Origin of the sequence: Pseudidiomarina aestuarii (assembly GCF_048263735.1) — a bacterium.
Lineage (GTDB): Bacteria > Pseudomonadota > Gammaproteobacteria > Enterobacterales > Alteromonadaceae > Pseudidiomarina > Pseudidiomarina aestuarii_B.
In genome coordinates, this window is sequence record NZ_JBLXDX010000006.1 from 1 (window position 1) to 57,671 (window position 57,671).

The following is a 57,671-nucleotide window of genomic DNA, read 5'->3' on the forward strand; positions in this document are numbered from 1 at the left end:
ATATCCCCAGTCACATTCGTGAACGAGGTATCCCAACCGGTAAAGGTGTAACCGGTGCGTGTTGGATCCGTCGGTGCCGTCGCGTCATTGCCATAATCAACCGTCTCGACTTTGAGCTCAGTTGCGTCATGGTCGACAAAGGTCACCGTGTACTCATTAATCGAGTACTGCGCGGTGACATCCGTATCGGTGGTGATATTTGAGTAATCTGCTGGTGACCAACCGGTGAAGGTATAGCCGGTGCGCGTTGGATCGGTCGGGGCGGTTGCACCCGAGCCATAAACAACCGACTCAGTCTTCAGAACTTCAGCATCGTGATCGAGGAAGCGAACCGTTAAGGTCACATCATCATAAAGCGCGTTAACGGTTAGGTCTGACGTCACGTTATCAAACGTGGTGCTCCAACCCGTAAAGGTCTCGCCAGTTGGTTCGTCAAAAATAGGAGCGGTTGCTGCTGAACCGTGGTTCACAGTTTGCGTGAGCTCACCACCACCGGTTCTTGTGCCACCATTCAGGTTAAAGGTGACTGTGTAGGTATTAATAGTGTATTCGGCAGTAACCGTAATATCCCCAGTCACATTCGTGAACGAGGTATCCCAACCGGTAAAGGTGTAACCGGTGCGTGTTGGATCCGTCGGTGCAGTCGCGGCTGTATTGTAATCAACGGTATCTGTGCCTAGCGCAGAACCATCAAAGTCTTCAAAGGTGACGGTGTACTGGTTAATTGAATACTGCGCGGTGATATCTGTATTTTCGGTAATTGAGGAATAGTCAGAGGGGTTCCAGCCTGTAAAGGTATAGCCGGTGCGCGACGGAGATCCAGGTGCGGTTGCAGCACCACCCCAATTCACCGTTTCTGATTTAAGTACCGCACCGTCCCAGTCGAGGAACCGAACGGTATACTGAATCACTGCATACTGAGCTGTAACAGTTATATCAGCCGTCACATTGGTAAACCCAACATCCCATCCTGAAAAAGTTGAGCCTGCTGGAGCGTTCACCGTGGGTGCTGTCGCATCTGAACCATGGTCAACCGTTTGGACTAACGCACCGCCGCCTGTTCGCTCACCCGCACCAACATCGAATGTAACGGTATAAGTATTGAGCGTGTATGTCGCAGTTACTGTGAGGTCACTGGTCACCGCCGAAAAGTCGGTGTCCCAACCCGCAAAGGTATAGCCAGTGCGAGTCGGCGGTGTTGGTGCCGTCGCAGCGTCACCATGATTCACTTCATCGTCAGCAATAAACTGATTCTCATGATCATTGAAAGTAACGGTGTAGGTAATAACCTCCTCGTCGTACCCTTTGGTATCGGTATAGCTTCCACCCGCAGCAACAGTGATCGGCTGATCATTCGTACCGAAGACTAAGTTCCACGAATTATTTAAGTCACCTGTTCCAGGAACCGCTCGAACGAACCATTCTCCTGTTGGAACGGTGATCTGATACCCGCCATTGTCATCGGTGTAGGTAATTCGACAATCCGTCGCATACAAATTTGAGCAATCAGCGCCATCTTGATAAATTTCCATTTTTACGCTGGATAACAAGGTATCAGTTTCAGCGTCAAAAGATGATGCCGTGCCGTTACGTTTATAGACAAAACCACTAATCGAGCCCTGATCAATACCCACCACACTTACGTCTTCAGTGGTTTTCGTCAATCCGTCGAAGTCTGTTAATCCAACACTTGAAGGTACGGTGGTTTGAATTAAGTTCTGGTAGGTTCCAGCACCGACATCACTCGATACCTCAACAGTAAATGCAATAACCAGACTACCCGAAGCTGGAACCGTTAAGCCAGTCCAAGATGGTACATTGAAACTCGTATCACTACCGTCGAAAGAAGGTTCGCTGGCAACACCACCTACGGTTGCAGATCCAGCTTTGTATGAAAATCCTGATGCTAATGTATCAACCACTGAGACCGCGCTGACAGAGCTACCTAAGCTGTTCGATAGAGTGATTTCATAATCAATTTCATCCCCAGCAAAAATCGGACTACCTGTTGAAGTCTTTTCTACCGTGATACCGCCAAATGCAATCGTTGCTTGATCTGTCGCATCAGTCACAGCAGCTTCACTTAGTGTCACGTCCACCGCCTGCGCACCAGAAGCTCCAGATGAGAAGAGAATCAGTTGAGCGGTTCCGGCCTCATCAGCATCCAAGGTACCCAGTACCCATGTAATTGAGCCGGTATTATTGACTCCGGGGTCAGAGGTTGCGGCAGGTGACGCCGAATAGAAAGTTAACCCTATCGGTAAATCAACCGTCAATTCAGAACTCGTGGCGGCTGCATTTCCTGAATTACGATAATTTATGTCCGCAGTAACAGCGCCATAAACCTCTTCATCTGCTGTAACCGTCACTGTGCTATTTAAGGTGATGGAATTACTATTGAGTGCAACAATTCGGCGAATCTCACCGGAATCCATGAACTTTACATATTGGCCAATTAAGAAGTGAACCGTGCGATCAACGTTCACCACCGTTCCCGTTGTTGCAGAATTCACAATTGCCGCTGGTACTGCGGAAGAACCATCTAACGAAATATCGACACCCAAAATTGGTGCCGCGCTTGCGGTCACACTATTGGTTACAGTTTGTTGACCCGCATTCGCAGCACTAATTTTTGCGTTGCTGGTAATCGTCGTCGTCCCTGCAGGAATTTCACCAATAGTGGTTGAATAACTCAAATTTATGGTGGCAGCAGGCTCTAAAGAGCTTGCTGTCACTATGAGTCGATTGTTTGCATAGTCAACCGTGGCTGTTCCGCCTGATATGGTCAAATCGCTCGCCAATGACAAGTAATTTGCTAATGGAATCGAAGCTCGCACATCCGTGGCGGTCGCATTTCCGTCATTCTCAATAACCAGCGAATAGTTAACAGTGTCATCTGGCTCTAACCCAGTGTTTGGTGTGGCTGTAAAGCCAGCCGTAAGTGAAGGATTGCCGCTCACGCTAAGTTGCACAGTATTCGCAGCCGCGCTGACACCACCGTCGGCGGTAGCGTCAGCAGTGTGGCTCAACAATGAAATGCCTGCAGGCAAATTGGTGCCGTTCAGTTCGGCGCTAAATGTCAGATCTTGGTCGGTACCAGCTGCCATTGAGGCGATTGTCCAAGAGAGCTCGTTTCCACTTACTGAACATCCGGTACAGCTCACATAATCAAAATAATCTGCGACAGGTAATTCAGAGGTCACCACCACATTTTCCAGTGTGGTATTTCCTGTATTCACCGCTTTGATCGTGTAATTGACTGTCTCTACCGGAACAATAAACGTGGAGCTTGCTGCAATGCTCAGTGATAACTCTGGATTCGGTGTTTCACCGCCACCACCGCCCGCAGCAATAACTGACGTCTGAGCAGTCGTACCAATGGATGGCGTATCATCACTTACAATTGAGGCAGTGAAATCAAGCGTATCGTTCTCCACCGAGCCTGATGGTGCCGCACCTCTTAAATATAGGGTTCCGTTTGCACCTGATCCTACCGATGTAATAGTCGCAAATTGATGTGAGGTTGCGCCTGAACAGGCCGACCAATTGGTTCCATCGGTTGACGCTTCACAAGCCGTCATGCCGGCCGGCAAACTAGCTGAAACGATGGCATTTGCCGCTGGATCATTACCAGTATTTGCATAGTCTATCGAATAGGTCAGTGTCTCCGTCGAACCCGCCTCGATTTCATCGGGCTCGACAGCTGCAGAGATAATGAGTGAGGCTGGATTTTGAGTACAAATGACCGCATTCGAGTTGGTAGGGACGCCGGTAACTAGACCACCAAACTGCAGCGTAATATCGCGTGTTTGATTGGCATTACTCGAGCGCGCTAAATACACAAACTCAATACGTGCGTCTTTCGGTATAGTGAATGCGCCGCTAGCAAAGGTAAGGGGAATTGTAACGTCTGACGAGTCACTCCCTTGACGAGTCACCGTTCCGCTCGCTAATTCTGCACCGCGTGAGGTGGTGTACAAATAGGCTTTCACGGTCACAACAACGCCACCACCGCTAGGCCGCTGAATGGACATATTAGAATCGATGGTGCCATTAATCTCGAGTGACGTTAGCGCTGCCGGCTCCTGAATAAAGGATGCAACTTCGGTATCCGTACCACCAACACTAGCCAATACTTCCGTAACAGTGCCATTCGGCGCAGCAGCAAGTGCTTCCGCAATATAAACATTGCCCGGATTCGCGTTAAACTTAGTACCGGTATAGTGATAGGTATTACAGGTATTGCCAGTAACCCCAACAAAACTTGAATTGGAACCAATTGGAGCCGCAGCACCCGTCCAATCTATTGAGGCGCTATTGACAAACGGGTTCGCTCCAACATATGGATTTGGAGCACTCACAGTAAGCGTCACAAATCCAGTTGCTCCAGCATTTACCGTACCAATGGACCAAGTCACATCACCACTGCTGAATACCCCACTGGAAGTAGAACTCACGTAAGTCACACCAATTGGCAACGTATCTGTAATGACGACATTTTCAGCAGTAGCTGTACCAACGTTTTCATACGCCAGGGTATATGTAACTGTGTTCCCCGGAGTCACGGTTACCGCGTTGGCGGTCTTAGTGATCCGCATTTCCGGTTCACCCACAATCTGATAGCCCGATACCGAAACCTTCCGTGAAGCTGATTTTGTGACTTCCGAAGTATCTGGAGCAGTTGCCGCTAATTCCGCTGTAACATTTAGTGAGGAGCTAGTCCAAGACTCAGGAACTGTAATCACGACAGTGACCGATCCTGAGTCATAACTCCCTAGATCAGGCAAACCGAAAGTCACCGTATTAGCGTTCTCTGAGCAAGCATCACCGCCTGAACAACTTACATAAGTGACTCCAGTTGGCAGTACGAAATCAAGCGTCGGATCTTGCAAGACCAACGAGGAGTCATTGCTGTATTGGATGGTGTAAGTCAGCTGTGACGAACCATTTGCAACTATCGAATAAGAACTCGGTAATATGTCTAGTGATAGGCGCACACCATCTACATTGAGGGCGACCGGCTCACTCTCTAACAAACCAAAACTAGAAACGGTCGAAACGCTGGAATTGTATTGCCCTGCAGTCGATGTCGCTGTAGCACTAAAATCTAAAGTGGCCGTTGCTCCAGCCGCCAGAGTAGAGGTGTTCGCCCAAATGAGCTGGTCTCCGACAATTGTCGGTTCGGTTGAGGGCAGACCGCCAGTTCCTGCTGCAGAGGCTGCGGTGTAGGTAAAGCCTGGTGGTAATTCGACCACGATATCATCCAAATCGACCGAAATATTGGTCGGTGGATTGGTAATCGTGACGGTGAAATCTGTACTTTCACCTGCGGCTAGCTCACTTTTCGAAACACTATAATCAATTGCCGGAGAGACACCGCAAGCGTTTATAGCGGTACTGATCAAAAATATTTGTTGCTCACTGACCGCAGGGTTGGCATACCAATTTTCGGTTGCACTAGGCGTTATACTTGGCGAATGATCGGGAAATGCAGCTTGCTGGCCAGTCGTCCAAGTGCCATCAATATAGATTTTGTTCGCTGCATCACCCGTTAGATACGAAAAAGTCCGGTTATCTACACCGGATGGGGTCATACCTGTATCAACTTTAGTATTATCGTCGACCGCTTGAGCACCGATCAAATACCTACCTTTCGGAAGCGATGTCGAATCCCAACTTGCCTCCCATAAATTCTGACTGCCTTGAGCCAGCGCCGCCGACTGCGGAACCTTTACCCACTCACCATCAGCTTCGTCGGCTTCACCGTTCGAATTCTGATCGTACCAATAATAGAAATCTACGCCTTTTACCGACGGAACCACTTCGCCGCTCTGCAGTGCTAATGCATCTTGAACAATGGCTTCAAGTTCGAAACTTCCGGGACAGGTGAGCGGAGCATCTGCATTGAGACTTTTTATAATCGGTTGAGAGTAGGACTCTTCTTGATTAAATGAGATGTAGTCACCGAAAGGTGCTGGTTTGGCGCTATTTGCGGTCCAGTTGTTGCTAATTGCACAGTCTTTTTGAAATGGATTATTCAGACTGTTTGCAGTACAGAACAGCATTGCAATAGGGGTTTCGCGAGTAATCTTTGGACCACCCTCAGCTGATGCATCTAACATCGCCACCGGAATTTGGTAATCCACAAAATACTCATTACATGAACTGGTACTGACCAACTTGGCGCGAGTTGAACCATAGTCCCACTCCGTTTCACCTGAGCCATTTGGCCAAGATTCACTGGGAGTATTGGTACCGTTGAAGTTCAGAATTTTACCGGTTGGCCCAACAAAAGCTGTCGGGTTGTGAGCTAACTGAACAACATTCGGGTCACTAACATAGTCCAAACTATGATTGTTATTTTTGCTCCAGATACCAACCAACTTGTCGATTGCGGTACTTGGAGAGCCGGAAGAACCATCTAAATGCGCGGCCAGCGAGGTGTAACCGGTGCCATCCACGTCAAATAAAACGCTCCAAAGCGCTGATGACCAAGGGTCACTCGATCCGTAACTTCCAGTATTGGGTCCAGTTGCATAAGTATTCGGGGCTGCTTCCACGCGCCAGCGAAACATGACCACGTCTTGTTCCGGAGTCGGACCTTGATGAAGGTAGTAATAAATACTCGGTAGATCACCATCAGAGCATGACGATGAGACGTTTACATAAGACTGCGGAGAGGTGCCGCCATTGGATGGATCCTTATTTCTCAAATCATTCATGCTGTTTTGGAAACGGGTGTAAGGTTTCCAATCACCACAATTATCACCACAGCTTTGAGGATTGGCCGGTTCATCCGGCCATGCCACTGGACTGAAATGCACAGCAGCGCCCGAGCCATTATCCCAGTTTGGTGGGAATGGATCAGCGCTAACGTGAACTGTGGAACCAACAAGCGCAAGAGCGACTGTTGTTTTTATAATTGTTTTCAGCACATTTAAGGGTCTTTGTTGCCATACATTGTAAACACAACGTAAAGATATCGGTGAGAAATTAACCCGTCAACGTTATACCTAAAGTTATGCCGTATATGACAATATATATTATTTGTAAATGAAATTGTTGATTCATATGACAATTGTCATTAAGAGCAATCTAAAATAAAATATTTATTCTTGTTTTATGAATTTATATTCATTAGAATTTAATCATCTTCATTCAATAAGGTGAAATTGTGGTCAGCAGCAGTTCACAATCCATTCCATGCGCAGTGTTCGGAGCCAGTGGCTATACCGGCATTGAGTTGGCGTGGCTGCTGCATCAGCACCCGCACTTTCATCTAGTTCACGCGTTTACCTCCAGCGCACGCACCGCAGAAGCGGCCGCAGCCTTGTACCCACAGTTACAGGGTCGGTTAGATGTAGTTCTGCAACCTTGGCACTCGGATCTGTTGATTCCCCTTGGTCAACAGGTTCGAGTGGTTTTTTTGGCGCTCCCGCATGAGGCCAGCGCAGAGATTGCCCCGCAGTTGATTGAACAAGGTATTACCGTGTTTGATTTATCGGGAGCTTTTCGGCTGCGCGATGAAACTCTGCATCAAGCAACTTACGGATTTACGCGTGAACTTGCGGAGTCCCACTCCGTTCCTTATGGCATAGCCGAATTCACTCAGTTGAAAGGTACTGAAACTTTGGTTGCCGTGGCTGGTTGTTATCCAACCGCAGCTGGATTGGGTTTGAAGCCGATCACGAAGCTTTTACGAACAGACTGCACACCTTTTATCAGTGCAGTGAGCGGCGTTTCGGGTGCTGGACGGAAGGCCAATCTGACTACGCAATTTGCTGAGGTTAGTTTGCAAGCCTACGGCGTCACCACACATCGTCACCAACCCGAAATAAGCCAATTTTTGGAACGTGATGTCGTGTTTGTCCCACACTTGGGTAATTTCAAACGCGGTATTGTCGCGACTATCTATGCACAACTTGCCGACGATGTTTCGGTCCAAGACGTCGAGTCAGCGTTTCTAGAAGCGTACGAGTCACAGCCACTTGTCCGATTGGTGAAGCAGCCCCCAGCGCAGGCACACATCGAGCGCACACCTTTTGCCGACGTGTATTGGCAAGTTCAGAATCAACACGTCGTTGTCTGTGTCGCGATTGATAACCTGCTCAAAGGAGCGGCCTCTCAAGCGGTACAACTTACTAATCAATATTTTGGGCTCAGCACCGAAACCGGACTGTTGCAGTCTACGGGGGTGGTATGACAACGCCTCTGGTCATCAAGCTTGGTGGACGTGCATTGCAAGATGCTGCGGCACTTGAACATGTTCTGACGATTCTGGTTCGGCTGGCGGCTATTCGCACGCTTGTTGTGGTTCACGGTGGCGGCGATCAGGTTCAACAGCAACTCGAACAGCTCGGTTTCCAAAGCGCTAAGGTGGCGGGACAGCGCGTTACCTTAGAAACTCACATGCCTATAGTTGCTGGTGTGCTTGCCGGTGATGTGAATTCTGCCTTGTGTGCAGTCGGACAGAAGCTCGGCCTGAATACTGTCGGACTGACCTTGTTTGCTGGGCACTCGATTCGGTGTGATGTCAACTCGGAGTTAGGTGCTGTTGGCAATCCTGAACCGGGCGATGCCACCCTATTGCAATTATTGCTCGACCAGAATTTTGTTCCGGTCATCAGCTCTATTGGGGTTAGTGCCGAAGGTCAACGCCTCAATGTGAACGCTGACCTAGCGGCAGCTGCTGTCGCACAGTTGCTGCATGCCGATCTTATTCTACTGACCGATGTCCCTGGCATTCTTGATCAACAGGGACAACTCATCGAGACCATTCGCGCCGAACAAGCCGAAGCCTTGCTGGCTGATGGCACTATTCGCGACGGCATGGTCGTCAAACTCAATGCGGCGCTAGCCGCAGCGAAAGCCTCGCGACGAAGCATCGCGGTGGCCGGCTGGCAAGATGCCACAGCGCTAACCCGATTGGCAAAGGGTGAAGCAGCCGGAACCCGCATTCGCATCGACTAACGCCATTCTTTAACTCTTAAACACAAGACTATAAGTGAATCGAATTCATGCATGATTTATTGCAACTGCGCGATTTAACCGCGCAACAGGCTGACGCTTTATTGCAACTCAGCCACACCATTAAGCAACGCCCAGCAGCTTGGAGCCAAGTCCTGCACGGTAAAAGCATTGCGTTACTGTTTGAAAAGCCCTCTCTGCGCACGCGCGCCAGCTTTGCTGCGGGCATCAATCGCTTGGGCGGACACAGTATCTATTTGGAGGCCGCTGGCCTGATGGGTGAGCGCGAACCGGCAAGCGACGTCGGCGCCAACTTAGCGCTATGGCACGACGCTATTGTCGCACGGGTCTATCAGCAATCGACGTTAGTTGAACTGGCTCAGGCGTCACCGAAACCAGTGATTAACGCGTTAAGCGATGAGTGCCATCCGTGCCAAGCACTTGCCGATTTACTGACATTACAAGAGCAGTGTGGAGACCTGAAACAGACACACCTGACCTGGATAGGTGATGGCAATAACGTCTGTCACGCCTTGATTGCAGGTGCCGCACTCACCGGGTTGTCACTACAAATTGTGACTCCGGCAGGTTATGCGCCAGATGCTCAACGGGTCGCTGATGCGCAGAAATTGGGTAGTAGCACGGGTGCAACAATTACCGTGACGCATGATTTAACGCAATTGCAAAAAACAGATGCTATTTATACAGATACTTGGTTCTCAATGGGGCAAGAGCGCGACAGCAATCAAGTGATGCATGATTTTGCCCCTTATCAAGTGAATTCGGATTTGATGAAGCGCTTACATGCTAAGTTTTTTATGCACTGTTTGCCGGCCTATCGGGGCCGTGAAGTGACCGCTGAAGTCATCGATAGCGAACAGTCGCTGGTGCTGCAGCAAGCCGAAAACCGTTTACATGCGCAAAACGCTATTTTAGTTACCCTATTTGAAGGATCGGCCACATGAATTCCAGCGTCAATAAAGTCGTACTAGCCTACTCCGGCGGTCTTGATACCTCAGCTATTGTGCCGTGGTTGAAGGAAAATTATGACTGCGAAGTCGTCGCATTTGTGGCTGATGTCGGTCAGGGTGATGAAGAACTCGAAGGCGTTGAAGCCAAAGCCATCGCCTCTGGTGCAAGTAGCTGTCATGTAGTCGACTTGAAAGAAAAGTTCGCTCGCGAAGTCATTTATCCAACCCTCAAAACCGGCGCCATTTATGAAGGTCAGTACTTACTCGGCACGGCTTTAGCGCGGCCAATCATCGCGGAAGCGCAGGTCGCTATTGCTAAACAAGTAGGCGCCGATGCGCTGTGCCACGGCTGTACTGGTAAAGGTAATGACCAAGTGCGCTTTGAATCAGCCTTTGCCGCCTTAGCACCTGAACTCAAGGTCATTGCTCCCTGGCGTGAGTGGTCTATGCGTTCGCGTCCACAGTTGCTGGCCTATTTAGCAGAGCGGAATATTCCCTGCAGTGCGTCGGCAACCAAAATCTACAGTCGCGACGCCAACCTCTGGCACATCTCTACCGAGGGCGGCGAGCTAGAAGATCCTTGGTGTGAGCCGAGCGAACAAGTCTGGACGTGGACCGCTGCACCAGAACAAGCACCGGACAAACCGCAATACATACAGCTGTCTTTCCAACGAGGCGAACTCTCACACATTGACGGTCAGGAATGTAGCGCCGTTGACGCCATTTTGCACTTAAATAACGTTGCTGGTGCACACGGTGTTGGTCGTCTTGATATGGTCGAGAATCGCTTAGTGGGTATGAAGTCGCGGGGCTGTTACGAAACTCCAGCAGGCGCTGTCTTGCGTGCGGCATTGCTCGGATTGGAGTCGCTGGTTCTTGACCGTAGCGTGCTCGATTACCGTATTCGTTTGGGCAATGAGTTCGCCCAACTTATGTACGACGGCCGTTGGTTTACTCCGCTCCGCCACGCACTCTTGGCTGCTGCCGAGAACATTGCAGAGCCATTGACCGGCGACGTTGTCGTGAAGCTTTACAAAGGCAACGTTACCGTGACTCAGCGGCAGAGCCCGAATAGCCTCTATTCCAATGCATTCGCGACATTCGACGAAGACGAAGTCTATAATCAGAAACATGCTGAGGGCTTTATTCGCCTATATAGCCTGGCGTCACGTATTCGCGCACTGCATGGCCAAGCCGAAGGTGGAGATCAATCATCATGAGTTTGTGGGGTGGACGGTTCAGCGAACCCAGCGCCGCTGAGTTCAAACAATTTAATGACTCGCTAGCCTTTGACTATGTGCTAGCACCTTTTGATTTACAGGCTTCACAGGCTTGGGCGCAGGCGCTTCATGCCGCGCAATTGCTGACTGCTGATGAAAATCAGCAGTTGCAAACTGCACTGCAAGACCTCGTCAAAGCCGTTGCAAAAGATCCACAATTACCTCTGCAAACCGATGCCGAAGATATTCACAGCTGGGTAGAAGCAGAGCTTATCAATCGCATCGGCAGTACCGCGAAAAAGCTGCACACTGGTCGTAGTCGCAATGATTTAGTGGCAACCGACCTGCGTTTGTTCTGCAAACAGTTCGCGCAACAGCTGGTCAGTACCAACTTAGTCCTTATCCAAGCGCTACTGACTTTTGCTGAGCAATACAGTGATGCACTGTTACCCGGCTACACGCATCTGCAGCGAGCACAGCCTATCGTGGCTGGTCACTGGGCCATGGCCTACGTGCAAATGCTGCAACGTGATGTGTCACGTCTCAAAGATGGTCTCAAACGCATGGACGTTTGCCCACTAGGGAGCGGGGCACTCGCCGGCACCACAGCCCCCATTGATCGCAGTGCGTTAGCGCAGGAACTCGGCTTCCGTCAGGCCAATGAAAATAGCCTTGATGGCGTATCCGACCGCGACTTTGCACTGGATCTCTTGAATACAGCCAGCATCGGCATGATTCACCTCTCACGCTTAGCTGAGGACGCCATTTTTTATTGTTCAGGCGAGTCAGGTTGCTTCAGCATGAGTGACAAAATCAGCAGTGGTTCGTCATTGATGCCGCAGAAGAAGAATCCAGACTTGTTCGAACTATTACGTGGCAAAGCAGGTCGAGTTATCGGTCATCAAGTTGCGTTGCAAACCACCTTAAAAGGCTTACCGCTGGCTTATAACAAAGACATGCAAGAAGACAAAGAAGGCTTGTTTGCTGCGCTGCATACCTACTTGCAATGCCTACAAATGTGCACCTTTGCCATTCCTCATGTGCGCGTTAACGTTGCGCATGCCGAACTCCAAGCCGCACTCGGCTACAGTAATGCCACCGAGTTGGCCGATTATTTGGTGAGCAAAGGCGTACCATTTCGAGATGCTCACCATCTAACCGGAAGCGCCGTGCAACTCGCACAGCAACAGGGTATCGCACTCGAACAATTATCAGTTGAGCAGTTTAAAACCGTTAGCGACTTAATCGACGATGATGTCTACCCAATCCTCGATATTCGCTACGGATTGAATCAGCGCCGTGCTCTAGGTGGCACCGCACCCAGTGCCGTCCGCTTAGCCATTAAACACGCCAGCGATTGGCTCCATGCCGCCGAAGCTGCGAGCAAACACGTCCGCCAAGCACGCTTGAGTGATGTCGATAAAATCTGCGAACTCATCGCATACTGGGCCGAACAAGGCGAGAACTTGCCACGAAGTAAAGCCGATATCATGCAAGCCATTCAGACTTTCGCGATTGCCGAACTGAATGACGAAATTGTCGGCTGCGCCGCACTTTACGTTTACAGCACCGGCCTCGCCGAAATCCGCTCGCTGGGCCTCTTCCCCATCGCACAAGGTAAAGGGTTAGGTGCCGAACTCGTTGCCTTCCTACTCTGGAAAGCCCGTGAACTTGGCATTACTCGTACCATCGTACTCACTCGCGTTCCAGAGTTCTTCGGCAAGCTTAACTTTCGGCTCACGGTCAAAGAAAAGCTACCAGAGAAAGTCATGAAGGATTGCGAGATCTGTCCGAAGAAACACGCCTGCGATGAAATCGCGTTGGAGTATTTATTGTAGAGCGTGTGTCGTTGTTCGTACGCTCCGCTGTTCGTCCGCTTCGCTATTCGAAAAAGACGAATACAGTCGAAGCAGGCTGGTTGCTGCGTAGCGTGGATCAATCCGGAGCGAAGCAACAACCAACCCCGCCGCACGAGCTAGTCTTCGTCGGGGATGGGGAGGCCGCGGCGTTCGAGTTCGGCGCGCACTTCAGCTGGAATTTTGTTGGGATTGTCTTTGCGAAGATCGTCGTCAGTAGGTAGCGGTTGACCCGTAAAAGCATGGAGGAAGGCTTCGCACAGCAGTTCGCTGTTCGTGGCGTGACGGAGGTTTTTGATTTGGCGACGGGTCCGTTCGTCAGTAAGCACTTTCAGGACTCGCGTTGGAATCGATACCGTAATTTTTTTGACGTGTTCACTTTTATGACCGTGTTCCACGTATGGATAGATGTATTCGCCGTCCCACTTCATGCTCACCTCGTCGCATAACCCCAAGCTTTGTATTGAATTGTACTGCCCTCACCGCTACAGTCAACTTTTAGCTATCTATACGTCTTTTTGAGTAAAAACCAAGCAAGTCGCTTTATAGACCGGCACACCTTATCTATAATCAATGCTTTGCGCGCATGCATACAGGAGAACGCACACGCATCATGGTGGTTGGAACCAACATTACAGCAGAACAAATACAGACCGTTGCAGACCAAGTACAGGTACACAAATTCGGCGGCAGCAGCCTTGCCGATGCCTATTGTTACCGCCGCGTCGCACGCATCGTGACCGAGTATGCCGGTGCTAGCGACCTCGTTGTCGTATCAGCAGCCGGTGACACCACCAACCGCATCCTTGCCATTATTGATGCCAAGGAAGATGCAGCGCATGACGAGGATAGCCTCGGCATCGCTCAAGTTTTATTGAATCAGCTCAAGAAGTATCAGCAAGGCCTGATCAAAGACCTCTTGTCCGGTGAGCATCAAGAACGCATTTTAGAGCTGTCCGAGCACGATTTTGATCGTTGGCAAGGCTGGCTCGATGGCGAAGAGGAAATCACTCGTCGTCCAGAACTATTGTCCTATGGCGAGCTGTGGTCTGCGCGACTACTGTCAGCACTCTTGATTCAACAAGGCATCACCGCCGACTATATTGATGCGCGAACCTTCTTAGTTGCCGATGACGCACCTGAGCCATTCATTCGCGTCGAGCCTTCTCGAGAAGCGTTGCTAGAGCGCATTGCGCCGCATCATGGAACCCGCTTTATCGTCACTGGCTTCATTTGCCGTGACCCAGAAGGTAACTCACTAATTCTTGGTCGCAACGGTAGTGACTACTCCGCAACTTTGGTTGGCAGCCTCATTGATGCCAAGCAAGTGACCATTTGGAAAGACGTTGCCGGTGTGTACTCAGCTGACCCTCGTAAAGTCGAGCGAGTCGTAAGCCTACCTATTTTAGATTGGCAAGAAGCCGAAGAATTAGCACGTTTGGGCAGCCCCGTGCTGCACCCGCGCACCTTCCAACCGGTCAATCGTGAGCGCATGGTTATCGCCGTTCGCTCCAGCTTGAAAGTTGAAAATCAGCAAACGCGTATCGGCCAATACGATGACACTGAGCCGCGCGGCAAAGTTTTAACAGCATTGTCTGAGGTCGTGTTATTTCGCGTCGATTTGAGTGACGCCAAGCTCGTACAACAGTTTGAAGATCTCGACCTGACGCCGCTGATTAGCTGGAACGAGGTTAAGCAGCAACACGCTTATTATGCCTATCACCAAAACCATTTGGATTTCATGGCGCATTGGCTTGAGCAAGTTGATGTGCACGACCATGTCACCCAAATGTCTGGCTACTCCATGATTGCGATGGTGGGTAACCGAATTCAAGAAACCGAGGAATACCAAGTATTCAAACGTGAATTGAGCGAGCAAAATTTGCGTCGGTTGAGCTTTTCGCCAGACGCAAACGCGGTTATCGCCATTCTTGAGCAAAAGCTCGACAACCGCTTGCTGAACCGCGTGCACAGTCAAATCTTTAACTACCGTCGCAGTCTCGGCGTGCTAGTAGTTGGTCGCGGTAACATCGGTAGTGCTTGGTTGTCGCTGTATCGACGTTTACGCGAACGTATTAACGAGCAAATGGACGTGCGCATTATCGGGATCGTTAACTCCACGCTTTTATGGCTCGACTACAATGGCGTTGAATTAGCGGATTGGGAGGACAGTTTTGAGCAACTGGCGAAACCCTATGAGATGAGTCAGCTGATCACTGAACTACCCAATGCTCCGTATGATGAGCTGGTGATGCTTGATCTCACCGACTCAATTGAGGTCGCACAACAATACCCCAGCTTCTTTGCGAACGGATTACACATTATTAGTGCGAACAAACGCGCTGGTGCCTCTGGTGAAGCGCAATACAATGAAATTCGGACAATTCAGCGCGAGTACAAACGCGAGTGGTACTACAACACCACCGTGGGGGCTGGCCTGCCACTGAATTATGCGCTCAATGATCTGCGTAATCAGGGCGATGAAATTCGCAGCATTTCCGGCATTTTCTCGGGCACCATGTCGTGGTTATTCGAAAACTTTAATGCTGATGTAAAGTTCAGTGACTTGGTTCGAGAGGCGAAGGTTCGTGGTCTGAGTGAGCCCGATCCACGTGAGGATTTAACCTGCCAAGACATTGTTCGTAAGCTGCTGATTTTGGCACGCGAAATCGGGTTGAAACTCGATTGGCAAGACATTGATATCGATAGTTTGCTGCCAGAGCATCTCGAGGATATTTCGCTGGAAGAATTTATGCAGCGCCTGCCGGAGCTGGACGACTCAATGCAGGATCTCTACGCTGACGCGCAGAAAACCGGCAAGGTGCCACGTCTACTAGCAAGCTTTGCCCGTCAAGACGATGACCATGTGCGAGCAAGAGTCGGCATCGAGTACATTCCTGAGGGCGATATGCTCGCCAACTTGATACCGGGGGAGAATATCTTCGTTATCTATACCGATTGGTACTCAGAAATGCCATTAGTGATTAGCGGACCTGGCGCCGGCAAAGAAGTGACTGCCGGCGGCGTTCAGTCTGATTTGAACCAGTTATTGAGTCGCCTCAGTAACCGAGCTGATGACTAACTTCCTCAGAAAATAGAGTCTTCATCGTCGAAGATATTCGACGATGAAGAACCTTCTTCCGCATACTCAGTGGGCGCAGTGCCCGGCAGAAAGTATTCAAATCTCGTGGTGTAGTCGCTATTGCGGCTTAGTTTTCCGGTCGCCATATCAATGCGCGCTGACACAAGGCCCGGTGGCACATCAAATGGCTCAGTCGGAACGTCCTGAACCGCTGTTTCCATAAACTCAATCCACATTGGCAAAGCGGTTTTCGCACCTGCCTCAACACCACTAATTTCTTGCTCAGAACTATCTAAGTTTTCATTCATGGTGCTTGAGCCCAGCGCACGCTCAAGATTATCGAAGCCAACCCACGCTGTGGTTACCAAACCACTGACATAGCCCGAGAACCAAGTATCTTTAACGTCGTTGGTCGTACCCGTCTTACCCACAACATTACGGTCGGCTTTGCGAACAATTGGTTGCGAACGTTGAATGCGCCACGCGGTGCCATTCCAACCGGTTTTGTGCTGCCAACTACCACCACCCCAGACTGCAGAGTTCATGGCTTGTGTAATTAAGAATGCGTTCTGCTCGGTGATCACTTGTGGCGCTTGATTCACTTCGCGCTCAGTTTCACACAATACACAAGCCACAGCAGGCCGAGCTTGGAAAATTGTATTATCACTGGCATCTTCAATTCGTTCGATGAAGTATGGCGTGACCAAGAAGCCACCGTTCGCAAACACAGCGTAACCACGCGCAATCTCAAGCGGTGTCATAGACGCGGAGCCTAAACTCAACGATTCGTTGCGCGGCAACTCGTCAAAAGCAAAGCCAAACCGAGTCAAATATTCAACCGTTGTATTCACACCCATAGAGCGCAATAACCGCACTGACACGACGTTCTTCGATTTTGCGAAGGCTTCACGAACGCGAATGGGTCCTTCATACACATCCGGCGAGTTACGTGGCCGCCACGCAATACCGCTACCCGGATTCCATTGATTAATAGGTGCGTCGTTGACCAATGTCGCTAACGTAAATCCATTCTCTAACGCAGCCGAATAGATAAACGGTTTAATGTTGGAACCCGCTTGCCGCTCTGCCTGTGTCGCTCGGTTATATTGACTGATACGGAAACTATAACCGCCCACTGCCGCCGCAATACCTCCGTCCTGAGGACGCAAGGCCACTATGGCAGCGCCAGGTTCAGGTACTTGCGCTAAGCGCCAGCCATTTTCAGTTAAACGAATACGAATTTGTTGTCCAGCTTGAAGGATTTCCGCGGCATTTTGCGGCGCAGCACCCTGACGTTCCGCATTCATGTATGCCCGCGCCCACTTTAAGCCATCCCACTTCAGGGTAACGGGCTCGCCACTGCCGCGCAGGACCATCGCTTGTTGATCTTGTACACCCAGCACAACCGCAGGATAGGTTAAGCCCAGTGCATCAACGTCTCGCAAATGTTCGCGAATTTGGGCAGGCTGCCACGCTTCATCCTCAGCTTCCCACAACACTGCCTCGGGGCCACGGTAACCATGGCGCTCATCGTAGGCATGTAAATTGTTTTGTACCGCCAGCTGTGCCGCGCGTTGCTGCTTAGCACTGGCTGTGGTGTACACCTTGAAACCACTGTTGTAGGCAAGATCCTCGCCATAACGCGTGACCATTTCGGCTCGAACCATTTCCGCAAGGTAAGGAGCATTCATGGTGACTTCAGGCCCGTGGAAACGAGTTTCAACCGGCTCTTTCAACGCATTTTCATACTGTTCAAGGGTAATAACCTTTTCATCCAGCATCCGTCCCAACACCACAGCCCGACGCTCCCGAGCTCGTTCTGGGTTAGAAATGGGATTCATAGTCGAAGGGGCTTTTGGTAACCCTGCAATCATTGCCATTTGGGCAATGGTTAAGTCACCCACTTCTTTGCCGTAATACACCTGCGCCGCGGCGCCAACACCATGTGCTCGATGTCCAAACGTAATTTTATTTAAGTACAACTCCAGAATTTCATCCTTGCTGAGCTGACTCTCCATATGCAGGGAAATAAAGGCTTCTTTTATTTTCCGCGTCCAGGTTTGTTCAAAGCTTAAATAGAAGTTTCGAGCGAGTTGCTGCGTGATAGTACTACCGCCACCCTGAATCTCACCGGTGACCATCAATTGAGTGAACGCGCGAGCAACACCAATAGGGTCAATACCAAAGTGATCGTAAAAGCGGGTATCTTCTGTCGCTAAGAAAGCTTCCTGCAAGGTCGCTGGGATTTCGTCTAAACGCAGAGGAATTCGCCGAATTTCACCGAATTGAGCGATGAGTTCTCCATCAGAAGAATACACCTGCATAGGGGTTTGCAGGCGAACTTCGCGAAGCTCAGCAACACTGGGTAGGTCATCTTTCATGTACCAGTAGAGTCCACCGGTCACCAGCGCACCCAGCACTGTCATGGCTGCGAATGTGATCAGAAACCACTTTAGAATCTTCAAAACTGCCCCTTACTACTCGATTTTACTGCGAATTTTTTGGCGAATTGAGCGTTGCCAATAGACTTGGACTATTATAGAAAGATTAAAAAATAACTATAAGCGTTATTTTTACCGTGCAAAGACCTTTGCACTATGCTTACCTTTAAGCGTAATATGATGTTCGGCATAGTACAATTTTAATAGAATGCCGAATTGAAAGTTTGGGAGAGCGCTATGGGGCTGTTTGGTCTGGGGAAAAAACCAGGTCTTGGCATCGACATCGCAACAGACGCAGTCAAGGCTGTGGAGTTGTTACCGCACGAAGATACCTATCAGGTCATCGGCGTTGCTGAGCATGCCTTACCGAAAAGTGTGATCACCGAAGACGAAATTGTTGATATTGAGAAACTTGCCAAGATAGTTGTGCAAGCCAAGAAAAAGCTCTCCGGTAAAACCAAAGATGTCGTCTCAGCAGTATCTGGTAACTTAGCGATATCGAAACAAATCGCCGTCAGCGCTGATTTAGACGATGAAGCTATTGCCGAAAAAATCGAAGCAGAGGCTGAGGCTCTCATACCATTCCCGCTGAACGAAGTGCGTTATGACTTCGAAAGTCTCGGTGAACATCCTACTATATTAGGTCAACAACGCGTTTTAGTGACCGCAACGCGAATGGTTTCTGTCGATACTCGAGTACAAGTTTTTGAAGACGCCGGTTTGAACGTCACTATTATGGACGTGGACAATCAGGCCATTCTGCGCGCCTGCAATTACTTACTCCCACATTTGCAACCGGAAGTGGCGAGTAGCAAGCTACCGATTTTGGTTCTTGATATTGGCATGCACACCACACAAACCATCGTTCTCAATCAAGGTGAAGTCTCGTTTAACCGCTTCCAAAGTGGCGGTATTGTCAGCATGCTGAACTCACTCGACCAAAATGGTGGGGTTGAGCATGGTGAATTATTGGCGAAATTGCGAGCGAACGAACTCGAAGACTTATCTGATTTGTTTATTCAAGATTACCTCGGGAATTTATGGTCACAGACCAATCGCGGGGTACAGATGTATCAAAGCAGCGCCAGCGATAAAACCTTCGCAGCTTTAATAGTGGTGAATGTTGGAGCCATGATACCGGTAGTGTTGGAATCGTTGAATCAGCAGGTCAGCTATCCCGTAATTGCGCTGAACCCGTTTGAACATTTCCCTCTGCCGGAAAAACTGCAGCATTTACACGACCATGGTCCACGCTTTGTTGAAGCTGTGGGTCTCGCACTACGGAGCTTTACACCATGGCACACGTAAACCTCCTCCCGTGGCGTGAAATTGCGCGCCAGCGAGCCAAAAAAGAGTTTGGCATTCATGCAGGTATTGCCATTGTGGTTGCCAGTGTCGTGGTCGGTATCGCATTTCTTGTCATCGCCGACATGCAACAACGGCAACAGAGCAGAAATACGTTTCTATTTGGTCAGATCCAAATTTTGGATGCACAAATCGCGGAAATCCAAGATATTAATAAACAGAAAGATCAGATTATGAACCGAGTGCAGTTAATTAAATCTCTGCATGAAGACCGCAATACGGCGATCATGATTCTGAATGAATTCTCAGAGCGTACGCCCGATGGCGTATTCCTCACGAGTATAGAAAAGCGCGGACGCTCGTTAACCATTACTGGTAATACCGTCTCAAATAACCGAGTTTCTGAGTTTTTGCGAAATCTAAAAGATTCACCTATTTTAGTAGACCCCGAGATTCGCCAAGTTGTCAGCGATCGTGCCGGCGCTGCATCAACTTCTAACTTTGCAGCCTTCAATCTGATTGTGCGCATTCGCTCCAATGAAGCCGAAGCTGAGGGGGCGAAGCGATGAGTCAGAAAATGCCAAACTTCAAAGAATTAGATATCAACGACTTACCATATTGGCCGTGGCCATTTCGCTTGGCAGTGCTAGTCATTATCGGCATTGGAGTCATTGTCGGTGGTTATTATTTTGTGATTGCTGATAAATGGGCTGCATATCAAAAGGATGAAGCTCGCGAAGTACAGCTTAAAGAGGACTATCGCACCAAGTACCAAACCGCGGTGAATCTGCCTAAGTATCAACAACAATTAGAAACTATGAATGCGGATCTCGAAACTTTGCTGGCGATGCTACCTAATACTGATGAGACGCCAAAACTGTTAGACGATATCACGCTAGTTGGCACCAAGAGCGGGCTGAACTTTGACCGTATTGAGTGGTTGGCTCCGGTTGAACGTGAGTTTTATACTGCGCTGCCGATGCGCATTGAACTCCGTGGTGAATATCATCAAATTGGTGATTTTGTCGGTCAAGTTGCCGGCTTGCATCGCATTATCAGTGTCAAAGATTTTACGCTACGTCACGATGATATGACCGATGCCTTGATGCTAAATATCAATGCTGAAACCTATCAACAGCAAACGTTGAGGGCGAAGCGATGAAAGCAAAATCACTACTAATATTATCTAGTTTATGCATTTTAACTGCTTGCAGTGGCGGCAGTCATAGCGATCTCGAAGCTTTCACAGAGGAAGTGCAACGGACGCCAGCACCGCCTATCAAGCCAGCACCAGAGTTACCGGAACTGGAACGCGTAGCCTATACTGGTCGTAATGTGCGTGATCCCTTTGTTTCCGCGCCTGTACAAGCTCGCGCAATAGATAATGTGGGGGGTGATTGTCCACAACCGGACCTCAACCGCCGTCAAGGTGAACTCGAAGGACTAGCACTTGATCAGCTCACCTTATCTGGCACTCTCAAGTCATCGAATAATGTCTACAGTGCATTGCTAATATCCAATACTGGTCGCCTCTATCGTGTTGAACGTGGTAACTACGTTGGGTTAAATCGCGGTGAAGTGATTCAAATCACCCCGCAACAAGTTTTACTACGCGAGTGGATTTCAACCGGAGACGGTTGCTGGCAGCGCCGTGATGCCACTCTGCAACTGCTGAATTCGCAAGGGAGTTCCGACTCATGAAGCACCTCATCAAAATAATAGCTTTACTCGCTCTGTTGCCATTGAGCGCAGGTGCCAATGAATTGCTTCGCGTGGAACAAATTCCTCTCGGCGCCGAACGCTTTAATCTGGAAGCCTTTTTCAGTGATCGAGTTGATTCGCCGATGGTCCAGCGGAGCAAAGACCCGCTGACGCATGAATTCCTGCTGCTCGGTACCTCGACCGATATCCAACCAGGCCGTTTAAATGTGGGCTCACACCCGCTGCTCGACAGCGTAGAGGTGGTTCAACAGCGCAATGATTTGTTGCTGCGAGTAAATACCAAGCAACCACTAGAACATTTAATGAGTCGCTCCAAAGATGTGATGGTTTTGGTGTTTGTGGCTGCCAAAGATATTCCTGACAATAACGCTGCACCAATGCGTCAAACAGCAGCAGCTGAGCCTGCGCTTGTATCCGAGCCTGCAGCACAAGCAGAAGTCCGCACTAGTGGTGAAGCACGCTCCAATCAGCGTTCGGTAACCGATATCTATTTCACACGTAAACATGGTGATGCGGGTGAACTGCACATTTTGGTGAATGAAGAGGTTGAACACGAAGCGCGGGCTTTTGGCAATAACCTAGACTTGGTGCTATTTGATACAGCGTTACCAGAAGAGTTGCTATACGTGCTTGATGTAGGCCAATTTGCGACGCCTGTCGCCGCCATTGAAACATTCCGTGATGGCCGTAACACCAGAGTCTCGATTCGCGGTAAACAAGAATTCCGGCACCAGCTTGAACAGATTGATGGTCGTCTAACCCTGACATTGAACGCCGTTGGACAAGAGCTTGCCGAAGACTCGAGCTTTATTCAGAGCAGCCAGCCGATATCGTTAAACTTCCAAGATGTGCCTGTACGTCAATTATTGCAGATACTCGCAGAAGAAAACGATCTCAACCTAGTCGCGTCAGAATCGGTCAGCGGTAATATTACTCTGCGTCTTGAGAATGTGCCGTGGGAACGTGCGCTAGAAACCATTTTACGTGTCAACGGACTCGATAAACGCATCGACGGTAATATTCTGATTGTGGCACCTGCAGCAGAACTGGCGCAGCGTGAACAACAACAACTGCAAGCAGCACAAGCACTTGCTGAGCTCGCTCCTTTAACCAGCGCCTATATCCAAATTAACTACGCAAAAGCGAGCGAAATAGCCGCGATTTTACGGACGGAGAGTTCCGACCTACTGACCGGTCGCGGTGCCGTAACCGTTGATGACCGCACCAATACACTCTTGGTTCGTGATACGCAGCCGCAAATTGATGCAGTGCGCAGCATGGTGAAGATTCTCGATATTCCTGTGAAGCAGGTCATTATTGAAGCCCGAATGGTCACCGTCCGCGACAATATTAGCGATGACCTAGGTATTCAATGGGGCTTCAGCGAGCCTGAAGTAGATACCAGTCAAGCCTTACCTTGGGGTACAGGAACTGATGTTACCAATAGCTTGAATGTGAACTTGCCGGTTTCAAACCCCGCGGCAACCTTCGGCTTCCAAGTTGCTAAGTTAGCTGACGGTCGCATTCTAGACCTTGAGTTGTCCGCGTTAGAGCGTGAAAACAAAGGTGAGATTATTGCGAGTCCGCGTATTACAACGGCAAATCAGAAAACTGCGAACATCGAACAAGGTACAGAAATACCTTATGTCGAAAGTGCCTCGTCCGGTGCTACCTCGGTTAGCTTCAAGAAAGCTGTGCTAGGGCTTGAAGTGACTCCGCAAATCACCCCGGACAATCGAGTGATTCTAGACTTAACCATCACTCAAAACACCCGTGGCGATACAGTCACGACTCCAACCGGTCCAGCTGTATCTATTGATACGCAAGCCATCACGACGCAAGTATTGGTCGAGAATGGTGAGACCATTGTCTTAGGCGGTATTTATCAACAACAGATTCTGAACGACATTACCAAGGTGCCACTGTTAGGTGACATTCCATACGTTGGTGTGTTGTTCCGGAGCGAAAGTCAGATCAATGAGAAGCGTGAGCTGCTGATTTTCGTAACGCCGAGAATTGTTAACGATATGCCGTAAGCCTTGCTTAAATGGTTGTGACTTGCGATAATCCGCCCTCTTTTTCGATTGGGTTAAGGATGGTCTTGAGACACTCCGGATTCCGTGAGTCACAGCTAGTAAAAAAGTGATGTAAAGCAACGATATGGCTGAAAAACGTAACATCTTTTTGGTTGGCCCCATGGGGGCAGGTAAAAGTACCATTGGTAGGCAATTAGCCCGCGAACTCCACCTCGAATTTTTCGACTCAGATGCTGAAATCGAACGTCGTACCGGCGCCGATATTGCGTGGGTCTTTGAATTGGAAGGTGAAGAAGGGTTTCGCCTGCGCGAAGAAAAAGTCATCGAAGAGCTGACCGAGAATACCGGCATCGTACTGGCGACGGGTGGTGGCTCCATTTTGAGCAAAGAAAGCCGTAACCGCCTTTCTGCGCGAGGCATTGTTGTCTACCTGCAAACCACTATTGAAAAGCAATTAGCTCGCACGCAGCGTGACAAGCGCCGTCCACTTATAGCTGAAGCCGATAATCCGCGCGAAGTTCTGGAAACTTTAGCTGATTCGCGGAACGCGTTATACGAAGAAATCGCGGACGTTGTAGTGCGCACTGATGACCAAAGTGCCAAGTACGTGGTTGATCAAATTATCGCGAAGGTTGGTTTATAATCACGTTTTAACGCCAATCTAGGAGGCGCTCATGAGTCTGCAGAAGCACCACGTTCGCGTCGGCTTGCCCCAGCAACATGAGCGCAGCTACTCCATCCATATCGGTGCCGGTTTGCTCACAACGTTCACCGATCTCATTGCTCCACAAATACTCCCCAAGCAAGTTCTTATTCTCACTGATACCAATGTGGGTCCGCTGTATGCGAACACGGTTCAGCAGCAACTCGCCGACCGCACTGTTCTCGTGCACACCATTAATGTGGGTGAGCAAGCAAAGAGCCTAGCAAGTTTCACTGAAGTGATGACCACGCTCATCGAGCATAATTTCAATCGCGACTGCGCCATTATTGCCCTCGGCGGCGGTGTTGTGGGTGATCTTGCTGGTTTTGTCGCCGCAACATTCCAGCGCGGTGTCGATTTTTATCAAGTTCCGACCACGCTGCTGGCACAAGTCGATAGTTCTGTCGGCGGTAAAACCGCGGTAAATCATCCCGGTGGCAAAAACTTAATCGGTGCATTCTATCAACCCCAAGCCGTTATCATCGATACCAACTGTTTAGAGACCCTCTCACCCAGAGATTTTGCCTGCGGTTTAGCCGAAGTCGTGAAATATGGAATTATTTACGACGCCGACTTTTTCGACTGGCTGGAAGCGAATGCGCAAGCACTGTTGCAACGTGATGCCGAGGCGCTTACCTACGCCATTGCCCGCAGTTGCGAAATTAAAGCTGAGATTGTTGCCGAAGACGAGCAAGAACACGGTATTCGAGCACTGCTAAATCTGGGTCATACATTCGGACATGCCATTGAGGCAGCGGCGCACGCAAGTGGCGATTACACGGCTTGGTATCACGGCGAAGCTGTTGCCGCTGGCATCTTGATCGCTGCGCAATATATGCAGCAGCAGGGCGAATTTGCTCAAGCCGATGTCGAGCGTATCGAACGCTTGTTTGAGCAGTTTGAGTTGCCAATTTATGCACCCGAATTGCCGCTCGGCCAGTGGCAGGGATATATGCAACGTGATAAAAAGGTGAAGGCAGGGAAGTTACGTTTAATACTACCCACAGCTATCGGTCGCGCTGAAGTGCGCACGGTCACTGATTGGGATGCTGTGAGCCAGGCTATTTTGGCACGCACCGCTCCTCAATAAGGCTTCATCATGAAAAAGAATCGCGCCTTCCTTAAATGGGCAGGCGGAAAATACAGCCTCATTGAACCGATTCGCGCATTATTGCCCGACGGCAACAAGCTGATAGAGCCGTTTGTTGGTGCGGGCTCTGTATTTCTAAATACCGATTATCCGGCTTACGTACTGAACGACGTCAACCCAGATTTGATTGAACTCTTTAAGATTGTCAAACGTCGGCCGCAGACCTTTATTACCGACGCGATGGACTACTTTTCCGCACGGAATAACAGCGCCAGCGCCTATTATGCAATGCGTACACAATTCAATCGCACGTCCGATCCCTACGAGCGATCACTGTTGTTCCTGTACCTGAACCGGCATGGGTACAACGGTTTGTGTCGATACAACAGTTCCGGCTTGTTTAATGTGCCATTCGGACAATACAAGCGGCCTTACTTTCCGCATGAAGAAATTGAGGTGTTTGCTGAGAAGGCCCAGCGCGCTACGTTTACCTGTATGAGTTTCGATAAGGTGTTTCGGCGCGCGCGACGTGGCGATGTCATTTATTGCGATCCGCCCTATGCACCGCTCACCGCAACCTCGAATTTCACCAGCTATGCAACCGGCGGCTTCAGTCTCGACCAGCAAAGTGATCTCGCTCGCCGTGCGGCAGATGCTGCGAACAAGCGTGGCATTCCCGTGTTGATTAGTAACCATGATACTGAGCTGACGCAGTTGCTATATCATCGTGCACAAATACAAACCCTGCAGGTGGCTCGATTCATTAGCCCGAAAGGCGATGGGCGGCAGCGAGTCGGTGAGCTATTGGCGTTGTATCAGCCGGCGCAGGATGCAGTTTCGAACGTGATTGATATGACACCTAAATTGAAGAAGATGGCACCCTAATGTGGACTTGCAAAACATTTTCTGAGCTTTCCCTTGCCGAACTTTATGAGCTACTCAAGCTTCGCCAAGAAGTGTTCGTGGTCGAACAAACCTGTCCCTATTTAGATGCCGACGGCAAAGACATGGATGCACAGCATTTGTGGAGCGCCGACGAACACGGCATGACTGCGTACGCACGTATCTTTTTGCCAAGCGCTGCAGAGCCGTACGCGCGTATTGGCCGCGTTATCACCGCAGCTCGAGCACGTGGCTTGGGGCTTGGCCAAGAACTCATGCAGGCGGCAATTGGTTTATGCACCGGACGTGCACCTGAGGCGCCCATTCGCTTGGGTGCGCAAGTGTACTTAAAGCGCTTCTACCGTAGCTTCGGATTTGTTGAGATTAGCGCTGAGTATCTTGAGGACGATATCCCCCATGTCGATATGGAGCGTCCCGCTGCAGTTGGCACGGACGCTGATGAGCACTGAGTTCAAACTAGAATCGACATCGCAAGGATTGGCTTTGCGCTGGCTCAAAGAGCCAAAGATGCTGCCACTGCGCATCGATTTTTGTAATGGCGAACATGCTGCCCGCGCAGCTCGTGCAAGCATCAAACAAGAAGCGATAGCCCGTGCGTGCGGTATGCACAAGCTCAAACAACCACATATTCTCGACGGCACCGCTGGTTTAGGTCGTGATGCGTTGGTATTAGCCAGTCTCGGTGCAACCGTTGGCCTAAACGAACGACAGCCAGAGGTTGCCGCTTTGCTTCAGGACGCACTCGAACGTCTAACCCAGTGTGATCCAGACCTTGCCCAACGGCTGTACTTTGCCGGTAGCGATTGCTTCGCCGCAAACTTTAAGCCGGCTCAACCCTTTGCTGTAGTGTATTTAGACCCCATGTATCCAAAGGGTGACAAAGTGCAACGAGCCGCTGTGAAAAAAGACATGCAAATGTTTCAACAACTCGTTGGTACCGACCACGATGCCGATGCATTGCTCGAACCTGCACTGGCGCTGGCAACACAACGCGTGGTTGTGAAACGACCGCAACATGCCGACTTTTTGGGTGGCCGTAAACCCACCCACCAAATTATCAGTAAGAAACATCGTTTCGATGTTTATCTGACGACAACAACACCAGCCATGTAAGTGGCGACAAGGAGTTTGAGAAGATGATTAAGCAACAAGAACGTTTACCAGCAGGTACGCTGACCGCTCTGGGTGAGCTCGGCCTGCAACAATTCAATCCTGCTGAGATTTTCGGTCAAGGAACCCATATTTTATTTGCGGTACCAGGCGCATTTACACCGACCTGCTCTGAAAAGCACTTACCTGGCTATGTTGAACATGCCAGCGCGCTAAAAGATGCAGGTGTGCAGAGCATTGCTTGTGTATCTGTGAATGATGCCTTCGTGATGAAAGCTTGGGGTAAGCAGCTCAACGTTGGCGATAGCGTCATGTTATTGGCAGATGGCGATGGTGAGTATCACAAGGCGTTAGGCCTAACCAAAAATACGGGTAGCTTCGGCGGCTTACGCGCCGAGCGTTACGCCATGATTATTCATGATGGAGTTGTTACTGAACTCTTCGTTGAAGACGATGGTACTTTTGGCGTAAGTGGCGCAGAACACGTATTGGCAGCATTGAAAAAGTAATGTCGAGTGTGGTTGATGTATTAATTATTGGTGCCGGCGCAGCAGGTTTGCATTGCGCCGCCACTGCGGCTGCGCGTGGTCGATCGGTAGTCGTTATTGACCATGCTAAGCAAGCTGGAAAAAAGATTCTGATTTCCGGTGGTGGCCGCTGCAATTTCACCAATATGTACACCAGCCCTGAGAATTTTCTCTCCCAGAATCCGCACTTTTGTAAATCTGCACTCAGCCGCTATACCCAATGGGATTTTATTGCGCTAGCGCAGAAGCACGGCATTGCCTACCACGAAAAGACGCTCGGTCAGCTCTTTTGTAATGAGTCGGCGAAAGACATTGTGCGCATGCTAATGGATGAGTGTGACGCTTCCGGCGCTCGCGTTCAGTTACGCACCGAAGTGCTCGATGTCGCATTTAGCGACGGTCGCTATCAGGTCAAAACATCTGCCGGCTTAGTGAGTGCTCACAAACTTGTTGTCGCTTGCGGCGGCTTATCAATGCCAAAGCTAGGCGCAACGCCATTGGGCTATCAGCTCGCAGAACAATTCGGTCACAATATTATTCCCGTCCGCGCTGGTTTAGTGCCGTTCACCTTGCATGACACCGACAAAGAGCATTACGCGGAGTTATCTGGTTTAGCGGTCGATGTCGTTGCCGAGAATGATCGCGCTAGCTTCAAAGAAGCCATGCTATTCACACACCGTGGGCTATCCGGTCCGGCCATGCTGCAAATCTCATCTTACTGGCTGCCAGGCGAGCCACTGAGCGTGAATTTGCGCCCAGCCGCTGATACCTATGCTGATCTCACCGAATTACGCCAGCAGCGCCCGCGTGTGGGCTTAAGAACCGTGATCCAAGAGTGGTTCCCCAAGCGTTTGGCATTAGCTCTGTGCGAGCAACAAGGCTGGCCTGATAAGAAGCTCGCCGACTGCAACAATACACTCTTAGCAGAAGTAGCCGAGACGCTACACCAATGGCGCATCAAACCCAACGGCACCGAAGGCTATCGCACTGCCGAAGTCACTCTTGGCGGCGTCAACACCGACCAAGTCAGCTCCAAAACTATGGAAAGCAAACTACAACCCGGCTTATTTTTCATCGGCGAAGTACTCGACGTCACCGGCTGGCTCGGCGGCTACAATTTCCAATGGGCCTGGAGCAGTGGCTACGCCTGCGGCCAAAGCGTGTAGTTACTCACCACAAGTACGCTTTTTGCTAAAGCCGGTGACGATAAAGTAGAGACCGATCAGCATAATCATGACTGTACCGTTAGCTGGGTGATTACCAATTTGCCAGCTTATGGCGAGCATCGTCAGCGCAAACGCCAGTGCTAATGTGACTTTGGGGTTGTGGTGTATCGCTTTTTTAATGGCCTTGAACATGATTTTAGTCCTTGTTGTTAAGTGGCGTATCGTCGGCGTCGTCTTGGAAGATGTCTTCGATACGTAAATTGAAAAGTCGAGCTGCTTTAAAAGCGAGCGGTAAACTCGGGTCAAACTTGCCTTTTTCGATAGCATTGATGGTCTGTCGAGAGACGCTCAATCGATCGGCTAGATCAGCCTGCGTCCAGTCACGTTCGGCGCGTAATACTTTGAGTCGATTCTTCATTGGTACTGCCTTACGCTCGCAATCAGCGCCACGATGTAAGTAAAGCCCATTAGCATGACCAAATGCGCAATTTCAGCGTCGCCTGGGATTAAATTTGTAGTGTCCAAGTTGGCGTAAGCCAGACCACCAACCAACCCAATCCCGAGCGTGATTCCCATGGCTTGCAACTGAATGCGTTGCTGTAACTCGTCGGTGCTCATCAAATACACTTTGTTCGCCCATATCATGACCAATCCAAAGAGCAGATTGACGACTACCGCGACCCAAGTCAGCGTTGAATTGTCACCCCATAGTAACGTCGGTCCAAAATTCACCAGCGCCATGGACAGCAACCAAACAAATGTCCAAAGCGCCAAGCGTTTGGTGTTTCGTTTCGTATTCATACAATAGTCAGAACTAGAATTCGTTGTCATTTTTCACCTCGTTTATGTCAAGCGTGCTTTACTTTTAGCTGATGCAACGATCGATGTCAAGTTTACTTGTCATAATGACTTATAAAGATTACATGGGTTGTGGTTGGGTCTAGTCACCCTTGAGGATAATGAGGCATAATTCATGAGGGATTTATGAATATGGACAAGACAGCTCATGCGACAAGCACTTTTAGCCTTTTTATTACTCGCTAGTTTGGTGAGCTGTGCCACATCTGAACCACAACGTCAGGCGACCCCCATCGATTATTTGCCGGCATTAGCAGGTGATTATTTTCCGATGCATTCTGAATTCGTTGGTCGCGACTATCACATCTTTGTTCGACTTCCTGAGGGTTACAACGCTGATTCCGCTGCGCGCTATCCAGTGGTGTATTTACTGGACGGTGATAGTTTATTTCCAATGCTAGCGCCCACTCACTTATTCCTGACTTATGATGAAGGTTTACCAGAAGCCATTTTGGTTGGCATTGCCTATGGTGGCTTTGGCGAGGTGAATGAACGAAGTCTCGATTTTTCGGCACCGACTTCCGACCTGCCAGCAGAACAAAATCGAGCCCCTCAGTTTCTTCAGTTTCTCAGGTCAGAACTTCTGCCCAAAATTGAAAATACTTATCGCGCTGACTCTGAGCGGAGGGTATTAGTCGGCCAGTCGCGCGGCGGCCATTTTGTTTTATATTCGGCGCTTCAAGAGCCTGATTTATTTTGGGGGCGTATCGCGAGTAATCCGGTCAGCTATCCAAGCAAAGAGCGCTTATTTGAGAAACCTCAACAAGCGGCGGGTAAGCAGTCAAAAGTTTTGGTCGCCAGCGGCACTCGCGATACCGAAGCACGGCAAGCTTTTGCCCGAGAATGGTCACAATATTGGTCTACTCAGCAAAATACTCCGTGGCAGGTTCACCACATGCAAATGGACAATGGAACTCATGCCGCGACCATTGGCGAAACCTACCGGCAGGCCATGTTATGGTTGTTCCGCGAAACGAATTCAGAGGTAACTACGGAAGAGCCGAACTCATGAAACTAACCTTAGATATCAGCAAATACCCACTCGCCGACGACTATATTGAACCGATTAAAGGGTTTATCGAAAAACTGAACGAGCACCTGAGCGAACACAAGGATGTAAAAGTCATCACCAATACCCTGAGCACTCAGGTGTTTGGCGACTATGATGCTGTCATGAAAGCCTTAAATGACTGTATTAAATGGTCGTTTGAGCGCTACGGCAAAGTCGTCTTTGTAGTGAAGTTCTTGCATGGTGACTTACGCCCTTAAAAGTTCTCTCGAACATCATGGGCAATACTATCTTGCCTCGCTCCGTGCAATTTGTGCTAACATTTGTGCGGACAACTGATTTGTGAGGATACACCATGGAAACACGCATTCAATTTCGAATCGATGAGGAAACCAAACGTCTCGCTCAACTTCGTGCAGAACACCAAGGTCGCACGCTCAGCGACGCTTGTCGCGAGCTTGCGGAGCGGCTTGCCGATGAGCAACGTAAAGAGATGTCTCATGACCACTGGCTTGCCACTCAAGTCAATGCCGCATTCGCTAAGCTCGAGAGTGGACAGAGCTCATTTATCGATCATGAATCGGCCAACAAGCAGATGAATGCCTTTAAAAGAAAGCTACAAGATCAAGGATAGAATATGATTGTTTGGGAACAGGATGCCCTTCAAGACCGTCAAACCATTTATGCATTTTTATATGAGCATAACCCTGTAGCGGCCGAGCAAGCCGATCAAGTCTTAGTTCAGCGAATTGAAAACCTGGAAACTCATCCAGAAATGGGAGTGAAGCGAGAGGAATTACCGGGTCGTTTACTCATTATCCCAGAAATATCTCTGATTGCCGTCTATTGGTTAAACGGCCAGACCGTTCACATCCTCCGAGTTCTTCATCAGAAACAAGAGTTTCCAAACTCACAAAATTAGGTGCGGGCGCGGCGGGATAGTTTGCGTTCACTGGCAATAAGCAGGTCTTTGTAGCTGCTGCCGACACTTTTGGTGCAGCTTGCGCCACAGGAAATTCGACAACGCTGGTCGCCATCTGTGGTTGGTACCACCAGCTTATTTACCTCGGTTTGCAAGCGGTGTTCCACCAACTCACAGTTTTCCTCCGGACTCATGATAAATACGCCGATTTCATCCAGTCCCAAGTAGCCGATCATGTCGCTCTTGCGCAGTGTCTGTGAAAGCTTGTGGCCAATTCGCCCGACCAGCTCTAGACGCTCGGTTACCGAAGAGTCGCGAGTGAGCTCATCGTAATTGGTGATTTTGATCAGGATGAAGCAACTGTGGATTCCGAACGGATGGAAATAATCCAAGTGGCGCTGTATGCGTTCCTCAAATCCACGTGCGGTAAAAATATCTTGATGCTTACCAATCATAGGTTCTTTATCAACACGAAGCTCAGCTTCCAATAACTTGACGATGCCATCATGCAATCGCTCATTCACTACGCTTGCGGGCCGTGGTTTGCGGTCAAACACACAAAATGCACCGAATCGATGCCCGCTCGGACCATGTACGACCTGTCCAGCGTAGAACCGTAAAAACGGTTCACCCGTGACTAATGGGTTATCACTAAATCGGTCATCCAGTCGAGCATCTTCGACGACCAAACGTGCCGTGGCAGCCATCACGTGCGCACAAAATGACATCGAACGATCAACGCGTTTGGTCTGCAGACCGACTTTCGCTTTAAAATACTGGGTGTCATTATCGATTATAGAGAACACCACTATCGGCATCCCAAACAATCGAGCGGCTAACTGCACAATTTGATCAAATCGACGCTCTGGCTCGCTGCCATAGGCGCTCGATTCGCTGACCAACTTCAATCGTTCTGACTCATACTGTTGATAATAGTCACGCAGCCAAGGAATGACTTCCGTTGCCGGCATTGGCCGACTGAAATGATAACCTTGAAATTCATCACAACCATAACGACTTAGGAAGTCTATCGCCGTCTCGTCCTCAACACCTTCTGCAACAGTAACCATCTCTAAACTGTGCGCTAAATCAATAATCGAACGCACCACTTCGCGTGATTCCGACATCTCACCTACGGACATGACGAACGATTTATCAATCTTAATTTCGGTGAAAGGTAGGCGGACAAGCTGCAACATCGACGAGTACCCGGTCCCAAAATCATCGATAGAGAGATGAAACCCATACAACCGTAAGCGGGTAATCACCTCTAAACCGACACTGCGCTCGGTCATCGCAGATGTTTCGGTAATCTCGAGCACAATCGACGTGGGTTTGACTGCATAACGTTCGCAAAGATCTTGCATGTATTCAGGAAACTCGGCGTCATCAAGCAACAATGCCGACAAGTTCATCGACAACTGCAGGTCACCGAGATCAACAACTCCCGGTATAAGTTGGCTTGATTCCTTACGAAATTCTGTAAACCAAGACAACGCCTGTTCAAAGATATATTGCGTCAGTTGCCCAATATACCCATGCTCTTCGGCCAATTGAATAAAATAGTCAGGCGCAATTTTGCCAAGAACCGGGTGCTCCCAACGCGCCAGCACCTCGAAACCGGTCACGACCTTACTCGATGCGTGGACTCGCGGCTGTAACGCAAAGGACAGCTCATGCTCTTGCATCGCACGCAACAGTTCAGCACTTTCTGGGAGTCGCATTGAGCTATCAATGGCAGGCGATTCGATACGGCTTCGTAATGGATCCGCGTGAATCAGTTCGAGCAATTGTGCCATCCGAAATGGTTTCGTCAATGCCCCGAGTACCTGGATGCCTCGCTCTTGCGCTGCAGTGGCCGCTGTGGCCAAAACGCGATCACTGGCGCCGCTTACTAAGATTAATCGGCAGTGCGGAGCTTCCTCCTGTAATTGCGCCAACACGGTCACACCATCAGCGCCAGGTAGAATCAAATCAAGCACTAATAAATCAGGCTGAAAACTCTCAAGCGTTGCAGAAAAATCAACGGTGGAAGCTAGCGCCATCACTTGATAATCGTGCGATTCCAACAGGCTACGCAAACTCTCACTGATCGCTCTGTCGTCATCGACTACCAGTATTCTTGTGATCATTCGTCATCTCTCTCTAACTGCGGTTGCGCAACTGCTGCAAGTGCATCCAGAATGCTTTGCAATTGAACCGGTTTTAAGATGATGTGATCGACACCATCGGCGAGTAATTGAGTCCGTTCGTGCTCTTCCAAGTAACCCGTCATTAAAATGACTTTGAGATTGCGATTTAATCGCTTCGCAGCGAGCGTTAAATCATGGCCTGATTGACCTTTCATGACTAAGTCAGTGATTAAATAATGCACACGTTCTGCGTTTTGCTCAAGAAATGAATAAGCACTATCTGCTGAGCTGAAGGCTGTTGCAGACCAGCCGCGCGAGTTGAGCAATTGGGTTAACGCCCGCATTAAGGTTGGGTCATCATCAACCACCACGATATCACCGCGAGCTACTGATGCGTCGATAACCACACTAGCACTAGGTTCATAATTGCGGGGGCTAGCTAAGGGAAGCCGAACGATAAACTCTGTACCCGATACATTGGCAGCGTGCGTTTGCGCAGAATCAAAATCAATTTCGCCCTCATGCAACTCCACAATGCGCTTAACTATGGCTAAGCCCAAGCCAATGCCACGGGTATCTTTCGCGACAAAAGGCTCAAACACTTTGCCGCGCAACGCCGCAGCAATACCATCGCCATGGTCACGCACTCGGATCACGGCGCACGACTGATCAGGCGCTCGTTTAAAATACCCCTGTTCAATACTCACTTCGACCGGCCGATTACTTTGAATCCGCTGGTTTGCCTTTAGTGCGTTACTCAGCAAATTCATTATCAACTGTTGTAACTGAGAGCGGTTCCCGAGCACCCATACGTCGGGGTCAGCTCGAAGCAGTCGCACTGAATTCGGTGCTTGCCCCACAGAAACTAAAACCATGGAATCTTGTATCACGCGTGCGATATCGACTGGAACCGCCTCATCATTTTCTTCTCGGGAGAACAATAAAATTTGCTTCACTAACTGCCCGGCGTGGGTAGCGGCCTCTTCAATTTGTTGTAACGTAACGGTTAATTGTTGGCGCTGATGAATATCGTCAATACGTTTCACCCGAGTCTCAAGCAACTCAGCATTCAAGATGATGCCACTGAGCAAATTATTAAAGTCATGCACAACACCGCTGGTCAGAATGCCCAATGAACGGAGTCTTTGGGTTTGCTGAAGTTGCCGGTAAAGATCTTCTATCTCAGTTCTATCGAGGATCATTGCAATACGATAAGCAATATCCCCCTCATCGTTGAGCACTGCGCTGACCGTCACGATAACTGGAACTTCGTGGCCTGCACTGTGGAGCATATTGCCGGAATAGTTGACCGTTTCACCTCGGTTAACACGCTCAACCACATCGATCAGTTTCTTTTGGGTCGGTGGGTCGAGATAATCTTTAACCTTAGTGCCTATTAATTCCTCTTGGGTTCGACCAAGCAAGTTCGCAAAGTAAGGATTGGAACGCATAATGGTCGGGTCAGTTTGCCCCGATAACGCGATGCCAATTTTCGCCTTATCGAAGATCTCTTTCCAAATCTGCAATTCGGTATTCATTGCCTGCTGTTCATCAAAAGCAGTATTAATTGCACCAACAAAGCGTTTAAACGCTGTTTTTAGGGTGGTAACTTCTGATGGCACTAAACGCCCGTGCGGCAGGGCTTGAATATCGATGTGTCTGAGCTCTGCTTGGCGACTTGCCGCATCCATTTCTTCTGCCATAGTCGACAGCGGGCGTACCACTGAACGAGCAATCAGATAAAAGGCTAGAACGCCAAGTGCGGCAATTAGAGCACTCAGCAACGCATTTGCTCGCAAAGCTTGCCGCATGGGTTCGAGCGTTTGCGACGTATCGATGAGCGCGACAAAATACCAATTTGTAGTTGCATCCAGTGCAATCGGCGTTACCGTCATTTGATAGTGTTGCTCGGCAATTTGAATGTCGGTTTGGCCGTCGCTGTTCGTCGTCAAGCATGGCTGCTCGGTCTGCTGGCAAAAGGTGGTGAGCTCCGTATTCGACGCGGTGACCAGTTGCCGATTCTGGTCGAGTAAAATACCCTCTCCCGGAAAAGCCGCGACTAACCTCGCGAGCTCCTGTTGCAGTTGCGTATTGTAGAGGTTTAATGAGATGACGACCTTTTGATTAAACCACTGATCAGGCAAGCGGACGTTCAACGGCAACGCAATGACATTGTAGGCGTAATAGGGGAATGGGTCGTTCCAATACAGGCGAAGTGGTTCTTGAGTTTGTTCAAACCAAGACCGCTGTGCGACTACAAAACCCTCACTACTGACTCTGGTGCGTACCCGCTCATCCTCGCTGTCTAATTCCCAAAAATTTATGGTTTGAGTGGGGTCTTCACTGCGCACTTCCATTAAATCAAAACGCTCGTCATCAAGCCTGACATACCCAAGTAAGGCGTTATCTTCAGTACCAAAAAAAATACCATTGAGACGTGGATTCGAACGAATCACATCTAAAAAATACTCCGCATAAAGACTTTTCCAGTCGCCATCTCTCGGGATTTCATCGAGTTCAAGGAGAGTAAGCGCCAACATACTTTCGTAAGTAGCGGTAAGATCGGCGATTCGGTCAGAGACTTGCCGAGACTGTAAATCAGTGAGTGTTGCCGAATAAGACTGCAGGGCCTCATCATTCTTCTTCAGGCCATAGGTGTATTGAATCCAAATTTCTACTACCAACAGAAAAATCACGGCAACAATAAGCAACCGCGGCAAACTGATACGCATAGATTCAATCGATATCAACATAGGCAACGTGAGGCCTTCACGTAGCAGATAGGTAATTGAAGTATAATTCGAATCTGACTAAATAATAGCCAGCAGCGTGAAAATATTTCTAATCATAATCTGTTAAGCTGTAGGCATCCCTTAACCGGAGTTTGTCCATGTCGTACCAAAAGCCACAACAGTTGAAGAACGCGCAGGGAAAAACTCGTACAGTCGGGTTTGAACTGGAGTTTGCTGGGTTGGACCTAAATCGAACTGTTGAAGTTATGAAGCAGACTTTCGACCTGGACGAGCGGGCGTCAAACACCGCCATGGCTGAACTTCACCATGCCGAGCTTGGTAGTTTTCGCGTAGAAATTGATTGGGGCTACTTACAACGCCATGCTGCAGATGCCAAAGACACTGAATTAGAGTCGCTATGGAGCTCCATCAGTGATGCTGCAACAACCGTGGTGCCCATCGAAATTGTTTGCCCACCGATTGCTATCGATGCACTCGAACAATTAGATACATTGGTGAATACACTCCGCAAAGCAGGAGCTAAAGGCACGCGTGAGTCCATGATGGCAGCCTACGGAACACACATTAATGTTGAATATCCGTCCACAGACGCAATCCATGCCTATTTACAAGCTTTCGGCTTGTTGCAGTGGTGGTTGGTGGAAGCACACCACGTCAATAATACGCGCAAGCTCAGCCCTTACATTGATTTATATCCGGAAGACTATGTCCGCCGTATTATCAAACAAAGTGAACCTGAGCTGGCACAAGTGATTGACGACTACCTCATCGCGAACCCAAGTCGAAATCGAGCGCTGGATATGCTGCCAGCCTTTATGCATTTAGATGAAGAGCGCGTGCGCGCTGCTATTGATGATGACAAGGTGAATGCGCGCCCAACTTTTCATTACCGCCTACCAGATTGCCGCATCGCGACCTCCGATTGGTCGTTGGCCAAAGAGTGGAATCTTTGGTGTGTGGTGGAACGCTTGGCGAATGATGCAGAGAGTCTTGATGAGCTGGCAGAGCAGTTTCTTGATGCCCATCGTCCGTTACTCGGTGTGAACCGCAGTGACTGGGTGAAGGTAATACAAGCATGGCACGACCGAATATAGGTGTGACGGGAGCCGGCAAACGCTGGTCTCCGAGTTGGTGGTGTTTGCGGCTTGCCATTTGGTTAGTCGGTGGACGTCCGGTGCGAATTAGCGTGCGACATCAACCCCCTGCATCCATTGCATTTGCAGCCATGGTGATTAGCGGTGGTAGTGATATTTCCCCAGAACACTATGGTGGTGAGATCACCGCACCGGTGAAACATGATCCCGACCGTGATGAACTGGAAATGCGTTGGATCCGCCACTCCCTAAAAGAACAGATCCCCTTGCTCGGTATTTGCCGTGGTGCTCAGTTGATCAACGTAGTGCGCGGCGGCAATCTACATCAAGATATTCGTGACCTCCGCTCGCTGACATACAATCGCCCGGGCTTGCTGCCCACCAAGCAAGTTTTTGTGACGCCAAACTCACAATTGGCAGAAATTGTCGGCAAAACAAAATTACGGGTAAACAGTCTGCACCATCAGGCGGTGCGTGATACTGGTCGTGGTCTCGCCATCGTCGCAACCGATCTAGATAAAATCCCTCAAGCCATTGAATGCGAGCACGATGAAGCAATTATCGGGGTACAGTGGCATCCAGAATATCTGTTCTATGTGCCAGCTCAGTTACGGCTTTTCCGCTGGCTTGTGCGTTGTGCTCGGCGGGAACTTTAGACTTTACTGCTGGAGCTTGGGTGACTTCAAAATGGCACTCGCTGCAGCGGCAGCCCAAAGAGTGCATGCCTCGACAGAGGGATGATAACCATCGCTGGCTAGATAACGCGGGTGAAACGGAACATCAAAATGCAGTAGTTCACAATGACTGAAATCTTGGCAATGTTGCGCTAATACCCGATTCAGGTCACTCGCTTGTTGGCCGACAAACCAGCGCAGAGGCTGCGGTAAAGCGGTAAATTTATGCATCGGTGGCACAGCAGTAAACAGAATAAGCTTTGCTTGATGCCGCTCGACTAATGTCTGGGTCAATGCTTCCAAATCCCAACGCCACTGCGCAATAGGTGTTCGCCGCGTCACGTCATTGACACCGACGGATACCAATACTGCATCAAACGTCTCCGCTGGATACTGATTCAGTAGTTCGTGAACACCAGCACACGTCAGACTGCTTTGCGCTATCAAGCGCCAGCGAACGGCACCTCGAGACTGCAACTGATGAACGAGCTGCCCTGTTATCGCGTCAGATTGTGTCGCACAACCAACGCCCGCTGCGGCGGAATCACCGAGCACTAGTAAGCTTAGCTCACTGTTTTCGATATCTTTGTGACGCTCGCCTTTCGCTTCAGGCAATCGAACGGTATTACGACGCGCACGATTGCCCTGCCGAATGAGCCAAGGCGCCAGCGGAATCATTGCCAGTTTCGCTAACCAAGTCATACTTGATTAGCCTCTGCGGCAAACAACAACTGCTTGAGATCTGCTAAATTGGAGACTTCAAAGTGCGGCTCAATGCCGACGGGACACGGCAAACCATGATGGTTGAGCCAACAGGTGTGGATACCAGCATTCATGCCGCCTTGGATATCGGAATGCGGATTATCACCCACCATTAAAATACGGTCCCGTGGTGGTTGCTCCATTTGAGCAAACGCATGCTCAAAAATATCAATGTGAGGCTTCGCAATACCGACTTCTTCCGAGATCACTAAGACATCTACCCAAGCATCAAATCCGGTTCGCTCGAGGCGAACGTGTTGCAGTTCAGTAAAACCATTAGTGATGATGCCGATATTCACATGCGGCTTAATAGCATGCACCAGTTCTTTGGCGCCGGGGAGCGGCTCACAAATGTCAGCCATCGTTTGCAAGAACCGACTGTTGAGTTGCTCGGAACTGACCTGTAATCGCTCCGCCCACGCATCGAAACGACGTGTTTGTAATGTGTACGCATCAATAGTCGCAGCTTGATAGGCATCCCACAGCGGCTTGTTCAGCTGCTGATAGGTATCGTAATCCGCGCGCGTGAAATCAACCGCATACCCTTGAAACATTTTGCGTAAACCCGCAAACGCATCAAAGTGAAACAGCGTGTCGTCAGCATCAAAAAGAAGCCAGTCGTAATTCGCAATCATTGCTTTGCCATTTAATGAGTATTCCGCTAGCTTATGAACTTGTTCGCTACTCTACAAGGACTAGTTCATGAAACACTTATTGATTGCTTTAGTGGGTTTGTTTGGCATTAGCAACGCAGCCGCTGAGCCCGCACAACTCTTCACGTTAGATGTGAAATTAACGCATCAAAACGAGCTCTTTGCCGAGCCCTCAATTATGTTGGAAGAAGGGAAAACAGGCGAAATTTCTATTAACGGTACACGCGCTTTTACACTAAAACTTACAGTCGACGAGCAAGCTGATAACACCGTAAAAATCACCTCCGCATTAGACAGTGTGTATGGTGAAATGGCACCAGTCGTGGTTGCGAAGCTGGATGAAACAGCTACCGTCTCAATTGGTGACTTAGCTATTGCTCTGAATGTGAAAAGAGCCAAGCTTTAATGCATATATGGGTCGATGCGGACGCCTGTCCAACGGTTATCAAAGATATTTTGTATCGCGCTGCAGAGCGCAAACAATTGCATCTCACTTTGGTCGCTAACCAACCATTGCGGGTGCCGCCATCGCCTTATATTCATACACTGACGGTCACTAGCGGCTTTGACGTTGCCGACAACGAAATTGTTGAGCGTTGCCAAGCGGGCGATTTGGTCATTACCAGTGATATTCCATTAGCCGCCGATGTTCTGAAAAAGGGCGCTCATGCGCTCAGCCCGCGCGGTGAACGCTATACCAAAGACACCATTGGTGCTCGACTCAACGTCCGCGATTTCATGGATACGATGCGGGCTAGTGGCGTACAAAGCGGCGGTCCCCCACCTTTAAATCAACGTGACAGAATGCAATTCGCCAACCACCTCGACGCACTTCTCGCTCAAGTAAAGAAATCGTAAGTTTTTGATTTATTGCAATTCTTGGTCTTTAATTAAGTTGAATTTAAGACAAGGAGAAAGGTTATGTTACGTTGGGCACTTATCTTTTTAGTCGTAGCACTGATTGCTGGCGTACTCGGATTTGGTGGGATTGCCGGCACGGCTGCCGGCATCGCCAAAATTATCTTTTACATCTTTATTATCTTGTTGCTCATTTCTCTGGTTTCAGGAGCATTGCGAGGCAAAGGGCCTCGAGCTTAGCGGTTAACGATTCACTCGCTGACGGAGCGACTTAAGCTCCTCAGCGAGATTCTCATCTTCACCTGCATCAATAACTTGAACCAGTTGCTGCGCTTCACTTTTGCGGTCAGCCAGCAAGTATAGTGCCGCCAGTCGAGCTTGCGCCCACTCTTTTCCAGGCACGTTGTCCGTCAAGTCTCGTTGTTGATAGTCTTCAAGTGCACGAATGCCGTCGGCCACTCGCTGTTCACTGAACAGCGCCGTGCGTCCTATTTGGTACAAACAATTCAGTTCAATACTTGTTGCTGCTTCACTTTCAATCTCGGTAGTTAAACAGGTATCGAAATGTGCGTAGGCTTGATCAAAGCTTTTCTGCTCTTGAGCAATTAAGCCAGCGCGAAAATGGAAATCAGGATGTTCAGCAAATTCCTCGAGGCCGCGCTGCAATGTCGCCTGGAACTTCGCGTCATCTTCCTCAACTTGCCAATAAGCCAACTCCATTTGTAGTGCCGCTTTACTATCAAACTCACGCATGGCTTCAATGTGTTGCCAAGCCAATTCCATATCACCACCGGCAATGCCTGGTGCGGCCATATAGAAGCTGATCAAACCTTGGCGATATTCCACTGAGGTTGGTTCCAGTTCGACCGCACGTTGAAAACTACTCAGTGATTTCTTGGCATAGCCGAGTGCCGAGAATATGCTGTCAGAGGCTTGCATACCCATAATCGCACCGCGCATAAAATGCGCCTGAGCATGATCGGGATGCTCCTTTACGAAGTCATCGATAAACTCTTCGGCATCATCGAGCCCGCCTGCCATTAACTCATTGAGTGGTGGCAATACTGGTGGAGTGCTGGCAACTGCGGGCAGAGCCAGTATAGTGGCTAATAACAAGACAACTAAACGCATAACGACTATCCATATCTGATCTTGATTGAGAATACAGACCAGCTTAGTTTGTAATTAGTTCTGCAACGAGTGACAAAAGTCACTATTTTGTTAATTAATATGTCGGGTATTTAAATGACGCTGCAACACCATGACTGAGTTCTTGCGTATATTGCTCTGGCGCAGCATAACTGTTATTGCTGTTCTGTTGGGAGTAATTGGTGCTGTGTTGCCGATTATGCCAACGGTACCCTTTTTGCTGGTCGCAGCATGGGCAGGCGGCAAAGGCTGGCCCATCATTGAACAAAAATTATTGGCTCACCCAAAATATGGCCCTCAAATTCTGGAATGGCGACGCTACGGCGTAGTGCGCCGCAAGCCGAAAGTCATTGCTATTGTGATGATGAGTGGTAGCGCCATTATGTTGAGCTTCAGCATGGCTCCGCTGTGGATTAAATTTACGGTAATAGGAGTGATGGCAACGGTTGCTGTGTGGTTAATGACCCGCCCCGAACATGCTCCTGGCAAGTCTGAGTGACACCCAACTGAAGTGGTCATACCGCGATTCTTTTTTAATCTATTTAACTTGTGTCCCTTTTTCAGTAACCTGATTCGATTAATTTGTATTCTTTCGAATAAACCTGAGGTTGACGTATGGCTCGTCCACATTTTGATTGGCAAGACCCGTTTCAGTTCAGCGCAATGCTGACCGAAGAAGAACGTATGATTCGCGACACCGCCCACCAATATTGCCAAGAGCGCTTGCTACCGCGAGTGCTCACCGCGAATCGTGAGGAGCGCTTTGATCGTGAAATCATGAACGAATTAGGCGAGCTGGGGCTACTCGGTGCGACCTTGCCGGAAAAATACGGTTGTTCGGAAGTGAACTACGTTTGCTACGGGCTGGTTGCGCGCGAAGTTGAACGTGTGGACAGCGGCTATCGCAGCGCCATGAGCGTGCAATCTTCACTAGTGATGCACCCTATTCACGAATACGGCACCGAAGAACAACGGCAAAAATATTTACCGAAATTAGCCAGCGGTGAGTGGGTCGGGTGCTTTGGATTGACCGAGCCAGATGCAGGATCAGATCCTGCCGGCATGCGCACGACAGCCAAGAAAGTAGACGGTGGTTATGTGCTCAAAGGCAGCAAAATGTGGATCACCAATTCGCCGATTGCTGATGTATTCGTCGTGTGGGCGAAGCTGGATGGTGAGATCCGCGGTTTCGTCCTAGAAAAAGGCATGAAAGGCTTAAGCGCACCGAAAATTGAAGGCAAGTTTTCACTCCGTGCATCCATTACCGGTGAAATCGTGATGGACAATGTCGAGGTACCAGACACTGCCTTGTTGCCGAATGTATCAGGCTTGAAAGGTCCATTCGGTTGCTTAAACAAAGCACGCTATGGTATTGCTTGGGGTGCACTTGGTGCCGCGGAATTCTGTTGGCATGCCGCACGACAGTACACATTAGATCGACATCAATTCAATCGCCCATTAGCTGCCACGCAATTGGTTCAGAAAAAGCTCGCCGACATGCAAACGGATATCTCGATTGGCTTACTCTCATGCTTGCAGGCTGGCCGTTTGATGGACGCTGGGCAATTACCGCCAGAAACGATTTCACTGATCAAACGAAACTCGTGTGGGAAGGCACTCGACATCGCCCGCATCGCGCGCGACATGCACGGCGGTAATGGTATTGCCGATGAATACCATGTCATTCGTCACGTTATGAACTTAGAGGCGGTGAACACCTACGAGGGAACACATGATGTGCACGCGCTTATTTTAGGTCGTGCACAAACCGGTATCCAAGCTTTTAGTTAAGCTCACAACCAGTTGCCAAGCCAACAAGGAGGCTGATATGGCTGCAGCAATGCACCCATGGCTGGTGGAGTTTATCCAGCGCATAGAACAACAACAATTACCCCATGCGCAAGCGGCGGGAGCCGTACTGACAGACGCGGAGCTCGTTGATTTATTTGATACGCAACTGTCGAGTCGGCTGCTGGATTTGCAGTCGCGCATTATGCAAACGGCCGGCCAGAGCTTTTATACCATTGGCAGCGCTGGTCATGAAGGCAACGCGGCAGTTGCAAAAGCATTACGCGTGACTGACCCGGCGTTTCTGCATTATCGCAGCGGTGCTTTTTTCATTCAGCGAGCGAAACAACGCCCTGGCACAACGCCTTTATACGACATGCTCTTGAGCTTTGCCGCCTCCAGTGATGAGCCCATTGCTGGAGGGCGCCACAAAGTACTCGGCAGCCTCGCACTCAATGTGCCGCCGCAAACCAGTACTATTGCTTCTCATGTGCCTAAAGCGATGGGCACCGCCTTCGCAATTGGGTTGTCGAAACGCTTACAACATCAGGGTACATGGCCGCATGATGCCATTGCCTATGTCAGCTTCGGGGATGCCTCAGCGAATCATTCCACCGCGCTTGGTGCCATTAATTCCGCCAGTTGGGCTGCCTATCAGCAAATTCCAATGCCGCTACTCATGGTCTGTGAAGACAATGGTTTGGGCATTTCGACCCACACACCACAAGGTTGGATCCAGCAACAGCTCAGTCAACGTCCAGCCTTGAAGTACTTCAGTGCGGATGGCAGCAACCTTGCTGAAACCTATCTGGTCGCTCGTGAAGCTGCAGCTTACGTTCGTGAAAAGCGCAAACCTGCCATTCTGCATTTGCGCACGGTACGCCTGTTCGGTCATGCCGGTGCAGATGCGGAGGTGGCATATCGGAGTAAGCAAGAAATAGCGCGGGATAGCGAACGTGACCCACTGCTGCACTCTGCAGCGGCCTTGATTAGTCGCGGACTCTTTAGCACCACTGACTTAGTCACTCATGTGCAACAACAACAAGAGCGCATTGCACGAATTGCTGCGGTTGCCGCACAACAGCCGAAGCTCGAAACGGCTGAACAGGTTATGGCCTCCATTGTGCCGCCAGTGCGCCAGCAAGCACTTCCCGAGCTCCCAACTGAAGACCGTCGGAAGTCATTATTTCAGTGGGACAAGCACAATGTTGGCAAGCCACAGCACTTAGCCAAAATGATCAATTGGGCGTTACATGACTTGATGGCGCAATACTCAAATATTGTGATGTGTGGTGAAGATATCGCCAAGAAAGGCGGTGTTTATCATGTCACGCAACACCTTATGGAAGCCTTTGGACCCAATCGAGTATTAAATACGGTTCTGGATGAGCAAAGCATCTTGGGCTTGGCTATCGGCATGGCGCAACAGGGCTTCATTGCCATGCCAGAAATCCAGTTTCTGGCTTATGTGCATAATGCCGAAGACCAGATCCGTGGTGAAGCGGCAACCTTGTCATTCTTTTCCAACGGTCAGTACACCAACCCGATGGTGATTCGTATTGCTGGACTGGCCTATCAGCGTGGCTTTGGTGGACATTTCCACAACGACAATTCATTTGCTGTATTTCGCGATATACCAGGAATCATTTTGCTGTGCCCATCCAATGCGCGAGAGGGTGCGCTACTCATGCGTCAAGCCGTCGCATTGGCGGCGCGCGAACAGCGTATCGTGATCATGTTAGAGCCCATTGCGCTATATATGACGCGTGATTTACACCAAGAAGGCGACGGTGGTTGGTTGTGTACCTACCCAGATCCAAGCGAAGCCGTGCCTGAACTCGGTGAGCCCAGTGTACATGGCAACGGCAGTGATGTTGCCATGATTAGCTATGGCAACGGCTACTATTTGAGTCGCCAAGCCGCAGCGAAACTAGAGACCAACGGGATCAACACGCGCGTGCTGGATATTCGCTGCTTGGTCCCATTGCACGTCGATAAAATAGTGGCGCAACTCAACGGTGTGAAGAAGATCGTCATCGTTGACGAATGTCGCCGCCGTGGCTCGCTGAGTGAAGAACTGTTCACCGCGCTACATGAGCACTATCCAGGTCGATTTACTATCACACGCGTGAATGCGGAAGACAGCTTTATTCCACTTGGAAAAGCTGCCTATACGGTACTGCCATCGGTCGACCAGATCATGACAGCGGTCACATCCCTACATCAACAAAAAGGAGCCGCATCATGAAGAAAACAGCACTCGTTGTTTGCCCAGGTCGCGGCACCTACAACAAACCAGAATTAGGCTCAATTTCGGCGAATATCGGCGAAGATGACTCAAAAATATCAAACTTTATCAACCAAGTTGACTCCGTTCGTCGTGAGCTTGGGCGTCCTACGGTGAGCGAATTGGATGGCATGGATTTGTATAAAAGCCGAGTCCATCAAGCGCCAGCGAATGCAGCTAGTCTGATTTATGCAGCGGGTTATGCCGACTATTTGGCGATTAATCGCGACCACTATGACGTTGTTGCTATTACCGGCAACTCTATGGGTTGGTATACCGCAATGGCCTGTGCTGACTGCTGGACAGCCGATACCAGCATGCGCTTGGTCAACAGTATGGCTGATTTAACCGCAGGCGGTGCTGGTGCCCAATTTATCTACCCACTGGTCAATCAAGATTGGGTGATAGATCCGACACTACTGGCAAGGGTCAACGAACAGCTCGAGCGCTTTGCGGGTGATCTCGCCATGTCCATTCGTTACGGCGGTTATGCGGTGCTAGCTGGCACTACAGAGGCTTGTGAAGCGGCGATGCAGGCACTGCCGAGCATTGATGACCGTTTCCCGCTGTTGCTGCCCGGACACGCTGCATTTCACACCGCAATGATGAGTGACGCATCACACGAAGCTTTAGCGAGGTGGCCAGCCGCGCTCTTCCGTGCGCCAAACGTACCGATGATTGATGGCCGTGGTCATATTTGGCATCAGCGCGTGACTAATCCTAGCGCACTGCATCAATACACGTTAGGGCATCAAGTCACGCAAACTTATGACTTTAGTAAAGCTATTGAGGTGGGTGTAAAAGAGTTCGCACCCGACCATATTATTTTGCTGGGGCCGGGTAGCGGTTTGGGCGGTGCTGTTGCGCAATCGTTGATTGAAATTGGTTGGCATGGTTTACGCAGTAAAGCGGAGTTTGTCTCGCAGCAAGAGTCTGACAACCCATTTGTGCTGGCTATGGGACTCCCAGAACAGCGTGCTCTGGTGACAAGCTAGCCAGCTCAAATCCGGCTGCGCGGATCGCATTTTTGCCCCGCGCGGTCAGATCAGTCATGTACTGAAACTGCTGTCTCGGGTCAATGGGATAACTCTTCAATTTATAATGCGTTCCCCACGGCTTTTCACTGACCACAACGCTAATCGGTTTTGCTAATTGCACATAAGGGCTGGTCAACGCGACATCTTCTAGTAGATGCTTCACGGCATGAATATCGTGCTCTGGGGCGAGATAGTAGTCGACCACACACATCAGGCTCGGCCCACCATTATTGGCGTTGAAGATTAGTCCAGTCCACAGCTTTTGATGTGGAATGAAAACGACCGTGTCATCGGGAGTCACGATTTCAACCGCTCGCATTCCCACATGTTTCACTTCACCATAGGCGCCGTCCACTTCAATCCAATCACCGGGACGGTATGGCAGCTCGTAAACGGCATTAATGCCTGCCAGCAAGCTACTGACATAATCCTTCATGGCGAAACCAATCGCGATACCTACTGCACTTAAAATCGCAATCATGTTCTGGACGTTGGGTTCGATGACCAGAGGCACAATCCAAACGAGCGCGAAAACAAAAACGACAACCCGAATGGTCGGTATAAAGGCCAGTACCAACAGTCGGCGCTTACCAAACAGATTATCGGCTAACCAAGGCAAAACACGCTGGCTTAACCAGACAATCGCCGTGGCGATAGCAATCACCAAGGCGATCTCGATGATCACATCACTGGTAACCTGCTTGAAGACATCCATGAACTTGTCTTTGTCCATTCCTTTACTCCTCGCCTATGGCTTTAAAAATCGTCCAACCAAAAGCCGCGACCGGCCAACATGTCACGCACCAGCGGATACGCGGTCACTGCAACGCGCCAGCGCTCATCTTTATGCTCAATAATTTGATGTGCGGCTAAGTTCGCGAGTTGGACGTTGCGCTGTGCTGCGGGGATCAATGGCAATACCTGGGTTAGCTGCGCTTCACTCAGGCCATGATGCAGCAGTAAGGCATGCAGAATAAACGCAGTAAAGTCGCTACAGTCTCGAGGTAACTCGGGACGACTCGGGTTTTCTTGTTGCTCTAACGCCCATATCGCCATCGTCACGCCAATGTTCCCACGTGTCTCAGCTAGTAGCTCACGAGCTTGTTTCGGTTGTGCGTTGATGCCCACTTGTTCGAGTAACTCGGGCGTTGCGGCGGCGAAACAATATGAATGTGGAATTTCAAACGACCACGCACGCTGAATAAATGCAAACGTCCAGCTATCGCAAACCACCAAACCTTTGCCGTAGTCGCCACCCATTAGAGCGGCAAGGAGCGTTCTAAGAAAGGTCATGCTTTGGGTATCGCGCAACCAATAGGCTAATAATGTAGTTAGCACCCAGGGTTGGTCTTTCATCGGCGCATCCCAAGTCGCAAGATTATCACTGCTCAAAAGTTCTGGCTTGGGTGGTGTCGGTAGGTTCCATTGCCTTTGTTTAGCCCAGTCGCGCGCGCACTGACCAGCGCCAGAATACGGTGGGCTGATAAGCCAACGCACTGATGTAGCATTGTCATCATCGGCCCAGTCACCGAATGCCTTTTCGAGTGCTGTAACAGCAGGGGCACGGTCAAATTCGCGATAGTGCGGAGCATCTTGTTGTTGATCCTCGTGTTGTTCGCTGCTGGCTATACCTAGCATCCGCTTGAACTTATCGAGTCCCTTTTGAATCAGGGTACGAGCGGGTGGTGATGGCAATTCAAAGGCATCCAGTGAGATCAATTGCCAATGATTTTCTGCTGTCATCTACTGTTTCCTTGCGCTGACGCTTAAGCAGTTCTTAAGTTTACTCGGATATCGTACACTGTAGTGACTATTGCACAAATTGACCATTTTCTTAAGGACCACGCATGAAGCCCAGCCAAAAAGGTTTACTTCGAATTGTTCATGCAACAGCAAATTCCATGCGCGGACTAAAAGCGGCGTGGCAATCAGAAGCTGCCGTGCGACAAGATTTTATGCTCTGTGCGGTGCTTTTGGTGGTAGCGATGGTCTCACCAGCGCGCGGTACCGAACTCGCGTTACTGATTGGTAGTTTACTTATTTTGATTATTGTCGAGCTGCTCAACTCAGCGGTTGAAGCGGCTATCGACCGTATTGGACCGGAGCTTCACGAACTCAGCGGCAAAGCCAAGGATATTGCCTCTGCCGCTGTCATGTTCGCATTAATCAATATTCTGATTACGTGGTTGGTAATTCTCGGGCCTTGGTTATGGAGCTTCGTTGTTTGAGGCAACCGTGCCATGACTGATTTTGGCTTGACCAACAGTATTGGCGTCGGTACCAAACCAGAGGCTTTGACTCGCTTGATCAAACACCATGTGGCGAATAGTGCCACCACCACTTTCCACTTCAAAAGGCTGCGTGAACTCTAGGGTTTTAGTGTTGAAACCCACCAACCGATTCGGTTGCACACCTGTTTCTGCAAACCACACGTAGTCCTGATCATCGACCGCCATTGCATAAGGCATTGAGCTTGATGCTGCTGGTGCTTGCCATTCGTCGATCGACTCGGTTTCAGGGTTATAACGACCGACATAACCGCCTACATAGTCGACGTACCACAAATTCCCATCACTGGTGATGCCAATGCGACGCGGACGATTATTATCGCGCGGCAACTGGATTTCCTTTAACTCGCCATCTGCAGTAATGGTCGCAAGCTTATTCGTGCCGAACAGTGTCAGCCACGGCAAATCGTTGTGGACAATCAGCCCATAAGGACGGGCGCGATTCGTAGGGACATCCCAGAGCTTGATCGTTTCGGTTTGGGCATCAAAATGACCGACCTGATTGGCACCTTGTGCGGTAAACCAGATATCACCGTCACTGGTAAACTCCATAGTGTGGACATCGCGACGGCCGTCACCGGGTAACATGTGCTTGGTAATGCTGTGGTCATCTGGATCGATAAAGCCAATGTGTGCGGCTTTGTTACCGGCGTACCAAGCACCACGGTCATCCACAATGATGTTGTGCGGGCCAGCATTGTCTGGCAAATCAATACGCTTCATGTCACCCGTTGATGGCGTCAAAATAGCTGCGTAATGTGCTTGCTGCCCAACAAACCAAACCTCATCAGGTCCAGCTACATAAGGGTCTCGCGGACGTGACTTTTCCCAAGGTACCTGCCACTCGGTAATTTCAACGGTAGCGGGCGCCTCAGCGGCAAGTAATAAAGCAAATGTCATTCCAAGCATAAATCCTCCTCGACACTAGCTATTAGCTATTAGCTACTAGTTACTAGCTACTGGATATTCGCAAAATGCGCATGTTCTGGCTACGCTGCTGCCATAAAAGTAGTTCAAAACCACAATGTTTTCGATACTATCTATTCACTGTTCACTGTTCACGAGTCGCGTTTTTACCCTATGGATATCTTCATCGCTGTTTTGTTCTTTGCCTTTTCGACCACGGTCACACCTGGGCCGAATAACATTATGATCATGTCCTCCGGTGTGAACTATGGGGTTCGCGCCAGCCTGCCACATTTTCTCGGTATTTGCCTGGGCTTCCCCCTCATGGTGCTGCTGGTTGGCCTTGGCTTTGGTGTGGTATTCGACCGCTTTCCCAATTTGCATCAACTAATCAAAGTAGTAGGCGTCGTCTATTTGCTCTGGTTAGCCTGGCACATCGCTAGCGCTGAACCTAAGGCTATCGAACGCGGCGAGAAAAGACCGTTCAGTTTCTGGCAGGCGGTTCTTTTTCAATGGGTTAATGGTAAAGCGTGGATGATGGCGTCAGGCGCGGTTGCGACTTATACCACCGTGACCGGTAATCAGTACTTCGAAGTACTCGCTATTACGCTGGCTTTCTTGCTCATGGCATTTCCATGTGTGGGCGTTTGGCTGGTGTTTGGCAGTCTACTGAGAAAAGTTCTGTCCAAACCTTTGCTGCAACGCATCTTCAATATCACCATGGGCTTGATATTGGTCGCATCAATCTTGCCAGTACTACAAGAACTTTGGTATTTCTACACAGCTCGCTCATGGTAGTGCTTTAAAATGTGACCAACGGCTCATCGTCGGCATCTAAGTATGCGGTGATAGCCGACAGAAACTCTTGGCCATAACGCTCCAGCTTCTTTTGACCGACACCGGTAATGGCTAGTAACGAGGTTTCGTCAGTTGGGAATTGAATGGCCATTTCCACCAACGTGGTGTCGTTAAAGACTACGAAAGGCGGCACTTCTTCATGATCAGCAATGGCTTTACGCAAAGCTCGCAAGCGACGGAATAACACTTTGTCGTAGTCAGCTCGGTCTGCCACGCGCGGTTTGGTGACCACGAGATTGATTCGAGGTTGTGCGAGTTGCAATGCGACCTCACCGCGCAACACTGGGCGCGCAGCTTCAGTTAAATGCAACACGCCGTATTGCGCGACGTTTTGCACCAATAGTCCACGATGGATTAACTGCCGAATAACGCCAAGCCAATATTCATGCGACTGATCGGCACCAATGCCATAAGTGGAGAGCTTATCGTGTCCAACATCGGTGAGTTTCTGCGACTTACTGCCACGCAAAATATCAATAATGTGATTCGTACCGTAGCGCTGTGACACGCGGTAAACACAGGACAGCACTTTTTGTGCATCGACAGTGCCATCATATTGCTGCGGTGGATCCAGACAAATATCGCAGTTGCCACAAGGCTGCTCTCGATACTCATTAAAGTAATTCAACAATACCAGTCGGCGACAGGTTTGTGCTTCGCCTAGCGCTTGCATCGCAGCAAATTTTTGCTGCTCCACACGACGACGTTCCTCATCAGGATGGTCGTTCATAATACTGCGGATCCACGCCGCATCAGCAGGGTCATACAGCAACACAGCCTCGGCAGGAAGCCCGTCACGACCGGCTCGCCCGGTCTCTTGGTAATAGGCTTCAATACTACGGGGGACATCAAAATGAATGACAAAACGTACGTTCGGTTTGTTGATACCCATACCAAATGCAACGGTCGCAACCACCACATCAATGTCATCTCGAACGAAACCCCGTAACACAAATTCCCGCTCGCTATGTTCCATGCCTGCATGGTAACCAGCGGCTCGCAAGCCATCTTTGCGCAGCCGTTCAGCGAGCTCTTCAACGCGTTTACGTGAACCACAGTAAACAATTCCTGAAGCACCGCGCTGCCGAGCAATATAGTCACGCAATTGCTTCTGGGGTTTATACTTTTCTTCCACCACATAGCGGATATTCGGGCGGTCAAAAGAGCCTTTGTAAACGACGGGGTCATGCAAGTGCAGACGCACACCGATATCTTTTTCGGTAGCTGCATCGGCAGTTGCCGTTAATGCCATAAAGGGGACTTGAGGTAAGGCTTCGCGTAACTGTCCGAGCTGACCATATTCGGGGCGGAAGTCATGACCCCACTGCGAAATACAGTGTGCTTCGTCAATCGCAATCAGATCAACCTGCCAGTTCTGTAAATTCTGAACGAAATAGGGCAACAGCGCGCGTTCTGGACTGACGTAGAGTAACCGTATTTCGTTACTGTTGAGTTGTTGCATGATGCTTTGTGTTTGCTCGCTACTCATCCCATTGTGCAACGCAGCAGCTGCGACGCCCATGGCTTGTAACGCTTCCACTTGGTCTTGCATTAAAGAAATGAGCGGCGAGATAACGACGGTCAACCCAGTACTCTGGATTGCAGGCAATTGATAGCACAACGACTTACCGCCACCCGTGGGCATCAAAACCAGTGCGTCGCGACCTGCCTGAACTGCTTCGATCACTTGCTGTTGGCCCACCCGAAAGGTGGTGTAGCCGAATACTTTGGCAAGGATAGATTGCAGATTAGACTCAGACAAAAGTAGAACTCCAATTGACGCATTGTGGGATTGCTTCTATTGTATGCATCCCATTGCGCAAGTACCACCGGCAAACGGTAAAAGACGGAATCGTCTGGCGATAACTGCGCACATTTCATACGTTCTGATACGAGTATACATCTGTGATGACCGATACTGCTGCTCGCAGTCGCCAAGGCGTAATTTTCGCGATTTCTGCTTACACGATGTGGGGTGTTGCTCCCATCTATTTTAAGCTGCTTGAGAACGTACCTGCGATGGAGATCTTAAGCCACCGCATTATTTGGTCATTCCTATTAGTCCTGCTGCTGATTGTCGGTCTTAAACGTATGGATCGAATCCAACCGGTACTAGCAAATCGCAAGCAAATGCTGCGCCTGACTATTGCCACATTTCTCTTGGGTGGGAATTGGTATTTATTCATCTGGGCCATCAACAATGATCTGATCTTAGATGCGAGCCTGGGTTATTACATCAATCCGCTACTGAACGTTGCAATCGGCATGGTATTCTTTGGTGAACGCATGCGCACCATGCAGCTCGTTGCGATTGCTTTGGCTGTGATCGGCGTGCTGATTCAAGTGGTGACATACGGTTCGGTGCCGTGGATAGCGTTAATCCTAGCCTCCAGCTTCGCGACCTATGGCGCCATTCGTAAGCGTCTGCCCGTGGATTCCATTACTGGGCTGTGGCTCGAAACCATGATCTTACTGCCATTGATGTTGTTTTATCTGTTCGGTCTCGCTGAATCAGCGAGTTCCAACCTATTCGACAACACCTGGACGCTAAATTTACTCTTGGTTGCCGCAGGCGTGGTGACTACGGCACCTTTATTATGCTTCACTGCAGCCGCTCAGCGCATTCGCTACTCAACGCTCGGGCTATTTCAATACATCGGCCCTACATTGATGTTTATTCTTGCGGTCTGGCTCTACGGCGAGCCGCTCGAACAAAGCAAGCTGATGACCTTCGCCATTATTTGGGTGGCGCTGGCCATCTATAGTTTGGACACCTTGATTTTTCAGCAGCGGTCGAGACGCGCGTAAGCAACGACTAACCATTTACTGCCCGCATCGTCGAAGTTAATTTGGATTCGACTTTGCGGACCGGTGCCTTCGTAATTCAACACCGTACCCTCACCAAACTTGCTGTGCCGAACTCGCTGCCCCAGCTGAAAGCCCGTTTGCTCAAAAGCTTCATGACTCGCGCCGCTATGAAACCGTCCCATTGCTGGTGCCGATGGACTGCTATAGGCAGGCACTTTCATGCGCACATGATGCAGCGCATCAGAAGGCATTTCGCCAATGAATCGGCTGACTCGATGAAGCATATCGGTACCGTAAATTCGGCGTTGCTCCGCATAGGTAATCACCAGCTTTTGCATCGCGCGGGTCATGCCCACGTAGCACAGCCGACGCTCCTCTTCGAGCCGTCCAGCCTCGTCCATCGATTGTTGCGATGGGAATAGACCTTCTTCAACACCCGTCATAAACACTAACGGAAACTCCAAGCCCTTGGCACTGTGTAGTGTCATCAGCTGCACAGCGTCTTGGTGCTCATCGGCCTGCTCATCACCAGATTCAAGCGCTGCATGCGCCAAGAACGAGTTCAGCGGCGTCATATTTTCATCGGCTTCTTCTGGCTCGGCAAAATGGTCGCAAGCGTTGACTAGCTCTTTTAAGTTCTCTACGCGCGTTTCAGCTTTTTCGCCTTTTTCGGCCTCATACATAGCCATCAATCCGCTGCGTTTAATGACCACGTCGACCTGACGCCCCAGCGCGAAATCACCCGTCTCATCTTCCAGCGTATCGATTAAGGTTAAGAACGCACCAACCGCATTTGCGGCACGGCCAGTTAAGGTTTTCTCGGTCACCAGCTGCCGTGCGGCATCCCACAGCGTGAGACCGCGATCACGCGCTGCTTCACGGATAATGCCGACAGTACGGTCACCAATGCCTCGCGTTGGCGTATTGATGACACGTTCCAGCGCCGCATCGTCATTTCGCCCAGCAATCAGGCGCAGGTACGCCAGAGCATCTTTGACCTCTTGGCGATCAAAGAAGCGCAATCCACCATAAATTCGATACGGAATGCGGGCGTGAAGCATGGCTTCTTCCAATACCCGTGACTGGGCGTTGCTACGATACAGCAGTGCGACATCCGTCAGCGCATTACCATGTTCGCGCCATTGCTCAATGCGGCCGGCAATATAACGCGCCTCATCCATCTCATTAAATGCTGCATACACATCAATCGGCTCACCGGCAGATCCATCAGTCCAAAGCTCTTTACCAAGCCGCCCTTGGTTATTGCCGATCACATTGTTAGCAGCCCGCAATATGGTGCTGGTTGAGCGGTAGTTTTGCTCGAGTCGAATGGTCAAGACATCAGGATAATCCCGCATGAATTGCTGGATATTCTCGACCTTAGCGCCGCGCCAGCCATAAATCGATTGGTCATCATCACCCACAATGGTGACAAAGCCTGTCGCGCCCTGACTTTCACCGACTCCCGAAAAGAGCTTGATCCAGGCGTATTGAATGGAGTTGGTATCTTGAAACTCGTCTACCAAAATATGCCGGAAACGGCGCTGGTAGTGTTCACGAACTATGGCGTTATCACGCAGTAACTCATGGGCTCGCAACAACAATTCAGCAAAGTCGACTAACCCCGCTCGGTCACAAGCAACTTGATAGGCGTCGTAAATTTCTTTGAGCGTACGCTCGTTAAAATCATAACCATCTAAATGATGTGGGCGCAGACCCTCGTCTTTTTTCGCGTTGATGAACCACTGCGCTTGCTTCGGCGGCCAACGTTTTTCATCGAGATTCAAACTGCGAATGGTTCGTTTCACCAAACGTTGTTGGTCGTCACTGTCGAGGATCTGGAAATTCTGCGGTAGACCCACATCCATGTAGTGTGCGCGCAGTAACCGATGCGCGAGTCCGTGGAAGGTACCAATCCACATGGCACGGGTTGATGAACCGATTAAACTCTCAATTCGCCCGCGCATTTCTGCAGCGGCTTTATTGGTGAAGGTCACAGCTAGAATGCTATAGGGCGAAACTTGCTGCTCTTGCATTAAGTAAGCAATACGGTGCACTAAAACTCGCGTTTTACCGCTACCCGCGCCAGCAAGTACCAGCATGTGACGCTCATGTGCGGCGACGGCTTCGCGTTGTTTGTCGTTGAGTTCGGCAAGAAGTGGATGCTGCATACTCACAATCATTTGGTCTCGTGTTGGAATACTTGGCAGTGTACTGACGCGATACTGTATATGCAACCAGTTATCGGCGCGCGGTGGGCGTGAGCAGAAACTCAGTTAAGTGTTTGAGGTCGACAAAACTCAGCGTTGGCAAAACAAGCAATTGCTCCGGTCGATACAAACCATTTTCGTACCATGCGCTTTGCCAGCCAGCGCGTTTAGCCCCAAGTACATCTGCAGATGGACTATCGCCAATATGTAACCATTGCTCTGGCGTTAAATTCGGCTCTTGTTGTTGCGCCTCATGAAACATATCTAGGTGCGGCTTTCCACGTCGGCCTCGTTGGGGCTGAAAGGTCGCTGTAAAGTAATCGCGTAGGCCTATCGCTTCAATATCAACGTTCCCGTTACTGAGCGCGTATAAAGGGTAGTATTCGCTCAACTGCGCTAATGCTTGATGCACCTCAGGCGCGATGGAGACGGTATTGCGATGCCGCAAAAACTCGGCCATAGCGGAGTCTGCGGCTTGTTGAGGCTGGGCAATACCACACTCGGCAAAACCCTCTGCTAAAACTGCAATACGAAGTGCCGTCATGTCTGCCGCCAAGTGGCTATCGCGGCGCATCATGGCAATCCGACGTTGCTGCCAATCAGCAGCACTCCAAGCACTGGTTTCAGGGTGCTGGGTAACCAAATAGTCATGCAATGCACGCTCAGCATTCTGGATCACGGGAACATTGTCGTAGAGCGTGTCATCCAGATCAAAACTCAGTGCTTTAACTGGACGCCAGCGACGAAAAAACTGCATGACTACTTCCTATTCAGTTTCTAATCAGACTTTTTCCGCGCCCGTGGATGGGCGCCGTCGTAAACCTTTGCGAGATGCTGAAAATCGAGGTGCGTATATACCTGCGTGGTACTCAAATTAGCATGGCCCAACAACTCTTGGACCGCTCGCAAATCACCGCTCGATTCTAGCATATGTGAAGCAAACGAGTGGCGAAGCTTGTGCGGATGCAAGTGGCTCGACAGCCCTTGCTGCTCACCCCAAAAATTGAGGCGTTGCTGCACCGTGCGCGGACTAATTCGCTGTTGTCGTTGGCTGATAAACAGAGCCGTTTCGGTCAAATTTCCGTTGAGCCAATGCAATCGAACGGGCAACCACCGTTGCACTGCATCATGAGCGTGTTGACCGTAAGGAACGATACGCGTTTTGTTGCCCTTACCGATCACCCTCAACTCTCGGTGCCGCGGATTAATAGAGTCAATATCTAGAGCAATCAACTCAGCAAGTCGCAGTCCGCTGGAGTACAGCAACTCCATTATAGCCGCATCACGAATCGCTAGCGGCTCATCGGTTGGTAGTTGCAGCAGTTGGCTGATGCTATCTACATCAAGATTCTTCGGCAGGCGCTTCGCTTTGCGTGGCGCTTTGAGTTGTTTGGCTGGATTATCACTAATTAAGCCTTCACGCAGCATAAAATCACAGAACGTACGCCAAGCGGCTAAACGCAGCGCCAGCGATGCATCACCTAAACCGCTGCGACGCCATTGAATGAACATGCGCTCAGCTGCTG

At 49.9% G+C, this 57,671-nt stretch carries 52 protein-coding genes (1 of these 52 running past the window's edge); 34 read left to right on the forward strand and 18 right to left on the reverse strand.

Translation table 11 applies throughout. The annotated features are described in order from the left end of the window. On the reverse strand, positions 1–6,935 hold a 6,935-nt coding region (locus tag ACN0S4_RS11540; RefSeq protein WP_417657826.1), incomplete at its 3' end, for an InlB B-repeat-containing protein. 239 nt (positions 6,936–7,174) lie between these two features. Here ACN0S4_RS11540 and argC point away from each other — a divergent pair. From argC to argH, 5 genes are read left to right on the forward strand one after another with little or no spacing between them, the layout of a single operon-like run. Further along, positions 7,175–8,203: an N-acetyl-gamma-glutamyl-phosphate reductase gene (argC, locus tag ACN0S4_RS11545; protein ID WP_417657827.1), complete on the forward strand. Its 1,029-nt coding sequence runs from the start codon at positions 7,175–7,177 to the stop codon at positions 8,201–8,203. Beyond that, positions 8,200–8,970, forward strand: coding sequence for an acetylglutamate kinase (gene argB / locus ACN0S4_RS11550; protein WP_417657828.1), 771 nt, complete (start codon positions 8,200–8,202; stop codon positions 8,968–8,970). The genes argC and argB overlap by 4 nt, the downstream gene beginning before the upstream one ends. 47 nt (positions 8,971–9,017) lie before the next feature. Further along, entirely contained in the window at positions 9,018–9,932 is a 915-nt protein-coding gene (argF, locus tag ACN0S4_RS11555) for an ornithine carbamoyltransferase (RefSeq protein WP_417657829.1), read from the forward strand. Next, positions 9,929–11,158: an argininosuccinate synthase gene (locus ACN0S4_RS11560; RefSeq protein WP_417657830.1), complete on the forward strand. Its 1,230-nt coding sequence runs from the start codon at positions 9,929–9,931 to the stop codon at positions 11,156–11,158. Before argF ends, ACN0S4_RS11560 begins: the two co-directional genes overlap by 4 nt. Next, complete coding sequence (gene argH / locus ACN0S4_RS11565) at positions 11,155–12,996, forward strand: argininosuccinate lyase (RefSeq protein WP_417657831.1); 1,842 nt, start codon at positions 11,155–11,157, stop codon at positions 12,994–12,996. The genes ACN0S4_RS11560 and argH overlap by 4 nt, the downstream gene beginning before the upstream one ends. Before the next feature lie 137 nt (positions 12,997–13,133). Here the strand turns inward: argH and metJ are convergent, their stop codons facing one another. Further along, a complete protein-coding gene (gene metJ / locus ACN0S4_RS11570) occupies positions 13,134–13,445 on the reverse strand; it encodes a met regulon transcriptional regulator MetJ (protein ID WP_417657832.1) in 312 nt (103 codons plus the stop codon). A 155-nt stretch (positions 13,446–13,600) separates the two neighbouring features. On the opposite strand from metJ, the gene metL reads away from it, so the two are divergent. After that, positions 13,601–16,096, forward strand: coding sequence for a bifunctional aspartate kinase/homoserine dehydrogenase II (gene metL, locus ACN0S4_RS11575; RefSeq protein WP_417657833.1), 2,496 nt, complete (start codon positions 13,601–13,603; stop codon positions 16,094–16,096). Positions 16,097–16,101: 5 nt separating this feature from the next. Here the strand turns inward: metL and ACN0S4_RS11580 are convergent, their stop codons facing one another. Further along, positions 16,102–18,561 (reverse strand): penicillin-binding protein 1A, encoded by a 2,460-nt coding sequence (locus ACN0S4_RS11580; RefSeq protein WP_417657834.1) that lies wholly within the window; start codon positions 18,559–18,561, stop codon positions 16,102–16,104. Positions 18,562–18,774: 213 nt separating this feature from the next. On the opposite strand from ACN0S4_RS11580, the gene pilM reads away from it, so the two are divergent. The 12 genes from pilM (at position 18,775) to ACN0S4_RS11640 (ending at position 29,099) form a co-directional block, all read left to right on the forward strand. After that, positions 18,775–19,845, forward strand: a complete 1,071-nt coding sequence (pilM, locus tag ACN0S4_RS11585) for a type IV pilus biogenesis protein PilM (RefSeq protein ID WP_417657835.1) — start codon at positions 18,775–18,777, stop codon at positions 19,843–19,845. Further along, positions 19,833–20,411 carry a PilN domain-containing protein gene (locus ACN0S4_RS11590; RefSeq protein WP_417657836.1) on the forward strand — a complete coding sequence of 193 codons (579 nt, stop codon included), beginning with the start codon at positions 19,833–19,835 and terminating at the stop codon, positions 20,409–20,411. Before pilM ends, ACN0S4_RS11590 begins: the two co-directional genes overlap by 13 nt. Then, entirely contained in the window at positions 20,408–21,004 is a 597-nt protein-coding gene (locus ACN0S4_RS11595) for a type 4a pilus biogenesis protein PilO (protein WP_417657837.1), read from the forward strand. The genes ACN0S4_RS11590 and ACN0S4_RS11595 overlap by 4 nt, the downstream gene beginning before the upstream one ends. Continuing rightward, complete coding sequence (locus ACN0S4_RS11600; RefSeq protein ID WP_417657838.1) at positions 21,001–21,543, forward strand: pilus assembly protein PilP; 543 nt, start codon at positions 21,001–21,003, stop codon at positions 21,541–21,543. The genes ACN0S4_RS11595 and ACN0S4_RS11600 overlap by 4 nt, the downstream gene beginning before the upstream one ends. Then, complete coding sequence (locus ACN0S4_RS11605) at positions 21,540–23,600, forward strand: type IV pilus secretin PilQ (protein ID WP_417657839.1); 2,061 nt, start codon at positions 21,540–21,542, stop codon at positions 23,598–23,600. Before ACN0S4_RS11600 ends, ACN0S4_RS11605 begins: the two co-directional genes overlap by 4 nt. Before the next feature lie 124 nt (positions 23,601–23,724). Next, positions 23,725–24,243: a shikimate kinase AroK gene (aroK, locus tag ACN0S4_RS11610; protein WP_169931582.1), complete on the forward strand. Its 519-nt coding sequence runs from the start codon at positions 23,725–23,727 to the stop codon at positions 24,241–24,243. 31 nt (positions 24,244–24,274) lie between these two features. Then, positions 24,275–25,393, forward strand: coding sequence for a 3-dehydroquinate synthase (gene aroB / locus ACN0S4_RS11615; protein WP_417657840.1), 1,119 nt, complete (start codon positions 24,275–24,277; stop codon positions 25,391–25,393). A gap of 9 nt (positions 25,394–25,402) precedes the next feature. Further along, entirely contained in the window at positions 25,403–26,278 is an 876-nt protein-coding gene (locus tag ACN0S4_RS11620; RefSeq protein ID WP_417657841.1) for a Dam family site-specific DNA-(adenine-N6)-methyltransferase, read from the forward strand. Then, the gene (locus tag ACN0S4_RS11625) at positions 26,278–26,745 is read left to right on the forward strand and encodes a GNAT family N-acetyltransferase (protein WP_417657842.1); all 468 of its coding nucleotides are present in this window, start codon (positions 26,278–26,280) and stop codon (positions 26,743–26,745) included. Before ACN0S4_RS11620 ends, ACN0S4_RS11625 begins: the two co-directional genes overlap by 1 nt. Next, on the forward strand, positions 26,693–27,409 hold the full coding sequence (locus tag ACN0S4_RS11630; RefSeq protein WP_417657843.1) for a class I SAM-dependent methyltransferase: 717 nt from the start codon (positions 26,693–26,695) through the stop codon (positions 27,407–27,409). The genes ACN0S4_RS11625 and ACN0S4_RS11630 overlap by 53 nt, the downstream gene beginning before the upstream one ends. Before the next feature lie 23 nt (positions 27,410–27,432). Beyond that, entirely contained in the window at positions 27,433–27,915 is a 483-nt protein-coding gene (locus ACN0S4_RS11635; protein ID WP_417657844.1) for a peroxiredoxin, read from the forward strand. Beyond that, positions 27,915–29,099 carry an NAD(P)/FAD-dependent oxidoreductase gene (locus ACN0S4_RS11640; protein WP_417657845.1) on the forward strand — a complete coding sequence of 395 codons (1,185 nt, stop codon included), beginning with the start codon at positions 27,915–27,917 and terminating at the stop codon, positions 29,097–29,099. The genes ACN0S4_RS11635 and ACN0S4_RS11640 overlap by 1 nt, the downstream gene beginning before the upstream one ends. Here ACN0S4_RS11640 and ACN0S4_RS11645 read toward each other — a convergent pair whose 3' ends face one another. From ACN0S4_RS11645 to ACN0S4_RS11655, 3 genes are read right to left on the reverse strand one after another with little or no spacing between them, the layout of a single operon-like run. Next, positions 29,100–29,291, reverse strand: coding sequence for a hypothetical protein (locus ACN0S4_RS11645; RefSeq protein WP_417657846.1), 192 nt, complete (start codon positions 29,289–29,291; stop codon positions 29,100–29,102). Between the two features lie 4 nt (positions 29,292–29,295). Then, complete coding sequence (locus ACN0S4_RS11650) at positions 29,296–29,517, reverse strand: helix-turn-helix transcriptional regulator (RefSeq protein ID WP_417657847.1); 222 nt, start codon at positions 29,515–29,517, stop codon at positions 29,296–29,298. Then, entirely contained in the window at positions 29,514–29,930 is a 417-nt protein-coding gene (locus tag ACN0S4_RS11655) for a hypothetical protein (RefSeq protein WP_417657848.1), read from the reverse strand. The genes ACN0S4_RS11650 and ACN0S4_RS11655 overlap by 4 nt, the downstream gene beginning before the upstream one ends. Before the next feature lie 175 nt (positions 29,931–30,105). On the opposite strand from ACN0S4_RS11655, the gene ACN0S4_RS11660 reads away from it, so the two are divergent. From ACN0S4_RS11660 to ACN0S4_RS11675, 4 genes are all read left to right on the forward strand, one after another. Next, the gene (locus ACN0S4_RS11660) at positions 30,106–30,969 is read left to right on the forward strand and encodes an alpha/beta hydrolase (RefSeq protein ID WP_417657849.1); all 864 of its coding nucleotides are present in this window, start codon (positions 30,106–30,108) and stop codon (positions 30,967–30,969) included. Continuing rightward, positions 30,966–31,226 (forward strand): hypothetical protein, encoded by a 261-nt coding sequence (locus tag ACN0S4_RS11665; RefSeq protein WP_417657850.1) that lies wholly within the window; start codon positions 30,966–30,968, stop codon positions 31,224–31,226. The genes ACN0S4_RS11660 and ACN0S4_RS11665 overlap by 4 nt, the downstream gene beginning before the upstream one ends. 95 nt (positions 31,227–31,321) lie before the next feature. After that, positions 31,322–31,600 (forward strand): damage-inducible protein J, encoded by a 279-nt coding sequence (locus ACN0S4_RS11670; RefSeq protein ID WP_417657851.1) that lies wholly within the window; start codon positions 31,322–31,324, stop codon positions 31,598–31,600. A gap of 3 nt (positions 31,601–31,603) precedes the next feature. Beyond that, positions 31,604–31,888, forward strand: coding sequence for a type II toxin-antitoxin system RelE/ParE family toxin (locus tag ACN0S4_RS11675; RefSeq protein ID WP_417657852.1), 285 nt, complete (start codon positions 31,604–31,606; stop codon positions 31,886–31,888). Here the strand turns inward: ACN0S4_RS11675 and ACN0S4_RS11680 are convergent. Then, positions 31,885–34,020 carry an EAL domain-containing protein gene (locus ACN0S4_RS11680; protein ID WP_417657853.1) on the reverse strand — a complete coding sequence of 712 codons (2,136 nt, stop codon included), beginning with the start codon at positions 34,018–34,020 and terminating at the stop codon, positions 31,885–31,887. The two genes, ACN0S4_RS11675 and ACN0S4_RS11680, sit on opposite strands and share 4 nt — an antisense overlap. Continuing rightward, on the reverse strand, positions 34,017–36,752 hold the full coding sequence (locus ACN0S4_RS11685; protein ID WP_417657854.1) for an ATP-binding protein: 2,736 nt from the start codon (positions 36,750–36,752) through the stop codon (positions 34,017–34,019). The genes ACN0S4_RS11680 and ACN0S4_RS11685 overlap by 4 nt, the downstream gene beginning before the upstream one ends. A 158-nt stretch (positions 36,753–36,910) precedes the next feature. On the opposite strand from ACN0S4_RS11685, the gene ACN0S4_RS11690 reads away from it, so the two are divergent. Both ACN0S4_RS11690 and ACN0S4_RS11695 read left to right on the forward strand, forming a co-directional pair. Continuing rightward, positions 36,911–37,867: an amidoligase family protein gene (locus ACN0S4_RS11690; RefSeq protein ID WP_417657855.1), complete on the forward strand. Its 957-nt coding sequence runs from the start codon at positions 36,911–36,913 to the stop codon at positions 37,865–37,867. Continuing rightward, positions 37,849–38,523 carry a gamma-glutamyl-gamma-aminobutyrate hydrolase family protein gene (locus ACN0S4_RS11695; protein ID WP_417657856.1) on the forward strand — a complete coding sequence of 225 codons (675 nt, stop codon included), beginning with the start codon at positions 37,849–37,851 and terminating at the stop codon, positions 38,521–38,523. Before ACN0S4_RS11690 ends, ACN0S4_RS11695 begins: the two co-directional genes overlap by 19 nt. Positions 38,524–38,526: 3 nt before the next feature. Here ACN0S4_RS11695 and ACN0S4_RS11700 read toward each other — a convergent pair whose 3' ends face one another. After that, positions 38,527–39,243 (reverse strand): SGNH/GDSL hydrolase family protein, encoded by a 717-nt coding sequence (locus tag ACN0S4_RS11700; protein ID WP_417657857.1) that lies wholly within the window; start codon positions 39,241–39,243, stop codon positions 38,527–38,529. Next, a complete protein-coding gene (gene yjjG, locus ACN0S4_RS11705) occupies positions 39,240–39,938 on the reverse strand; it encodes a pyrimidine 5'-nucleotidase (RefSeq protein ID WP_417657858.1) in 699 nt (232 codons plus the stop codon). Before yjjG ends, ACN0S4_RS11700 begins: the two co-directional genes overlap by 4 nt. A gap of 67 nt (positions 39,939–40,005) precedes the next feature. Between yjjG and ACN0S4_RS11710 the strand changes: the two genes are divergently transcribed. From ACN0S4_RS11710 to ACN0S4_RS11720, 3 genes are all read left to right on the forward strand, one after another. Continuing rightward, positions 40,006–40,362: a hypothetical protein gene (locus tag ACN0S4_RS11710; protein WP_417657859.1), complete on the forward strand. Its 357-nt coding sequence runs from the start codon at positions 40,006–40,008 to the stop codon at positions 40,360–40,362. Then, a complete protein-coding gene (locus tag ACN0S4_RS11715; RefSeq protein ID WP_417657860.1) occupies positions 40,362–40,814 on the forward strand; it encodes a YaiI/YqxD family protein in 453 nt (150 codons plus the stop codon). The genes ACN0S4_RS11710 and ACN0S4_RS11715 overlap by 1 nt, the downstream gene beginning before the upstream one ends. Before the next feature lie 63 nt (positions 40,815–40,877). Next, positions 40,878–41,054 carry a DUF1328 domain-containing protein gene (locus tag ACN0S4_RS11720; protein ID WP_417657861.1) on the forward strand — a complete coding sequence of 59 codons (177 nt, stop codon included), beginning with the start codon at positions 40,878–40,880 and terminating at the stop codon, positions 41,052–41,054. A gap of 3 nt (positions 41,055–41,057) precedes the next feature. On the opposite strand, the gene ACN0S4_RS11725 is transcribed toward ACN0S4_RS11720, so the two are convergent. Next, complete coding sequence (locus tag ACN0S4_RS11725; protein ID WP_417657862.1) at positions 41,058–41,945, reverse strand: tetratricopeptide repeat protein; 888 nt, start codon at positions 41,943–41,945, stop codon at positions 41,058–41,060. Between the two features lie 130 nt (positions 41,946–42,075). Here ACN0S4_RS11725 and ACN0S4_RS11730 point away from each other — a divergent pair, with 130 nt between their 5' ends. The 4 genes from ACN0S4_RS11730 (at position 42,076) to ACN0S4_RS11745 (ending at position 47,033) form a co-directional block, all read left to right on the forward strand. Then, the gene (locus ACN0S4_RS11730) at positions 42,076–42,462 is read left to right on the forward strand and encodes a YbaN family protein (RefSeq protein ID WP_417657863.1); all 387 of its coding nucleotides are present in this window, start codon (positions 42,076–42,078) and stop codon (positions 42,460–42,462) included. A gap of 116 nt (positions 42,463–42,578) precedes the next feature. Further along, a complete protein-coding gene (locus ACN0S4_RS11735; RefSeq protein ID WP_417657864.1) occupies positions 42,579–43,754 on the forward strand; it encodes an acyl-CoA dehydrogenase in 1,176 nt (391 codons plus the stop codon). A 37-nt stretch (positions 43,755–43,791) separates the two neighbouring features. Further along, complete coding sequence (locus tag ACN0S4_RS11740; RefSeq protein ID WP_417657865.1) at positions 43,792–45,999, forward strand: thiamine pyrophosphate-dependent enzyme; 2,208 nt, start codon at positions 43,792–43,794, stop codon at positions 45,997–45,999. Further along, positions 45,996–47,033 carry a malonyl CoA-ACP transacylase gene (locus ACN0S4_RS11745; RefSeq protein WP_417657866.1) on the forward strand — a complete coding sequence of 346 codons (1,038 nt, stop codon included), beginning with the start codon at positions 45,996–45,998 and terminating at the stop codon, positions 47,031–47,033. The genes ACN0S4_RS11740 and ACN0S4_RS11745 overlap by 4 nt, the downstream gene beginning before the upstream one ends. On the opposite strand, the gene ACN0S4_RS11750 is transcribed toward ACN0S4_RS11745, so the two are convergent. Together ACN0S4_RS11750 and ACN0S4_RS11755 are read right to left on the reverse strand one after the other, a co-directional pair. Next, the gene (locus ACN0S4_RS11750; protein ID WP_417657867.1) at positions 46,993–47,808 is read right to left on the reverse strand and encodes a mechanosensitive ion channel family protein; all 816 of its coding nucleotides are present in this window, start codon (positions 47,806–47,808) and stop codon (positions 46,993–46,995) included. The genes ACN0S4_RS11745 and ACN0S4_RS11750 overlap by 41 nt on opposite strands. Positions 47,809–47,831: 23 nt before the next feature. After that, the gene (locus tag ACN0S4_RS11755; protein WP_417657868.1) at positions 47,832–48,818 is read right to left on the reverse strand and encodes a hypothetical protein; all 987 of its coding nucleotides are present in this window, start codon (positions 48,816–48,818) and stop codon (positions 47,832–47,834) included. Between the two features lie 104 nt (positions 48,819–48,922). On the opposite strand from ACN0S4_RS11755, the gene ACN0S4_RS11760 reads away from it, so the two are divergent. Then, positions 48,923–49,303, forward strand: coding sequence for a diacylglycerol kinase (locus ACN0S4_RS11760; RefSeq protein ID WP_417657869.1), 381 nt, complete (start codon positions 48,923–48,925; stop codon positions 49,301–49,303). Here the strand turns inward: ACN0S4_RS11760 and ACN0S4_RS11765 are convergent. Continuing rightward, positions 49,283–50,272 carry a lyase gene (locus ACN0S4_RS11765; protein WP_417657870.1) on the reverse strand — a complete coding sequence of 330 codons (990 nt, stop codon included), beginning with the start codon at positions 50,270–50,272 and terminating at the stop codon, positions 49,283–49,285. The genes ACN0S4_RS11760 and ACN0S4_RS11765 overlap by 21 nt on opposite strands. A 171-nt stretch (positions 50,273–50,443) precedes the next feature. Between ACN0S4_RS11765 and ACN0S4_RS11770 the strand changes: the two genes are divergently transcribed. Continuing rightward, positions 50,444–51,067 (forward strand): LysE family translocator, encoded by a 624-nt coding sequence (locus ACN0S4_RS11770; RefSeq protein ID WP_417657871.1) that lies wholly within the window; start codon positions 50,444–50,446, stop codon positions 51,065–51,067. 4 nt (positions 51,068–51,071) lie between these two features. On the opposite strand, the gene recQ is transcribed toward ACN0S4_RS11770, so the two are convergent. Further along, a complete protein-coding gene (gene recQ / locus ACN0S4_RS11775) occupies positions 51,072–52,889 on the reverse strand; it encodes a DNA helicase RecQ (protein WP_417657872.1) in 1,818 nt (605 codons plus the stop codon). 146 nt (positions 52,890–53,035) lie between these two features. On the opposite strand from recQ, the gene rarD reads away from it, so the two are divergent. Then, positions 53,036–53,935, forward strand: a complete 900-nt coding sequence (gene rarD / locus ACN0S4_RS11780) for an EamA family transporter RarD (protein ID WP_417657887.1) — start codon at positions 53,036–53,038, stop codon at positions 53,933–53,935. Here the strand turns inward: rarD and uvrD are convergent. From uvrD to xerC, 3 genes are all read right to left on the reverse strand, one after another. Continuing rightward, positions 53,911–56,106, reverse strand: a complete 2,196-nt coding sequence (gene uvrD, locus ACN0S4_RS11785) for a DNA helicase II (protein WP_417657873.1) — start codon at positions 56,104–56,106, stop codon at positions 53,911–53,913. The genes rarD and uvrD overlap by 25 nt on opposite strands. Positions 56,107–56,176: 70 nt before the next feature. After that, on the reverse strand, positions 56,177–56,902 hold the full coding sequence (locus ACN0S4_RS11790; RefSeq protein ID WP_417657874.1) for an HAD-IA family hydrolase: 726 nt from the start codon (positions 56,900–56,902) through the stop codon (positions 56,177–56,179). A gap of 20 nt (positions 56,903–56,922) precedes the next feature. Continuing rightward, a protein-coding gene (xerC, locus tag ACN0S4_RS11795) for a tyrosine recombinase XerC (RefSeq protein WP_417657875.1) crosses the window boundary here: on the reverse strand, positions 56,923–57,671 show its 3' portion. The gene runs 157 nt beyond the window's last position; the window shows 749 of its 906 coding nt (coding positions 158–906); its start codon lies off the right edge, out of view; its stop codon occupies positions 56,923–56,925.

Coding starts and splice junctions, on each gene's coding strand:
- argB (WP_417657828.1), top strand. CDS start 8,200: ATGACAACGCCTCTGGTCATCAAGCTTGGTGGACGTGCATTGCAAGAT.
- argF (WP_417657829.1), top strand. CDS start 9,018: ATGCATGATTTATTGCAACTGCGCGATTTAACCGCGCAACAGGCTGAC.
- ACN0S4_RS11560 (WP_417657830.1), top strand. CDS start 9,929: ATGAATTCCAGCGTCAATAAAGTCGTACTAGCCTACTCCGGCGGTCTT.
- argH (WP_417657831.1), top strand. CDS start 11,155: ATGAGTTTGTGGGGTGGACGGTTCAGCGAACCCAGCGCCGCTGAGTTC.
- metJ (WP_417657832.1), bottom strand. CDS start 13,445: ATGAAGTGGGACGGCGAATACATCTATCCATACGTGGAACACGGTCAT.
- metL (WP_417657833.1), top strand. CDS start 13,601: ATGCATACAGGAGAACGCACACGCATCATGGTGGTTGGAACCAACATT.
- pilM (WP_417657835.1), top strand. CDS start 18,775: ATGGGGCTGTTTGGTCTGGGGAAAAAACCAGGTCTTGGCATCGACATC.
- ACN0S4_RS11590 (WP_417657836.1), top strand. CDS start 19,833: ATGGCACACGTAAACCTCCTCCCGTGGCGTGAAATTGCGCGCCAGCGA.
- ACN0S4_RS11595 (WP_417657837.1), top strand. CDS start 20,408: ATGAGTCAGAAAATGCCAAACTTCAAAGAATTAGATATCAACGACTTA.
- ACN0S4_RS11600 (WP_417657838.1), top strand. CDS start 21,001: ATGAAAGCAAAATCACTACTAATATTATCTAGTTTATGCATTTTAACT.
- ACN0S4_RS11605 (WP_417657839.1), top strand. CDS start 21,540: ATGAAGCACCTCATCAAAATAATAGCTTTACTCGCTCTGTTGCCATTG.
- aroK (WP_169931582.1), top strand. CDS start 23,725: ATGGCTGAAAAACGTAACATCTTTTTGGTTGGCCCCATGGGGGCAGGT.
- aroB (WP_417657840.1), top strand. CDS start 24,275: ATGAGTCTGCAGAAGCACCACGTTCGCGTCGGCTTGCCCCAGCAACAT.
- ACN0S4_RS11620 (WP_417657841.1), top strand. CDS start 25,403: ATGAAAAAGAATCGCGCCTTCCTTAAATGGGCAGGCGGAAAATACAGC.
- ACN0S4_RS11625 (WP_417657842.1), top strand. CDS start 26,278: ATGTGGACTTGCAAAACATTTTCTGAGCTTTCCCTTGCCGAACTTTAT.
- ACN0S4_RS11630 (WP_417657843.1), top strand. CDS start 26,693: ATGTCGATATGGAGCGTCCCGCTGCAGTTGGCACGGACGCTGATGAGC.
- ACN0S4_RS11635 (WP_417657844.1), top strand. CDS start 27,433: ATGATTAAGCAACAAGAACGTTTACCAGCAGGTACGCTGACCGCTCTG.
- ACN0S4_RS11640 (WP_417657845.1), top strand. CDS start 27,915: ATGTCGAGTGTGGTTGATGTATTAATTATTGGTGCCGGCGCAGCAGGT.
- ACN0S4_RS11645 (WP_417657846.1), bottom strand. CDS start 29,291: ATGTTCAAGGCCATTAAAAAAGCGATACACCACAACCCCAAAGTCACA.
- ACN0S4_RS11650 (WP_417657847.1), bottom strand. CDS start 29,517: ATGAAGAATCGACTCAAAGTATTACGCGCCGAACGTGACTGGACGCAG.
- ACN0S4_RS11655 (WP_417657848.1), bottom strand. CDS start 29,930: ATGACAACGAATTCTAGTTCTGACTATTGTATGAATACGAAACGAAAC.
- ACN0S4_RS11660 (WP_417657849.1), top strand. CDS start 30,106: ATGCGACAAGCACTTTTAGCCTTTTTATTACTCGCTAGTTTGGTGAGC.
- ACN0S4_RS11665 (WP_417657850.1), top strand. CDS start 30,966: ATGAAACTAACCTTAGATATCAGCAAATACCCACTCGCCGACGACTAT.
- ACN0S4_RS11670 (WP_417657851.1), top strand. CDS start 31,322: ATGGAAACACGCATTCAATTTCGAATCGATGAGGAAACCAAACGTCTC.
- ACN0S4_RS11675 (WP_417657852.1), top strand. CDS start 31,604: ATGATTGTTTGGGAACAGGATGCCCTTCAAGACCGTCAAACCATTTAT.
- ACN0S4_RS11680 (WP_417657853.1), bottom strand. CDS start 34,020: ATGATCACAAGAATACTGGTAGTCGATGACGACAGAGCGATCAGTGAG.
- ACN0S4_RS11685 (WP_417657854.1), bottom strand. CDS start 36,752: ATGCGTATCAGTTTGCCGCGGTTGCTTATTGTTGCCGTGATTTTTCTG.
- ACN0S4_RS11690 (WP_417657855.1), top strand. CDS start 36,911: ATGTCGTACCAAAAGCCACAACAGTTGAAGAACGCGCAGGGAAAAACT.
- ACN0S4_RS11695 (WP_417657856.1), top strand. CDS start 37,849: ATGGCACGACCGAATATAGGTGTGACGGGAGCCGGCAAACGCTGGTCT.
- ACN0S4_RS11700 (WP_417657857.1), bottom strand. CDS start 39,243: ATGACTTGGTTAGCGAAACTGGCAATGATTCCGCTGGCGCCTTGGCTC.
- yjjG (WP_417657858.1), bottom strand. CDS start 39,938: ATGATTGCGAATTACGACTGGCTTCTTTTTGATGCTGACGACACGCTG.
- ACN0S4_RS11710 (WP_417657859.1), top strand. CDS start 40,006: ATGAAACACTTATTGATTGCTTTAGTGGGTTTGTTTGGCATTAGCAAC.
- ACN0S4_RS11715 (WP_417657860.1), top strand. CDS start 40,362: ATGCATATATGGGTCGATGCGGACGCCTGTCCAACGGTTATCAAAGAT.
- ACN0S4_RS11720 (WP_417657861.1), top strand. CDS start 40,878: ATGTTACGTTGGGCACTTATCTTTTTAGTCGTAGCACTGATTGCTGGC.
- ACN0S4_RS11725 (WP_417657862.1), bottom strand. CDS start 41,945: ATGCGTTTAGTTGTCTTGTTATTAGCCACTATACTGGCTCTGCCCGCA.
- ACN0S4_RS11730 (WP_417657863.1), top strand. CDS start 42,076: ATGACTGAGTTCTTGCGTATATTGCTCTGGCGCAGCATAACTGTTATT.
- ACN0S4_RS11735 (WP_417657864.1), top strand. CDS start 42,579: ATGGCTCGTCCACATTTTGATTGGCAAGACCCGTTTCAGTTCAGCGCA.
- ACN0S4_RS11740 (WP_417657865.1), top strand. CDS start 43,792: ATGGCTGCAGCAATGCACCCATGGCTGGTGGAGTTTATCCAGCGCATA.
- ACN0S4_RS11745 (WP_417657866.1), top strand. CDS start 45,996: ATGAAGAAAACAGCACTCGTTGTTTGCCCAGGTCGCGGCACCTACAAC.
- ACN0S4_RS11750 (WP_417657867.1), bottom strand. CDS start 47,808: ATGGACAAAGACAAGTTCATGGATGTCTTCAAGCAGGTTACCAGTGAT.
- ACN0S4_RS11755 (WP_417657868.1), bottom strand. CDS start 48,818: ATGACAGCAGAAAATCATTGGCAATTGATCTCACTGGATGCCTTTGAA.
- ACN0S4_RS11760 (WP_417657869.1), top strand. CDS start 48,923: ATGAAGCCCAGCCAAAAAGGTTTACTTCGAATTGTTCATGCAACAGCA.
- ACN0S4_RS11765 (WP_417657870.1), bottom strand. CDS start 50,272: ATGCTTGGAATGACATTTGCTTTATTACTTGCCGCTGAGGCGCCCGCT.
- ACN0S4_RS11770 (WP_417657871.1), top strand. CDS start 50,444: ATGGATATCTTCATCGCTGTTTTGTTCTTTGCCTTTTCGACCACGGTC.
- rarD (WP_417657887.1), top strand. CDS start 53,036: ATGACCGATACTGCTGCTCGCAGTCGCCAAGGCGTAATTTTCGCGATT.
- uvrD (WP_417657873.1), bottom strand. CDS start 56,106: ATGCAGCATCCACTTCTTGCCGAACTCAACGACAAACAACGCGAAGCC.
- ACN0S4_RS11790 (WP_417657874.1), bottom strand. CDS start 56,902: ATGCAGTTTTTTCGTCGCTGGCGTCCAGTTAAAGCACTGAGTTTTGAT.